Annotated in this window: 53 protein-coding genes and 2 tRNA genes (2 of these 55 running past the window's edge); 22 read left to right on the top strand and 33 right to left on the bottom strand. The window is 68.0% G+C overall.

Going from position 1 to position 56133, the window contains the following annotated elements:
* Together ACWEKR_RS00810 and ACWEKR_RS00805 are read left to right on the top strand one after the other, a co-directional pair.
* Positions 1 to 582: the end of an RNA degradosome polyphosphate kinase gene (locus ACWEKR_RS00810; RefSeq protein ID WP_452352693.1), read on the top strand. Its footprint begins 1590 nt before the window's first position; only the last 582 of its 2172 coding nucleotides appear in the window; the start codon falls outside the window, past its left edge; the stop codon is at positions 580 to 582.
* Positions 579 to 1541: an NUDIX hydrolase gene (locus tag ACWEKR_RS00805; RefSeq protein WP_452352692.1), complete on the top strand. Its 963-nt coding sequence runs from the start codon at positions 579 to 581 to the stop codon at positions 1539 to 1541. Before ACWEKR_RS00810 ends, ACWEKR_RS00805 begins: the two co-directional genes overlap by 4 nt.
* 196 nt (positions 1542 to 1737) lie before the next feature.
* On the opposite strand, the gene ACWEKR_RS00800 is transcribed toward ACWEKR_RS00805, so the two are convergent.
* From ACWEKR_RS00800 to leuC, 3 genes are all read right to left on the bottom strand, one after another.
* A complete protein-coding gene (locus ACWEKR_RS00800; protein ID WP_452352691.1) occupies positions 1738 to 2385 on the bottom strand; it encodes an HU family DNA-binding protein in 648 nt (215 codons plus the stop codon).
* 156 nt (positions 2386 to 2541) lie between these two features.
* Positions 2542 to 3150, bottom strand: a complete 609-nt coding sequence (gene leuD, locus ACWEKR_RS00795) for a 3-isopropylmalate dehydratase small subunit (protein ID WP_195083953.1) — start codon at positions 3148 to 3150, stop codon at positions 2542 to 2544.
* Positions 3151 to 3189: 39 nt separating this feature from the next.
* Positions 3190 to 4611: a 3-isopropylmalate dehydratase large subunit gene (gene leuC / locus ACWEKR_RS00790; protein ID WP_452352690.1), complete on the bottom strand. Its 1422-nt coding sequence runs from the start codon at positions 4609 to 4611 to the stop codon at positions 3190 to 3192.
* A 155-nt stretch (positions 4612 to 4766) separates the two neighbouring features.
* Between leuC and ACWEKR_RS00785 the strand changes: the two genes are divergently transcribed.
* The 3 genes from ACWEKR_RS00785 to ACWEKR_RS00775 all read left to right on the top strand — a co-directional run bounded on the left by ACWEKR_RS00785 (position 4767) and on the right by ACWEKR_RS00775 (position 6330).
* Entirely contained in the window at positions 4767 to 5468 is a 702-nt protein-coding gene (locus tag ACWEKR_RS00785; RefSeq protein WP_159838653.1) for an IclR family transcriptional regulator, read from the top strand.
* 33 nt (positions 5469 to 5501) lie between these two features.
* Positions 5502 to 6002 carry a PPOX class F420-dependent oxidoreductase gene (locus tag ACWEKR_RS00780; RefSeq protein ID WP_195083955.1) on the top strand — a complete coding sequence of 167 codons (501 nt, stop codon included), beginning with the start codon at positions 5502 to 5504 and terminating at the stop codon, positions 6000 to 6002.
* Positions 6003 to 6150: 148 nt separating this feature from the next.
* The gene (locus ACWEKR_RS00775) at positions 6151 to 6330 is read left to right on the top strand and encodes a DUF5302 domain-containing protein (protein WP_195083956.1); all 180 of its coding nucleotides are present in this window, start codon (positions 6151 to 6153) and stop codon (positions 6328 to 6330) included.
* A gap of 671 nt (positions 6331 to 7001) precedes the next feature.
* Here the strand turns inward: ACWEKR_RS00775 and ACWEKR_RS00770 are convergent.
* The 4 genes from ACWEKR_RS00770 to ACWEKR_RS00755 form a co-directional block, all read right to left on the bottom strand.
* A tRNA-Glu gene (locus tag ACWEKR_RS00770) sits at positions 7002 to 7074 on the bottom strand.
* A gap of 145 nt (positions 7075 to 7219) precedes the next feature.
* Positions 7220 to 7291, bottom strand: a tRNA-Gln gene (locus ACWEKR_RS00765).
* 115 nt (positions 7292 to 7406) lie between these two features.
* Positions 7407 to 8897: a glutamate--tRNA ligase gene (gene gltX, locus ACWEKR_RS00760; RefSeq protein WP_452352689.1), complete on the bottom strand. Its 1491-nt coding sequence runs from the start codon at positions 8895 to 8897 to the stop codon at positions 7407 to 7409.
* Between the two features lie 13 nt (positions 8898 to 8910).
* A complete protein-coding gene (locus tag ACWEKR_RS00755; RefSeq protein WP_452352688.1) occupies positions 8911 to 9684 on the bottom strand; it encodes a fumarylacetoacetate hydrolase family protein in 774 nt (257 codons plus the stop codon).
* 245 nt (positions 9685 to 9929) lie between these two features.
* On the opposite strand from ACWEKR_RS00755, the gene ACWEKR_RS00750 reads away from it, so the two are divergent.
* Positions 9930 to 11069, top strand: coding sequence for an MFS transporter (locus tag ACWEKR_RS00750; RefSeq protein WP_452353064.1), 1140 nt, complete (start codon positions 9930 to 9932; stop codon positions 11067 to 11069).
* Positions 11070 to 11559: 490 nt separating this feature from the next.
* Here ACWEKR_RS00750 and ACWEKR_RS00745 read toward each other — a convergent pair whose 3' ends face one another.
* Positions 11560 to 12567, bottom strand: coding sequence for a 3-isopropylmalate dehydrogenase (locus ACWEKR_RS00745; protein WP_195086121.1), 1008 nt, complete (start codon positions 12565 to 12567; stop codon positions 11560 to 11562).
* A gap of 275 nt (positions 12568 to 12842) precedes the next feature.
* The gene (serA, locus tag ACWEKR_RS00740) at positions 12843 to 14441 is read right to left on the bottom strand and encodes a phosphoglycerate dehydrogenase (protein ID WP_452352687.1); all 1599 of its coding nucleotides are present in this window, start codon (positions 14439 to 14441) and stop codon (positions 12843 to 12845) included.
* Positions 14442 to 14583: 142 nt separating this feature from the next.
* On the opposite strand from serA, the gene ACWEKR_RS00735 reads away from it, so the two are divergent.
* Positions 14584 to 15138: a TetR/AcrR family transcriptional regulator gene (locus tag ACWEKR_RS00735; protein WP_452352686.1), complete on the top strand. Its 555-nt coding sequence runs from the start codon at positions 14584 to 14586 to the stop codon at positions 15136 to 15138.
* A 67-nt stretch (positions 15139 to 15205) separates the two neighbouring features.
* Positions 15206 to 16915: an alpha/beta fold hydrolase gene (locus ACWEKR_RS00730; protein ID WP_452352685.1), complete on the top strand. Its 1710-nt coding sequence runs from the start codon at positions 15206 to 15208 to the stop codon at positions 16913 to 16915.
* Between the two features lie 669 nt (positions 16916 to 17584).
* On the opposite strand, the gene ACWEKR_RS00725 is transcribed toward ACWEKR_RS00730, so the two are convergent.
* Positions 17585 to 18526 carry a LysR family transcriptional regulator gene (locus tag ACWEKR_RS00725; RefSeq protein ID WP_452352684.1) on the bottom strand — a complete coding sequence of 314 codons (942 nt, stop codon included), beginning with the start codon at positions 18524 to 18526 and terminating at the stop codon, positions 17585 to 17587.
* A 77-nt stretch (positions 18527 to 18603) separates the two neighbouring features.
* Here ACWEKR_RS00725 and ACWEKR_RS00720 point away from each other — a divergent pair, with 77 nt between their 5' ends.
* Positions 18604 to 19794 (top strand): MFS transporter, encoded by a 1191-nt coding sequence (locus ACWEKR_RS00720; protein WP_452352683.1) that lies wholly within the window; start codon positions 18604 to 18606, stop codon positions 19792 to 19794.
* A gap of 52 nt (positions 19795 to 19846) precedes the next feature.
* A complete protein-coding gene (locus ACWEKR_RS00715; RefSeq protein ID WP_452352682.1) occupies positions 19847 to 20653 on the top strand; it encodes a nucleotidyltransferase domain-containing protein in 807 nt (268 codons plus the stop codon).
* Positions 20654 to 20743: 90 nt separating this feature from the next.
* Here the strand turns inward: ACWEKR_RS00715 and ACWEKR_RS00710 are convergent, their stop codons facing one another.
* From ACWEKR_RS00710 to ACWEKR_RS00670, 9 genes are all read right to left on the bottom strand, one after another.
* Entirely contained in the window at positions 20744 to 20947 is a 204-nt protein-coding gene (locus ACWEKR_RS00710; protein WP_014987157.1) for a cold-shock protein, read from the bottom strand.
* 478 nt (positions 20948 to 21425) lie between these two features.
* Complete coding sequence (gene iolD / locus ACWEKR_RS00705; RefSeq protein ID WP_452352681.1) at positions 21426 to 23267, bottom strand: 3D-(3,5/4)-trihydroxycyclohexane-1,2-dione acylhydrolase (decyclizing); 1842 nt, start codon at positions 23265 to 23267, stop codon at positions 21426 to 21428.
* Positions 23258 to 24154 (bottom strand): 5-deoxy-glucuronate isomerase, encoded by an 897-nt coding sequence (iolB, locus tag ACWEKR_RS00700; protein ID WP_452352680.1) that lies wholly within the window; start codon positions 24152 to 24154, stop codon positions 23258 to 23260. The genes iolD and iolB overlap by 10 nt, the downstream gene beginning before the upstream one ends.
* Before the next feature lie 184 nt (positions 24155 to 24338).
* Positions 24339 to 25232 (bottom strand): Cgl0159 family (beta/alpha)8-fold protein, encoded by an 894-nt coding sequence (locus tag ACWEKR_RS00695; protein ID WP_452352679.1) that lies wholly within the window; start codon positions 25230 to 25232, stop codon positions 24339 to 24341.
* Positions 25233 to 25294: 62 nt separating this feature from the next.
* Complete coding sequence (gene iolC / locus ACWEKR_RS00690) at positions 25295 to 26239, bottom strand: 5-dehydro-2-deoxygluconokinase (RefSeq protein WP_452352678.1); 945 nt, start codon at positions 26237 to 26239, stop codon at positions 25295 to 25297.
* On the bottom strand, positions 26236 to 27018 hold the full coding sequence (locus ACWEKR_RS00685; protein WP_452352677.1) for an ATP-binding cassette domain-containing protein: 783 nt from the start codon (positions 27016 to 27018) through the stop codon (positions 26236 to 26238). The genes iolC and ACWEKR_RS00685 overlap by 4 nt, the downstream gene beginning before the upstream one ends.
* Positions 27015 to 28061 carry an ABC transporter permease gene (locus ACWEKR_RS00680; RefSeq protein ID WP_452352676.1) on the bottom strand — a complete coding sequence of 349 codons (1047 nt, stop codon included), beginning with the start codon at positions 28059 to 28061 and terminating at the stop codon, positions 27015 to 27017. Before ACWEKR_RS00680 ends, ACWEKR_RS00685 begins: the two co-directional genes overlap by 4 nt.
* 10 nt (positions 28062 to 28071) lie before the next feature.
* Complete coding sequence (locus ACWEKR_RS00675) at positions 28072 to 29067, bottom strand: sugar ABC transporter substrate-binding protein (protein WP_452352675.1); 996 nt, start codon at positions 29065 to 29067, stop codon at positions 28072 to 28074.
* A gap of 17 nt (positions 29068 to 29084) precedes the next feature.
* Positions 29085 to 29981, bottom strand: coding sequence for a TIM barrel protein (locus ACWEKR_RS00670; RefSeq protein ID WP_452352674.1), 897 nt, complete (start codon positions 29979 to 29981; stop codon positions 29085 to 29087).
* A 255-nt stretch (positions 29982 to 30236) separates the two neighbouring features.
* Between ACWEKR_RS00670 and ACWEKR_RS00665 the strand changes: the two genes are divergently transcribed.
* The 3 genes from ACWEKR_RS00665 (at position 30237) to ACWEKR_RS00655 (ending at position 32654) form a co-directional block, all read left to right on the top strand.
* Positions 30237 to 31238 (top strand): LacI family DNA-binding transcriptional regulator, encoded by a 1002-nt coding sequence (locus tag ACWEKR_RS00665; RefSeq protein ID WP_452352673.1) that lies wholly within the window; start codon positions 30237 to 30239, stop codon positions 31236 to 31238.
* Between the two features lie 49 nt (positions 31239 to 31287).
* Entirely contained in the window at positions 31288 to 32307 is a 1020-nt protein-coding gene (locus tag ACWEKR_RS00660; RefSeq protein ID WP_452352672.1) for a Gfo/Idh/MocA family protein, read from the top strand.
* Between the two features lie 68 nt (positions 32308 to 32375).
* Positions 32376 to 32654 carry a hypothetical protein gene (locus ACWEKR_RS00655; RefSeq protein WP_452352671.1) on the top strand — a complete coding sequence of 93 codons (279 nt, stop codon included), beginning with the start codon at positions 32376 to 32378 and terminating at the stop codon, positions 32652 to 32654.
* Between the two features lie 64 nt (positions 32655 to 32718).
* Here ACWEKR_RS00655 and ACWEKR_RS00650 read toward each other — a convergent pair whose 3' ends face one another.
* Positions 32719 to 33267, bottom strand: a complete 549-nt coding sequence (locus ACWEKR_RS00650; RefSeq protein ID WP_452352670.1) for a GNAT family N-acetyltransferase — start codon at positions 33265 to 33267, stop codon at positions 32719 to 32721.
* Entirely contained in the window at positions 33264 to 34643 is a 1380-nt protein-coding gene (locus tag ACWEKR_RS00645; protein WP_452352669.1) for a hypothetical protein, read from the bottom strand. Before ACWEKR_RS00645 ends, ACWEKR_RS00650 begins: the two co-directional genes overlap by 4 nt.
* A gap of 880 nt (positions 34644 to 35523) precedes the next feature.
* Here ACWEKR_RS00645 and ACWEKR_RS00640 point away from each other — a divergent pair.
* Positions 35524 to 35739: a hypothetical protein gene (locus ACWEKR_RS00640; protein WP_452352668.1), complete on the top strand. Its 216-nt coding sequence runs from the start codon at positions 35524 to 35526 to the stop codon at positions 35737 to 35739.
* A gap of 15 nt (positions 35740 to 35754) precedes the next feature.
* On the opposite strand, the gene ACWEKR_RS00635 is transcribed toward ACWEKR_RS00640, so the two are convergent.
* Together ACWEKR_RS00635 and ACWEKR_RS00630 are read right to left on the bottom strand one after the other, a co-directional pair.
* Positions 35755 to 36933 (bottom strand): McrC family protein, encoded by a 1179-nt coding sequence (locus tag ACWEKR_RS00635; RefSeq protein WP_452352667.1) that lies wholly within the window; start codon positions 36931 to 36933, stop codon positions 35755 to 35757.
* An 11-nt stretch (positions 36934 to 36944) separates the two neighbouring features.
* Positions 36945 to 38105: an McrB family protein gene (locus ACWEKR_RS00630; protein ID WP_452352666.1), complete on the bottom strand. Its 1161-nt coding sequence runs from the start codon at positions 38103 to 38105 to the stop codon at positions 36945 to 36947.
* Between the two features lie 285 nt (positions 38106 to 38390).
* Between ACWEKR_RS00630 and ACWEKR_RS00625 the strand changes: the two genes are divergently transcribed.
* From ACWEKR_RS00625 to ACWEKR_RS00615, 3 genes are all read left to right on the top strand, one after another.
* Positions 38391 to 38978 (top strand): GNAT family N-acetyltransferase, encoded by a 588-nt coding sequence (locus ACWEKR_RS00625; protein WP_452352665.1) that lies wholly within the window; start codon positions 38391 to 38393, stop codon positions 38976 to 38978.
* Positions 38979 to 39193: 215 nt separating this feature from the next.
* A complete protein-coding gene (locus tag ACWEKR_RS00620; RefSeq protein ID WP_452352664.1) occupies positions 39194 to 39700 on the top strand; it encodes a hypothetical protein in 507 nt (168 codons plus the stop codon).
* 163 nt (positions 39701 to 39863) lie between these two features.
* Positions 39864 to 40151, top strand: a complete 288-nt coding sequence (locus tag ACWEKR_RS00615; RefSeq protein WP_195086145.1) for a hypothetical protein — start codon at positions 39864 to 39866, stop codon at positions 40149 to 40151.
* Between the two features lie 12 nt (positions 40152 to 40163).
* On the opposite strand, the gene ACWEKR_RS00610 is transcribed toward ACWEKR_RS00615, so the two are convergent.
* The 4 genes from ACWEKR_RS00610 to ACWEKR_RS00595 form a co-directional block, all read right to left on the bottom strand.
* Positions 40164 to 40394 carry a DUF6400 family protein gene (locus tag ACWEKR_RS00610; protein ID WP_452352663.1) on the bottom strand — a complete coding sequence of 77 codons (231 nt, stop codon included), beginning with the start codon at positions 40392 to 40394 and terminating at the stop codon, positions 40164 to 40166.
* 166 nt (positions 40395 to 40560) lie between these two features.
* On the bottom strand, positions 40561 to 41976 hold the full coding sequence (locus ACWEKR_RS00605; protein WP_452352662.1) for a vWA domain-containing protein: 1416 nt from the start codon (positions 41974 to 41976) through the stop codon (positions 40561 to 40563).
* A gap of 4 nt (positions 41977 to 41980) precedes the next feature.
* Entirely contained in the window at positions 41981 to 42865 is an 885-nt protein-coding gene (locus ACWEKR_RS00600) for an AAA family ATPase (RefSeq protein WP_452352661.1), read from the bottom strand.
* 31 nt (positions 42866 to 42896) lie between these two features.
* Entirely contained in the window at positions 42897 to 43940 is a 1044-nt protein-coding gene (locus ACWEKR_RS00595; protein WP_452352660.1) for an acyl-CoA thioesterase, read from the bottom strand.
* A gap of 397 nt (positions 43941 to 44337) precedes the next feature.
* On the opposite strand from ACWEKR_RS00595, the gene ACWEKR_RS00590 reads away from it, so the two are divergent.
* A complete protein-coding gene (locus ACWEKR_RS00590) occupies positions 44338 to 44643 on the top strand; it encodes a hypothetical protein (protein ID WP_452352659.1) in 306 nt (101 codons plus the stop codon).
* Between the two features lie 69 nt (positions 44644 to 44712).
* On the opposite strand, the gene ilvC is transcribed toward ACWEKR_RS00590, so the two are convergent.
* The 3 genes from ilvC to ACWEKR_RS00575 form a co-directional block, all read right to left on the bottom strand.
* Positions 44713 to 45714, bottom strand: a complete 1002-nt coding sequence (gene ilvC, locus ACWEKR_RS00585) for a ketol-acid reductoisomerase (RefSeq protein WP_195086675.1) — start codon at positions 45712 to 45714, stop codon at positions 44713 to 44715.
* A 200-nt stretch (positions 45715 to 45914) separates the two neighbouring features.
* Positions 45915 to 46418, bottom strand: a complete 504-nt coding sequence (gene ilvN / locus ACWEKR_RS00580) for an acetolactate synthase small subunit (RefSeq protein WP_039799659.1) — start codon at positions 46416 to 46418, stop codon at positions 45915 to 45917.
* Positions 46415 to 48349, bottom strand: a complete 1935-nt coding sequence (locus ACWEKR_RS00575) for an acetolactate synthase large subunit (protein WP_452352658.1) — start codon at positions 48347 to 48349, stop codon at positions 46415 to 46417. Before ACWEKR_RS00575 ends, ilvN begins: the two co-directional genes overlap by 4 nt.
* A gap of 426 nt (positions 48350 to 48775) precedes the next feature.
* Between ACWEKR_RS00575 and ACWEKR_RS00570 the strand changes: the two genes are divergently transcribed.
* A complete protein-coding gene (locus ACWEKR_RS00570) occupies positions 48776 to 49291 on the top strand; it encodes a PH domain-containing protein (RefSeq protein ID WP_452352657.1) in 516 nt (171 codons plus the stop codon).
* 453 nt (positions 49292 to 49744) lie between these two features.
* On the top strand, positions 49745 to 51586 hold the full coding sequence (gene ilvD, locus ACWEKR_RS00565; RefSeq protein ID WP_452352656.1) for a dihydroxy-acid dehydratase: 1842 nt from the start codon (positions 49745 to 49747) through the stop codon (positions 51584 to 51586).
* Here ilvD and ACWEKR_RS00560 read toward each other — a convergent pair.
* Complete coding sequence (locus tag ACWEKR_RS00560; RefSeq protein ID WP_452352655.1) at positions 51532 to 51972, bottom strand: SDR family oxidoreductase; 441 nt, start codon at positions 51970 to 51972, stop codon at positions 51532 to 51534. The genes ilvD and ACWEKR_RS00560 overlap by 55 nt on opposite strands.
* A 125-nt stretch (positions 51973 to 52097) precedes the next feature.
* A complete protein-coding gene (locus tag ACWEKR_RS00555; RefSeq protein WP_452352654.1) occupies positions 52098 to 52976 on the bottom strand; it encodes a DoxX family protein in 879 nt (292 codons plus the stop codon).
* A gap of 117 nt (positions 52977 to 53093) precedes the next feature.
* Between ACWEKR_RS00555 and ACWEKR_RS00550 the strand changes: the two genes are divergently transcribed.
* The gene (locus tag ACWEKR_RS00550) at positions 53094 to 54200 is read left to right on the top strand and encodes a PQQ-dependent sugar dehydrogenase (protein WP_452352653.1); all 1107 of its coding nucleotides are present in this window, start codon (positions 53094 to 53096) and stop codon (positions 54198 to 54200) included.
* A gap of 311 nt (positions 54201 to 54511) precedes the next feature.
* Here the strand turns inward: ACWEKR_RS00550 and ACWEKR_RS00545 are convergent, their stop codons facing one another.
* Positions 54512 to 55399 (bottom strand): LysR family transcriptional regulator, encoded by an 888-nt coding sequence (locus ACWEKR_RS00545; RefSeq protein ID WP_452352652.1) that lies wholly within the window; start codon positions 55397 to 55399, stop codon positions 54512 to 54514.
* Between the two features lie 79 nt (positions 55400 to 55478).
* On the opposite strand from ACWEKR_RS00545, the gene ACWEKR_RS00540 reads away from it, so the two are divergent.
* Positions 55479 to 56133 carry the 5' portion of an EamA family transporter gene (locus ACWEKR_RS00540; protein ID WP_452352651.1) on the top strand. It continues 287 nt past the right edge of the window, so only the first 655 of its 942 coding nucleotides appear in the window; the start codon lies at positions 55479 to 55481; its stop codon lies off the right edge, out of view.

The following is a 56133-nucleotide window of genomic DNA, read 5'->3' as shown; positions in this document are numbered from 1 at the left end:
TCGCGCAAGGAGAACTACCGCAACCTGCTCGTCGCGCCGCACAGCGTGCGCTCCGGCATCATCGATCGCATTCAGCGCGAGATAGAACTGGCCGGCCGCGGCGAGGACGCCCGAATCAGGCTGAAGGCCAATGCGATCGTCGACGAGGAGATCATCGACGCGCTGTACCGGGCTTCGCAGGCGGGCGTGCCGGTGCAGATCGTGGTGCGCAGCATCTGCGGTCTGCGCCCCGGCGTGCCGGGCATGAGCGAGAACATCGAGGTCCGCTCCATCCTCGGCCGGTTCCTGGAGCATTCCCGCATCCTGCACTTCCAGGCGCAGGACGAGTACTGGATCGGCAGCGCCGACATGATGCACCGCAACCTGGACCGCCGGGTCGAGGTGATGGCGCAGGTGAAGGACCCGCGATTGACCGAACAACTCTGCGAGGTGTTCGAATCGGCCCTCTCGCCGACCACACGCTGCTGGGTGCTGCAACCGGACGGCACCTGGCGGGCGTCGCCGGGGACCTCCGGCGACGGGGACAAGATCAGAGACCATCAGGAATTCCTGATGCGGCTGCGGAGGCCAGATCAGCAGTGAACGCCACCACGGGGTTCGAACAGGAGGGGGGCCCGTTCTGGGATCCCCGCGTCACCGCCAACATCCACGCCGCCGGAGCGGTGCTGTGGCGTGAGTCGTCCACCGGGGCGATCGAGATCGCGATCGTGCACCGCCCCAAGTACGAGGACTGGTCGCTGCCGAAGGGCAAGCTCGACCCGGGTGAAACCCCGGTGCTGGCCGCGGTCCGCGAAGTCCGCGAGGAGACCGGCCTGGAGTGCAGGCTCGGCCGCTACCTCGGGCACGTGACCTACCCGATTCCGGGCCATCGCAAGCTCAAGCGGGTCGACTACTGGGCCGCCGAACTGGTGAGCGGGGAGTTCACGGCCAACTCCGAGGTGGACGTGCTCAGCTGGCACCCGCTGGACCGGGTGATGGACCAGTTGTCGTATCCGATGGACCGGCAGGTGGTGCGCGCCTTCACCCGATTGCCCGCGCGCACCGACACCCTGCTGTTGGTGCGGCATGCCAAAGCCGGCCGTAGAAACCGCTTCAACGGTTCCGACGACCAGCGCCCGCTCGACCGCGATGGCGAGACGCAGGCGCGGGCGCTCACACCGAATCTCTTGGCGTTCGGCGCATCTCAGATCTATTCGGCTCCTCCCCTGCGCTGCGTGCAGACCGTGGCGCCGTTGGCGGACAAGCTCGGCGTCGAAATCGTCGAGGAGCCATTGTTTTCCGAAGAAGGGTACGCCGAGCGCCCGGACGAGGCCGCGGAACGGTTGCGAGCCCTGGTGTCGGACAAGGCAGTTCCCGTCGTCTGCAGTCAGGGCAAGGTGATCCCGGATCTGCTGGGCCGGCTGGCCGAACGCGACGGACTCGTGCTGCCGTCTGCGCGCAATCGCAAGGGCAGTGTGTGGGTGCTGTCGTTCGTCGGCCATCGCTTGGTGGCCGCCGACCATCTGGATCGATCGCTGTCAGCCTACGACGGGCAGTCCTGATACGACGGCAACTCCGTCGTCGTCGCGCGGGTCGGCGGGCGCTGGTCGACGACCACGGGCCGCCGCGGGGGTGACGTCACGGTAGGCGGACAGCCGAAAACGGCCCCGGGTGTCTCCCGGGGCCGTCTCGACGTTGAGGCGAATGGGCCCAGTCGTGGGGCCGCGCATTCAGCGCCGATCCGGCGGTGGCTCGAGATCAGCGGGTTCCACGAGCCGGGGCCTTCTTGGCCGCGGTCTTCTTCGCAGGGGCCTTCTTGGCGGCGGTGGTCTTCTTGGCCGCCGTGGCCTTGGTGGCCGTCTTCTTGGCCGGAGCCTTCTTCGCGACCGCGGTCTTCTTCGCGGGCGCCTTCTTCGCAGCGGTCTTCGTAGCGGTCGTCTTCCGGGCGGTGGTCTTGGCCGGGGCCTTGGCGGCGGCCTTCTTCGCCGTGGTCTTGGCGGGCGCCTTGGTCGGCGTCGATTTCTTGGCGGCGGCCTTCTTAGCCGCCGTCTTCTTCGCCGCCGCCTTCTTCGCGGCCACCGGCGCATTCACCCCGCGCTTCACAGCGGGCCCGGTCGCGGCCAGTTTCTGCTTGCCCGCGATCACCGCCTTGAACTGGGCGCCGGGACGGAACGCGGGTACCGAAGTGGGCTTGACCTTCACGGTTTCGCCGGTACGCGGGTTCCGGGCGACGCGAGCCGCCCGCTTACGCTGTTCGAACACACCGAATCCGGTGATTGTGACGCTCTGACCCTTGTGCACCGCGCGCACGATGGTGTCGACCACATGCTCGACTGCCGCGGTGGCCGTGCGCCTGTCCGTACCCAACTTTTCGGTCAGAACGTCGATCAGTTCCGCCTTGTTCATTGAATCCTCCGCAGACTAATGGCCCGTCGTCGGACCGACTAGGTACCACGGTAAACCCACTTTGGGCAAGAGTCTATGTGCCACGCCAAAATTCATGTGGTTTAGCACACGTCCAGCTACCGCAACTCCGGCTGTCCAGCTAACCCGCGAGGGTGATTACGTCTGCGAAATATGTACCGGCAGGGTCGTCGGTTTCCATGTTGGCCTTGCCTTTTCGAACCGGGCGATCGCGTCCTCCCGACGCAGCGTCAGCCCGATGTCATCCAATCCCTCCAGCAGACGCCACCTGGTGTAGTCATCAATATCGAACGGCAACACGACGGTTCCGGCCGTCACCGTGCGCGCCTCGAGGTCCACAACCAATTCCAAGCCGGGCTGTTCCTCGAGCAACTTCCAGAGCATTTCGACATCGTTCTGTGACATCTGAGCGGCGAGCAGACCACCCTTGCCCGCATTGCCGCGGAAGATGTCGGCGAACCGGGATGAGATGACCACCCGAAAGCCGTAGTCAGACAGCGCCCAAACAGCGTGCTCACGTGACGATCCGGTACCGAAATCCGGGCCCGCCACCAGCACACTACCCCTGTTGTAAGGCGCGATGTTGAGAATGAAGTCGGGATCGGTCCGCCATGCGGCGAACAACCCGTCCTCGAATCCGGTCCGCGTCACCCGCTTGAGGTAGACGGCCGGGATGATCTGATCGGTATCGACATTGGAGCGGCGCAGCGGCACCCCGATGCCCTTGTGCACGGTGAAGGCTTCCATTACGAATCTCCTGGGTTTGTTTGAGGGAATCGGGGCCGGTCAGTCCAGATCCGCAGGCGACGACAGTGTTCCGCGGACCGCCGTCGCGGCCGCTACGAGGGGAGAAACGAGGTGCGTACGGCCGCCTTTGCCCTGCCTGCCCTCGAAGTTGCGGTTCGAGGTGGACGCGCAACGCTGGCCGGGCTCGAGCTGGTCCGGATTCATTCCCAGGCACATTGAGCAGCCCGCCTGCCGCCATTCGGCGCCCGCCGCGGTGAAAATCTCCCCGAGTCCTTCTTTTTCCGCCTGGGCGCGAACCCGCATCGACCCCGGTACAACCAACATTCGCACGCCGTCGGCGACATGACGTCCCTTCAAAATCCCGGCCACCGCACGCAAATCCTCAATGCGTCCGTTGGTGCACGAACCGACGAATACGGTGTCGATCGGTACTTGTCGAAGCGGAGTACCCGGCTCCAAGTCCATGTAACGCAGAGCTTTCTCCGCGGACTCACGGGCCACCTGGTCGGCGAAGGCGGCGGGATCGGGCACCGCCTCGCCCAGCGGGGCGCCTTGGCCCGGGTTGGTGCCCCAGGTGACGAACGGAGTCAGCTCGGACGCGTCGATGTGCACCTCGGCGTCGAAAACAGCGCCCTCGTCGGTCTTCAGCGCCTCCCAGGCCGCCACGGCGGCGTCCCAGTCGGCTCCCCGCGGCGCGTGCGGCCGTCCTCGGAGGAATTCGTAGGTCGTCTCATCCGGCGCGATCATCCCGGCCCGCGCGCCCGCCTCGATGGACATGTTGCAGATCGTCATTCGGGCCTCCATCGACATGGCCCGGATCGCCTCCCCGCGGTACTCCAGGACGTAGCCCTGACCGCCGCCGGTGCCGATCTTCGCGATGACGGCCAGAATCAGGTCCTTGCTCGTCACGCCCGCGGGCATGACGCCGTCCACCGTGATCGCCATCGTCTTGAACGGGCGCAGCGAGAGGGTCTGGGTGGCAAGAACATGCTCGACCTCGGAGGTCCCGATGCCCATCGCCAGCGCGCCGAACGCGCCGTGTGTCGAGGTGTGGCTGTCGCCGCAGACCACGGTCATGCCGGGCTGGGTCAGGCCGAGCTGCGGCCCCACCACGTGCACGATGCCCTGGTCCAGGTCCCCCATCGGGTGCAGCCGCACACCGAATTCCGCGCAGTTGCGCCGCAGCGTCTCCACCTGGGTGCGCGAAACCGGGTCGGCGATCGGCTTGTCGATATCGACGGTCGGGACGTTGTGGTCCTCGGTCGCGATCGTGAGATCCGGTCGTCGCACCGGCCGGCCCGCGGCGCGCAGGCCGTCGAAGGCCTGCGGGCTGGTCACCTCGTGGACCAGATGCAGGTCGATGTAGATCAGGTCCGGTTCGCGCGAGGCACCCTCGCCCTCCCCGCGAGCGACGACGTGCTGGTCCCACACCTTCTCGGCCAGCGTGCGCGGTTCGGCCATGGTCGATCACCTTTCGGACGAAGCAGCCGTTCCGCGATCTGGACTCCGCCGCGGCGACGGTTGCACGAATTGGGATAGCTGCGCCTGGTCCGGAGGCTGAGGGGCGAAATCCGTGAAGGTGGATTTCTCAACATCCGAGACGCTAGTATCGTTCTATGAGACAGCATAGCGGCATCGGCGTCCTCGACAAAGCAGTGGCGGTCCTGTACGCCGTTGCCGAGCATCCGTCGGGTCTCAACGAGCTGTGCGCGCGTACCGGGTTGCCCCGCGCGACCGCGCACCGGCTCGCCGTCGGCTTGGAAGTGCACCGCCTGCTCGCTCGCGACAGCAACGGCACCTGGCGGCCGGGCCCGGCCCTCGCCGAGCTCGCGACCAGCGCCAGCGATCCGCTGCTCGAGGCCGCGTCGGCCATTCTGCCCCGGCTGCGCGAGATCACCGGGGAGAGCGTCCAGCTCTACTGCCGCGACGGCAACGCCCGCGTCTGCGTCGCGGCGCTGGAACCCCCCGTCGGACTGCGGGACACGGTGCCGATCGGCGCACGGCTGCCGCTCACCGCCGGATCGGCGGCCAAAGTGCTGCTGGCGTGGGCCGACCCGGAGCTGCAGCGCACCATCCTGGCCGACGCCGTGTTCGGCGAGCGCGCGCTCGCCGAGGTGCGCAAGCGCGGGTGGGCGCAGAGCGCGGCCGAGCGCGCGGCAGGTGTGGCCAGTGTGTCCGCGCCGGTGCGCGATGCCGGAGGCAGCGTGGTCGCGGCGGTCTCGGTGTCCGGACCCATCGATCGGATGGGGCGCAGACCGGGCGCCCGGTGGGCGGCGGATCTGGTCGCGGCGGCCGAGGCTCTGCACAAGCGCCTGTAACACGTTTCAGTCCAGACTCTCTAGAGTTGGCCCATGGGAGTCAACCAACGGGCACAGATCGTGATGTCCGACACCGAGATCACCGAGTTCCTGCAGCGCAGCCGGATCGCGACCCTGGCGACCATCGGCCCGAAGGGCACGCCGCACCTGACCGCGATGTGGTACGCGCTGATCGACGGCGAGATCTGGTTCGAGACCAAGGCGAAGTCGCAGAAGGCGGTGAACCTGCGCCGCGATCCCCGGGTCACCTGCATGATCGAGGCGGGCGACACCTACGACCAGCTCAGGGGCGTCTCGATCGAGGGCCGCGCCGAGATCATCGACGACGCCGAGAAACTCTTCGCCGTCGGCGTGAGCGTGTGGGAACGCTATACCGGCCCCTACAGCGAGGAGATGCGGCCGATGGTGGAGGCCATGCTGAACAAGCGGGTCGCCGTGCGCGTGGTGCCCGAGCGCACGCGCAGTTGGGATCACCGCAAGCTCGGTCTCCCCGCGATGCCCCTCGGCGGCAGCACCGCGCAGGCGCTGGACTGACCCGGGCGCGATCGGGCCGCGCGACGCGCCCGAAATCCAACTGACACAACCACCTCGCACGGGCTAGCGTCGGGGTGTTCGACAGGAATCGGCCGGGCATCACCGCCCGCGAGGGCGCGCTGCGCGGCCGCGACGACGAGGAGCAGCGATGGCGGATTCGGGTAAGTCCACTGGCGCCGACGAGGTGAAGCGCAAGTTCCGGGAAGCACTGGAGCGCAAGAACCAGCAGAACGCCCGCGCGGCCGATCACCTCGACGGCAGGTCGAAGGCGTCCGGGGCGCACGCCGCGGTCGGCCACAAGCGGGAATTCCGGCGCAAGAGCGGCTAGTCCGCACAGACGGCGAAGGCCCTCCAGCAAGATCGCTGGAGGGCCTTTCTTTTGCGCGGGCTCGCGCCGGACACGCCGAGGGGACACGCGTCACCAGCGACGTCCACACCGGTCGTGGCATCCCGGCACCGGACGCCGCGACCCACCGAGCGAGTCGAGTTCCGCCGAGGATGCGATGCGCCCGTCTGCCATGTCCGTGGGCTGGCACGGATGGCGGCAACGCGCATCCGGTGACGGCTGCTTCACAGCTGCGTCATCAGGGACATCCATACGCCCTCGCGGCACGGCACTCCAGTGCGCTGCGCATCACCGATGCGCAGCCGCACAGGTCACAGCCGCATGGGAGTCGGATCAAGGGCAGGTAGCGCGAGATAGCGACCGTTGGCCACCATGCTCACGAATTGTCCGAGCATCGGATTGCCCGGCAGACAGACCCGTCACCGTAGGCGGCACCGGCCAGCCGAACCGGACCAACGACTGCGCCCTTCCGGCCACAGCGAGACCGAAACCGCAGCTCACCCGACACCCAACCACCGCAATCCAGGCGGGGCGAAGCCCTCGCCGGGGGTCCGGGGGCGAAGCCCTCCGTGCGGGTGTGGGGGTTGCACCCCCACAAGACAGGGCGAAACGAGAAAGGCCCATGCTCCATGAGCATGGGCCTTTCACTCGTGTAGCCCCGACGGGATTCGAACCCGCGCTACCGCCTTGAGAGGGCGGCGTCCTAGGCCGCTAGACGACGGGGCCAGGACTGCTTCTCGCTGTCGCGAGGAGCGCCGTGGTGATCTTTCGATCAGGAGGCTCGGCTAGCTTATCCGGCCGAGGCCCGGCGACCAAATCGCCAGGTGCTGAGGGATTTCGGCCGCGAACCGAAGTCTTTCAACACACTCCGCTGGGGTACCAGGACTCGAACCTAGAATGGCTGAACCAGAATCAGCTGTGTTGCCAATTACACCATACCCCAATGACCAGGTCGTTCATCTGCAAGTCTGGGTGACTCGAGACCGTGTTCCGGGCCGAGAAGAAGAGTACCAAACGGCTACGGGTTAACTACAAATCGCCTGGTCAAAGCCCTATTTTCAGGCTTGCGGCGCAGCCTGGCCGGTCTCCTTCCAGTCCAGCGCGGAGCGCAACCGGTCCAGGGTGACGTCGCGGCCGAGCAGTTCCAGCGATTCGTACAGCGGCGGGCTGATATGCGATCCGGTGACCGCGACCCGCACCGGCGCGAAGGCTTTGCGCGGTTTCAGCCCGAGATCATCGATCAGCGCCTTTTTCAGCGCTTCCTCGATCGCCTCGGTGGTCCACTCGGCCAACGGCTCCACCGCGGTAATAGCGGCCTGCAATACCTCGGTCGCGTCGGAGCCGAGATTCTTGGCTCCCGCCGCGGAGTCGATCGCGAACTCTTCGGCCGGCGCGAACAAGAAACGCAACAGCTCCCAGGCGTCGGCCAGCACGACAATCCTGGTCTGCACGAGTTCGGCCGCCGCGGCGAACACCTTCTCATCGATTTCGGCGCCGACAAGGCCGTGTTCGGTGAGATACTCCCGCAGCCGGTGAGCGAAATCACCCGGCGCCAGCAATCGAATGTGCTCGGCGTTGATCGCGTCCGCCTTCTTCTGGTCGAAACGGGCCGGATTCGAATTTACTTTCGAAATGTCGAAGGCTTCGACCATCTCCGCCATGGAGAACACGTCGCGGTCTTCCGACAGTCCCCAACCGAGGAGCGCGAGATAATTCAGCAAACCCTCAGGAATGAAGCCCCGGTCGCGGTGGGCGAACAGATTGGACTCCGGATCACGCTTGGACAACTTCTTGTTGCCCTGGCCCATGACGAACGGCAGGTGACCGAACTCCGGCGTGAAATCGGCGACCCCGATCCGGCGCAGCGCGGCGTACAGCGCGAGCTGTCGCGGCGTGGAGGAGAGCAGGTCCTCGCCGCGCAGCACGTGGGTGATCCGCATCAGTGCGTCATCGACCGGGTTGACCAGCGTATACAGCGGATCGCCGTTGCCACGGGTGAGCGCGAAGTCCGGGACGCTGCCCGCCTTGAAGGTGGTCTCGCCGCGCACCAGATCGATCCAGGACAGGTCGTCGCCGGGCATCCGCAGCCGGATCACGGCGGGGCGGCCCTCGGCGCGGTACGCCTCGATCTGCTCGGGCGTCAGGTCGCGATCGTAGTTGTCGTACCCGAGCTTCGGATCGCGTCCCGCGGCGCGATGGCGGGCCTCGACTTCCTCCGGCGTGGAGAACGATTCATACGCCTCACCGGCCTCCAGCAAACGCCGAACGACGTCCAGGTGCAGATCTTTTCGCTGCGACTGACGATATGGTTCGTAAGGGCCGCCGACCTCCGGCCCCTCGTCCCAGGTGAGCCCGAGCCAGCGCAGCGCATCGATAATCGCCCGGTAGGATTCCTCGGAATCCCGTGCGGCGTCGGTGTCTTCGATACGAAAGACGAATGCGCCACCGTGGTGGCGGGCGTAGGCCCAGTTGAACAGCGCCGTCCGGATCAGGCCGACATGCGGCGTTCCGGTCGGTGACGGGCAGAATCGGACCCGTACTTCAGTCATGGCTCTCTTTCGATCAGCGTTTGGCGGCAACGGGATTGGTGAGGGTGCCGATGCCCTCGACGGACACCGAGACCTGCTGGCCCTCGCGCATCGGGCCGACGCCCTCGGGAGTGCCGGTGAGGATGACATCGCCGGGCAGCAGCGTCATCACGGTGGTGATCCACTCGATGAGCTTCGGGATATCGTGCAGGAGAAGCGAAGTGCGGCTGCGCTGGCGAACTTCGCCGTCGAGCTCGGTGACGACCTCCAGATCCGAAGGGTCCAAGGACGTTTCGATCCACGGACCCAGCGGGCAGAACGTGTCGTAGCCCTTGGCCCTGGTCCACTGACCGTCGTGGCGCTGCTGGTCACGGGCGGTCACGTCGTTGGCGGCGGTGTATCCCAGCACCACGTCCAGCGCGCGGGCGGCGGGCACGTCCTTGCAGGGGCGGCCGATGACGACCGCCAGCTCCCCTTCGTAGTCGACCTGAGACGAACTGGGCGGCAGGATGATCGGGGCGTTCGGCCCCACGATCGCGGTGTTCGGCTTGAGGAAGATCACCGGGTCGGCAGGGGCGGGACCGCCCATCTCGGCGGCATGGGCGGCGTAGTTCTTGCCGACGCAGACCACCTTGCTGGCCAGGATCGGCGCGAGCAGCCGCACGTCGGCCAGCGGCCAGCTCCGTCCGGTGAACGTCGGTGTGCCGAACGGATGTTCCGCGATCTCCTTGGCCACGCTGTCGCTTCCGTCGCCTTCGATGCTGACGAAGGCGACCCCATCGGGACTGGCAACTCGACCTAGACGCATGCCCGGAGTCTATCGACCCGCCGTCACCTGCCCGAACGCGCCCGACCGAGTGGTCCGAACCGGTGCGCCGTGGCCCCGCCGCGCTGTGAGGAGTTCGACAGCCGCAGCCGTCGAACGGCCGGGCCGGGCGGGTGTACGGTGAGCAAGATAGTTCACAAAGTGGGAACAAGTTCCCAAAATATGAGAATCACGAGGAGTAGCCGGTGGCGACCGTGACGCAGATCGACGAGGTTCGGCGCTGGTCCATGCTGGGTCTCGGGGTGTTCGCCCAGGCTTCCAGCGCGGTCTTCATCCACGGCGTCCCGTTCCTGCTCCCCGCACTGACCGATCGCGGCATGGCGCTGGCGACGGCCGGCCTGCTGGTGGCCATGCCCACCGTCGGCCTGGTGTGCACCCTGATCGCGTGGGGATATCTGGTCGACCGGATCGGCGAACGCAAGGTACTGGTCGGCGGCCCGCTGCTGATGCTGGCGGCCGGCTGCGCAGCGGCGGCCACGACGAACGACATAGCCCTGGGCGCGCTGCTGTTCCTCGGCGGCGTCGGGGCGGCCAGCACGAACGGCGCGAGCGGCCGCGTGATCGTCGGCTGGTTCCCGCCCCATCGGCGCGGGCTGGCGATGGGCATCCGGCAGACCGCGCAGCCGTTGGGCGTTGGCGTCGGCGCGCTGGCGATTCCGGCCGTCGCCGCCGCGCACGGTGTGCCTGCGGCGATTCTGGTTCCCGCGCTGATGGCCGGCGTGGCGGCCGTGGGCTGTCTGGCCGGCATCGTCGACCCGCCGCGTCCCGCCCGGTCGGACGCCGATCCGGCCTCGCGGGCCAATCCCTATCGCGACGACGCGACGCTGTGGCGCATCCATCTGGTCTCGGTGCTGCTGGTCGTTCCGCAGGGCACGGTGTGGACCTTCGCGCTGCTGTGGCTGCATCGCGACATCGGCTGGTCGCTGGCCGCCGCAGGGGCGCTGGTGACCGTCACGCAGGTTCTCGGCGCGCTGGGCCGCATCGGCGCGGGCGCGTGGTCCGATCGCGTCGGCAGCCGGATGGGACCGCTGCGCACGGTCGCCGTCGCCGCCGTGCTCTCGATGGCGGGGCTGGCGCTGACCGCCTGGACGCACTGGTGGTGGGCCGCCATCCCGCTGCTTATCACCGCGTCCGTGATCACCGTCTCCGACAATGGATTGGCCTTCACCGCGGTCGCCGAAATCGCAGGCCCTTACTGGAGCGGCCGGGGCCTCGGCGTCCAGAACACCGGTCAGAATCTGGCCATGGCCGCCGTCCCGCCGGTGTTCGGCGCGCTGATCACCGCGAGCGGCTTCCCCGCCGCGTTCCTTCTGGCCGCCGTCACGGCTGTCGCGGCAATCCCCCTCGTCCCCCGCGACACCGACTAGACCCGCCCCCGAACTCTGCCACCAGGAGCCAGGACGGTCTTGACCCCCTGGACATCACGTCCCTCCGGAACTCGACGGCGCAGCCGTAGCAGAGCCACAAACCTGGCCGAACCGAGCCTCGGCCTCGGCACCACCGATCCACCGGAACACGAGGGCACGAACACGGCCGACCGAGCCGCTCCGAAGTCCTCCAGTGACGGTCACATCCAAGTCTCGGGCCGTGTATGCCCCGTCCGGCGGCGGGTCCGGAGCAGCCCGGCCGCACGGCCCTTCCGCGCCGCCGCAGCACGGACTGGGAGCCCCGGTACAACCGATCCACCGAGACTCGACGACACAGCTGTAGGCGGACCGCAAAGGCAGCCGTCCCGAATTCGCGGTCGTGTTCGAGTCTCGACGTCGGTCTCGACGATCCACCGGGAACTCCGTCGCGACCTGATGTGCGAGACAGCGGTCGGGCGCGGGATCCGTGCAGAGGCTGAGTGCAGAAAGGTCAGAGCGTGGCGGCGATGCGGTCGCCGATTTCCACGGTCGACGCGCCGCCGGAGCGCGACTCGAGGTCCTTGGCGACCGCCGACTCGATGCGTGCGGCCGCCTCGGTGTCGCCCAGATGATTGAGCAGCAGGGAGACCGAGAGGATGGCCGCGGTGGGGTCGGCCTTGGACTGGCCCGCGATGTCCGGGGCGCTGCCGTGCACCGGCTCGAACATGCTGGGGTTCGTCCCGGACGCGTCGATGTTGCCGCTGGCGGCCAAGCCGATGCCACCGCTCACGGCGGCGGCGAGGTCGGTGATGATGTCGCCGAAGAGGTTGTCGGTGACGATCACGTCGAACCGGCCGGGGTCGTTGACCATGTGGATGGTGGCGGCGTCGATGTGCTGGTAAGCCGTGCTGACCTCGGGGAATTCGGCCGCGACCGCGTCCACCGTGCGCTGCCAGAGCGAGCCGGCGAAAGTGAGCACGTTGTTCTTGTGCACCAACGTCAAGTGCTTGCGGCGGGCCTGCGCCTTGGCGAAGGCATAGCGCACCACCCGCTCGATGCCGAAGCGGGTATTGGTGCTGACCTCGGTGGCCACCTCGTGCGGAGTGCCGACGCGGATCGCACCGCCGGTGCCGGTGTAGGGGCCCTCGGTGCCCTCGCGCACGACGACGAAGTCGATGTCGGGGTTGCCTGCCAGCGGGCTGGTCACGCCGGGGAACAGTTTGGACGGCCGCAGGTTCACGTGGTGGTCCAGCGCGAACCGGGTGCGCAGCAACAGGCCGCGTTCGAGCACGCCGCTGGGCACCGACGGGTCGCCGATCGCGCCGAGCAGGATCGCGTCGTGCTGCCGCAGCTCGGGCAGCACCGAGTCCGGCAGGATCTCGCCGGTCGCGTGGTAGCGGCGCGCACCGAGGTCGTACTCGGTCTTCTCGACGCCGGGCACGACCACGTCGAGCACCTTGAGCGCCTCGGCGATGACCTCGGGCCCGATCCCGTCGCCCGGGATGACAGCAAGTTTCATGAGAAATGCTCCGTTCGATTCTGCCGGTCGCGGCCGCCACAACGGCGGCCCACACGCGACCGCCGGGTGCGCACGATATTCCGGCCGGGTGACCGCAGCACCGTCACGGTACTCGGCGCGGCCGGATCGCCGAGCACCGGGCGCGCGGCGCGGCACCGCGCCACTCGCGCCGGTCCGCACGCCGGTTGCGCGCGGACGGAGAAGCCGGCGCCGCGCACGATGCTTCGCGCGCGGCGCCGATTCAGCATTCGCCGGGGCGGTGCGCCCCGAGCGGATCAGGACAGGTCGACCTGGACGACCTTGGCCGCGCCGACGGACTCGGCGATCGCGGCCTGCACCTCGGCGGGCACCTCGCGGGCCACGCGCAGCACGACCGTGGCGCCTTCCTTGTCGACGTCCTGGGTCAGCTGCGCGGCCAGGATGTCGACCTCGGCCTCGCCGAGCTTGGTGCCGATCCTGCCCAGCGCGCCCGGGCGGTCCTCGTAGTTCAGGATGGCCAGGTTCAGGCCCTCGGCGCGCATGTCGTAGTTGCGGCCGTTGATGTTGACGATCTTCTCCACCAACTGCGGCTCGGTCAGCGTGCCCGCGACGTTCAGGGTGCTGCCGTCGCCGAACACGGCGCGCAGGTCGACGACGCTGCGGTGGCTCGGGCTCTCCGAGGCCGTGGTGACCTCGGCGGTGATGCCGCGGTCCTTGGCCAGGGCGGGCGCGTTGACGAAGGTGACCTGGTCCTCCACCAGCGCGGAGAAGATGCCACGCAGTGCGGACAGCTCCAGCACGGCGACCTCCTGCGCGGCCAGCTCGCCGCGCACCTGGACCTCGACGCTGACCGGCAGCTCGTTGGACAGCGCGCCGAGCAGGGCGCCCTGCTTGCGGACGATGTCCAGCCAGGGGGCGACCTCTTCGCCGACGGCGCCACCGGTGACGTTCACCGCGCCGGGCACGAATTCACCGGCCAGGGCCAGCAGCACCGACTTGGCGACGTCGGTGCCCGCGCGGTCCTGGGCCTCGGAGGTGGACGCGCCCAGGTGCGGGGTGACGACGACCTGCGGCAGGTCGAACAGCGGGCTGTCGGTGCACGGCTCGGTCTCGAACACGTCCAGGCCCGCGGCGCGCACGTGGCCGGACTTGATCGCCTCGGCCAGAGCGGCCTCGTCGACCAGGCCACCGCGGGCGGCGTTGACGATGATCACGCCCGGCTTGGTCTTGGCGATGGCCTCCTTGCCGATGAGGCCCTTGGTCTCCGGAGTCTTCGGCAGGTGGATCGAGATCAGGTCGGCGCGCTCGAGCAACTCGTCGAGGGTCAGCAGCTCGATGCCCAGCTGCGCGGCGCGCGCGGGCGACACGTAGGGGTCGTAGGCGACGATCTTGGTCTCGAAAGCGGCCAGGCGCGCGGCGAACAGCTGGCCGATGCGGCCGAGGCCGATGACGCCGACGGTCTTGTCGAAGATCTCGACACCGTTGAACTTGCTGCGCTGCCAGGTGCGCTCACGCAGGGTGGCGTCCGCGGCGGGGATCTGGCGGGCGGCCGACAGCAGCAGGGTGACCGCGTGCTCGGCCGCGGTGTGGATGTTCGAAGTGGGCGCGTTCACGACCATGACGCCGCGCTCGGTGGCGGCGGGCACGTCGACGTTGTCCAGGCCGACGCCGGCGCGGGCGACGATCTTCAGGTTCTTCCCGGCATCCAGGACCTCGGCGTCGACCGTGGTCGCCGACCGCACCAGCAGCGCGTCGGCCTCGGGCACCGCGGCCAGCAGGGCCGGGCGATCCGGTCCGTCGACCCACCGGACCTCGACACCGTCACCGAGCGCGTCGACGGTCGACTGGGCGAGCTTGTCGGCGATCAGAACTACAGGACGGCCTGCTTGGCTCACGTGGAGTACTCCTGGGGATGGGGGCGGCAATTACCGCCGACCAGCTTAGTGCGCGCGATTTCGGGCCGGGCTACCACCTGGTAGGCGGCCGTCGTCAGTCGCGGCGCTGGCAAAAATATGAAGACCGGTCTACAGTCAGGGCATGGGCGTCAAAGGCACCGAGACTCGCGGCAAACTCGTCGACGCCGCGCGCACCCTGGTCGAGCGGCACGGCTACTACGGCGCCGGGCTCAACCAGATCCTGGCGGCCAGCGGGGCGCCGCGCGGGTCTTTGTACTTCCACTTCCCCGGCGGCAAGGACGAATTGATCGCCGCGGCGATCGCTCGAGCGGGCAAGGAGATCGCGGCGCTGATCGACGCGATCGAGCCCGGCGACGCCGCGGGGGCGGCGAGCAGGCTGCTGCGCGCGTTCGGCGATCGGCTGGAAGCGTCGGGCTGGCAACAGGGCTGCCCGGTCGCCACGGTGGCCTTGGATGTCGCTGCCGCGAACGATCCGATCCAGGCCGAATGCGCCGCCGCGTACGCCGCTTGGGAACAGGCGCTGCGATTGCGACTGCGCGCCGACGGCCGTCAGGACGCGGATGACTTGGCCGCCGCGATGCTGGCGATGGTCGAGGGCGCGCTGCTGCTGGCACGGGCGCAGCGCAGTCGCGAACCCCTGGAACGGGTCGAACGGGCTCTGCACTCCCTGCTCTGAGCGCGGATGCCGCGCCGGCGTTCGCGCATGTCGTCAAAATATGTAGACCGGTCTAAAAGGAGTAGTCATGTCCGACAGCATCGTCTTCGGAGCCGCGGGGTTCCTCGGCCGCAACGCGGTCGTCCGCTTACTCGAGCAGGGGCATTCCGTCGCCGCCGCCTTGCGGCCGGGCAGCGAGGAGCGGCTCACCAGCTGGCTGCGACGGCGGGGGGTGGACGCGAGCGGGTTGGAAATCGTCACGTGTGACGTCACCGCCCCCGATCTGGGCTTGCCCGCCGGGTTCGACGCGTCGGGTATCCGCGACGTGTACAACTGCGCGGCTCGCTTCTCGTTCGGGCTCGCGGCCGACGACGCGTACGCGGTCAACGTCACCGGCGCGCTGCGCGTGCTCGACTGGTCCGCCGCCCTTCCAGAACTGCGCCGGGTCGTGCACATCACGGGTTATCGGATCACCGTGGAGGAGTCGCAGGAACAGCACTACGAGAACGGCGCGTACGGCGCGTCGAAGTTCGAATCGGATCCGCTGCTGCGCGAGCGGGCCGCGGAACTCGGCGTCGCGCTGACCGTCGCGAACCCGAGCAGCGTGATCGGCCCCGGCCAGTACATCGGATTGGCCACCGTCGTCGAGGACCTGTGGAACGGGCGGCTACCGGCAGTCCCCGGCGGACCCGAGACCTTTGTGCCGATCGTCGACCTGGACTACTTCACCGATTTCCTGATCAGCCTGCCCACACTGCCCGACACCGCGGGCCGCTCCTACACGGTGCTCGACGAGCGCACTCCGGTGTTGCCGAAGCTGATCCGGCTGCTGGCCGGGCACCTCGGGGTCCCCGCGCCGCGGTTCTCCATTCCGGTCGGGGTCATCTCGAAGCTCCCCCGCGCGCTGACCGGCGCCGATCCGGAGACGCTGACGTTCATCGCCGACGACCGTTACGACACATCGGCGGCGCGGGACGTGGCCCGCCGCGCCGGGCTCACCATGCCGCCGACCGAGGCGACACTGCTCGCGTGGGCCGACCATCTCGTGGCCAGCCGGTTCGGCGCGGTGGCCGACGATCCGACCGCGGGTTTCGCCGACGGCGTCTGGCTGAGCGGCGAACGCCTGCGCCCGGACTACGTTCTGCTACACGGACTTCCGCTCGACGGCGAATCGTGGAACGACGTGCGCGCGGAGCTGGACGGGCCGAGCCTGGTCGTGGACCTGCCCGGCCTGGGACGCTCGGCGCCCGGCGATGCCGATGCGCTGCTGCCGGACCTGCTCGCTTCGGTCCGTACCCGCCCCGTGCTGGTCGGCCACTCACTCGGCTGCGGTCCGGTGCTGCGGTACGCGGCGCAGCATCCGGAGCGGATCTCCGGGGTGGTGCTGGTGGCTCCCGCGTTCCTCCAGCCACGGTCCGGCTTGCTGGTGCGCTCACCGCTGACCGCGGCGGCGCTGCGCCGGACGTCGGCCGGAGACCTGGCGCGTCGGCTCGGCGTGCCGGAGAGCGCCGCGATCGCGAGCGCGACGGCCAACCTGCGCAGGCCCCGCGTCGCCGCCCGCACCGTCGCCGCATTGCGCCGAGCGAGCGCCCCGGCACGGCGCGAGGAGTTGCGAACTCTGCTCACACGCCTCGAGGTGCCCGTGCGGATCGTCACCGGTTCCACCGATCCGCTCACCATCGCCACCACCCGCGACACGATTTCGATCGAGGGTGCGGGCCACTACCCGCAGCTGACCCATCCCGCGCGACTCGCGGCCGAACTCACCCGAGTCTCCGCAGTGGGGATGCGCAACTGAGCTCACCCGCACGGGCGGCCCCGCAGATCTTTCCGCGACGAAGCCGAGTGCGGACACCGCCTACCCCCGAGCGGAACGGCCCACACAGCGGCGGGCCCCCGCACCACCGGTGCGGGGGCCCGCTCGATCACGCTCGGATCGGCGTGGGACCCGGTCGAGTGCCTCGACCGTCATGTCGGTCAGCGGCCGCCGAAGGAACCCGTCCACAGGGTGTCGACAAGGCCGTGCAGAGCAGCGCCGAGCGTATCGAAAAGACCGTTCAGAGCAGCACTGCCGGTGTCGATGATAACGGGGATCATGGAAATACCTCTTCCTCGAACTTATCCAGTCGAACTGGCTGACAGGGAGGACATCGACGACCCGTCGGCGACGGTTACGGAATTCGATAATATGGAGATGCAGACCACAGTCGATCTCGATAGTGAGTCAGGCCACGGTAGATGGTCTATTTGAGCTGGGAGTCTAGTCAAACGTCCAGGTCGAAGCGCGGATTCGTGTCGATAGTTTCCTTCGCTAATAGACTCGGCTAATGGCGGAAAGGAAAAGTCGACGAGGTCGCGCGATAGGTAAGGCAAATAATTCTTCACGCTCACGCGGCGGCCCCGGAAAATCAGCAACGCCATGTCGGCGCGATATTCGGACACCGAGCCATCAGGAGGGCGGAGTCGATCAGGATGCCTCCGCGGTGACCGACCACACGTTCTCGGTCTCCCTCGTGGCGGCCACCGCGCGGGAGAACGCACGCACCCGCGAGGTCTCGCGGTGGCGAGGCCACACCAGCCCGAGCCGGGATTCGGCGATTCCCGTCACCGGGACGAAGGACACCGGTCGTCTGCGATGGGATTCCGCGGTGGGTTGACACAGCAGCATCGCGCCGCGACCGGCCGTCACAGCCGCGAGACCCTCCTCGAGCGTGCCTACCTCCGGGCCCGGGCGCACCGTCCTCCCCTCCGGCGTCACATCCAGCTTCTGCGCCCGCCGCCAGTACTCCGGCGCCGGAGCGCGCACTCCGATCAAGGGAAACTCGGCGACTCCCTCCACCGACAGCGCGGCGCGTCCGGCTACCGGATGCGAGCTCGCCACCGCCAGCGTCTGCCGCTGCCCCGCGAACACCGCTCCGAGCACCAGATCATGCTCGCCCATCGGCAGCAGCACGACCGCGGCGTCGACCTCAGCACGCCGCACCGGCCCGAACGGATCGGCGAGCGGGATCTCGACCAGCTCGGCCGAGCAGTCCGGATGCCACCGATGAAACAACTCGACCGCGGCCATCAGGTGATCGTTGCCCGCCCCCTGGAACCCGATACGCACGATGCTGTCCATGCCTCTGGCCGCGGCGCGGGCGCCGTCGACCGTCGCGCGCAGCGCGGCATAGGCGGGTCGCAGTTCGGCGAGGAAATCCGCGCCGAGCGAGGTCAGCCGGACGCTGCGGCTGGTCCGTTCCACCAGCCGCCCGCCGATGCGCCGCTCCAGCGCGCGCAGCAGCTGACTCACCCGGCTCTGCGATACGTACAACCGCTCGCCGGCCCGGCCGAAATGCAGTTCCTCGGCGAGCGCGAGAAACGCCTCCAACTCACGGACCTCCAGCCCACCCATCAGCTTCCCTTCCACGGTCGATGAGTCCAGCTCATAGAACTATGAGACCTTCGCCGTTGTTTCCCATCGTCGCGAGCGTTTGCCTGGTGGACATGACACAGGTTGAGGAAGTCGTTGCGGGACGGAAGAATTCGGCGCTTCGCGGCGCGCTCGGCGTCGCCGCGGTGACAGCGGGCACGTTCACGGTGGTGACCTCGGAGATGCTGCCGGTGGGCCTGCTCACTCCGATCGGCGCGGCGCTGCGGGTGACCGAAGGCCGCGCCGGTCTCGCGTTGACGGTGACGGGATCGGTCGCCGCGTTGTCGGCGCCCGTGGTCACCGCGATGCTGCGTCGCGTCGAGCGCAGGCTGGTGCTGTGCGGGTTGATGGCGGTGCTGGCGCTGGGCAACCTCGGGACGGCCTGCGCGCCCGGCTTCGGTGTGCTGATCGGAGCGCGGGTACTGGTCGGCGTCGGCATGGGCGGGGTGTGGGCGATCGCGGCCGGCCTGGCGGCGCGGTTGGTGCCCGCGCGCTCGGTACCCGCCGCGACGTCGCTGATCTTCTCCGGTGTCGCGGTCGCCTCGGTGCTCGGCATCCCGGCGGGCACCTTCCTCGGTGCGCTCGCCGGATGGCGGCTGGCGTTCGTGGCCGCGGCCTGCCTCGCGCTGACGGTGCTCGTGGCCATGGCGGCCTTGCTGCCGCGGCTGCCCGCGACGGAAGCACTGCCGTTGCGTGACGTATTGCGGCTGACCCGGCAGCCGGGCTTGCGCGTCGCGCTGCTCGTGGTGGCGTTCCTGGTCACCGGCCATTTCGCCGCCTACACCTATGTGCGGCCGGTGCTGGAGGAGGTGAGCGGGGTCGACGCGGCGACGATCGGAACACTGCTGCTGGTCTATGGGGTCGCCGGTGTGGCGGGCAATTTCGCGGCGGGAGCGGTGGCGGCGCGGGCACCGCGCGGCACTCTGGTCGCGATCGGCTCGATCCTGGCCGCGGCCGCGATCGCCTTGCCCGCGCCGGGCGCCTCGCTCACCCAGGTCGTGGTGCTGATGATCGTGTGGGGCGTGTCCTACGGTGGCGTTTCGGTGAGCACCCAGAGCTGGGTCTTCGCCGCCTCGCCGCAGGCGAAGGAAGGCGCCTCCGCCCTGTTCGCCGGGGTCTTCAATGCCGCCATCGCGCTGGGATCACTGACCGGCGGCGTAGCCGCCGACGAGATCGGCGTCGCCGCCGCCATGTGGCTGGGCGGGACGCTCGCGGTCGTAGCCGTGCTCGTGGCCGCGCCCGGGAAGGGTGTGCGGCGCTGCTGAACGACGAAAAAGCAGCTGCGGCAGCATTACTCAGGCACCTACCATCGCGTCCATGTCTCTGCGCGCGATACCGGCTTCGATGGACCCGACGGTGGTCGGGGCCATCGATGGTGAGCTGGATCGGGTGGAGCGGGAGCACCGGGTGTCGATCCGGCTGGCGATCGAGAGCGGCAGCCGTGCCTGGGGATTTCCGTCTCCCGATTCGGACTACGACTGCCGGTTCGTCTACGTCGCGGCGCTGGAGACCTACCTGTCGCCGTGGCGCACCCGCGACGTGGTGGAGACACCGCTCACGGACCTGCTCGACGTGAACGGCTGGGATCTGGCCAAGGCGCTGCGGCTGCTGGTGCAGGGCAACGCCGTGCTCATCGAGTGGCTGATGTCGCCGATCGTGTATCGCGGCGACACGCGGTTCCGCGATCGGTTGCGCGCGGTGGCCGACGAGGTCGCCGACCGCGACAGGATCGCTCGGCACTATCTGCATCTCGGAGCCAAGCAGTGGGCGCTGTTCGAGCGCACCGGCTCACTGAAGAAGGTGTTCTACGCGCTGCGTCCGGCGATGGCGCTGCGGTGGCTGCGCGAGCATCCCGCGGCGGCGGTGGCGCCGATGCACCTGCCGACGCTGTTGGCGCAGTGCGAGCTGCCCGCCGAGCTGTCGGCGGCGGTGACCGAACTGACCGAGCTGAAGTCGCGGACTCGCGAGATGGGCAGCGGTTCGGCGCCCGCGCCGATCACCGCGTTCATCGCCGCCGAACTCACCCGGGCGGCCGAGGTGTTCCGCCGGTCCGGTCATCGCGATCTCACCCGTGCCCGCGCGATCACCGCGGAGTTCTTCCGCGACGAAGCGCTGGCGGGTTGAGCGACGCGAAGACGAGGAAGTAATACCCTCTGAACAGGGGAAAGGCCCCGCACCATCCCGGTGCGGGGCCTTTCGGAAGCTAAGTCGCGATCAGAGAACGCGGACGTCCTGGGCCTGCGGACCCTTCTGTCCCTGGCCGATCTCGAACTCCACGCGCTGCCCCTCATCGAGGGACCGGAAACCCGAGCCGCTCACAGCCGAGTAATGCACGAAGACGTCGGGCCCCCCGCCGTCCTGTGCGATGAAGCCGAAGCCCTTCTCGCTGTTGAACCACTTCACAATGCCTTGAGCCATTTCATACTTTCTGTAGACGAGCCAGGTAGGTGTTATGAGATGCCCTGGTCTCGTAGATCAACGATGCCATGATCCGACGAATTACTCACGTTCCGCACCACCAACTGTGAGCTAACGCTCACGACGGTGCTCGGCGCCGTCGTGCGCGAGTGCACTCGCGACGCTCGCTCAGGGGCGGCCTGGTCTTTCACCTCCCACGCTCGGTCGGGTCCCGATCGCGCCATATCGTCGGGCCCGCTCGTCGGATACCCGCACTTTTCGCCGGATAACACTCGCCGCCTCCCCCGGCGAGCACACCCCAGCCGGACCCGGGCTACCACGCCGGACGGCAGGGGGCTTCCGCCTCGGCACGACTCGGCGGCGATGCGCATTCGCTACCAATTGTGTTGTGCCGCAACATCTTTCAGCGTACCACGGACAGACTCCATCTCCAGCGTAGGCCGGGGGATCGCCGGGCGCACCGTTCGTTAAGTTCTGTTCAGGAGCCGAGATAGCGCACCTGACGCGGTTTGGTCTCGTCGTAGGCGGCCCGGCCGGTCAGATGCTCCGGCACACCGACCTCCCACCAGGCGCCCGCGTCGGTCCACGCCGACGGCTGGGTCCGGACGACGACCACCGCAGGACGACGCTCGGCCAGTGCCGCCGCGCGCGCCCGCTCGTATGTGTCACGGAATTCGTTCAGATCGGCGGCGGAGAAGACGGCGCAGCCCAAGGCGGCGGCATGAGCGGCGAAATCGACCCGGGGCGGATGCTCGCGCGTGCTGCGGCAATCGGCGTAGAAGTTGTTGAACGACGCGCCGCCCTGCCCCTCCTGCAGCCGCGCGATCACGGCGTAGCCATCGTTGTCGCAGACCACCGCGACGAACGGATGCCCCGCGAACGCCGCCGAGAACAGTTCCGAGTTCAGCATCAGATACGACCCGTCCCCGAGCAGGGTGGTCACCACGCCGTCGGTGCGGGCTATGGCCGCGCCCCACGCACCCGCGAGCTCGTAGCCCATGCAGGAGAAGCCGTACTCCACGTCCATGGCCGGCGCGCCGCCGATCGCCCGCCAGCCGCCGATCAGTTCGCCGGGCAAGCCACCGGAGGCTGTCATCACGTAGTCGGCCGGACCGCTCAGCTCGTTCACGACGGCCACCACTTGGGCGTAGCTCGGCGGGCCCGGGGTCGGCGCGCGCAGTCCATCGATATACGCGTCCCACGTGGCGCGGAGTGCGGCAGCCCGCGCGGTCCATTCCGAATCGACCGACCAGTCCCCCGTCAATCCGGCCAGCTCGCACATGGTGGCCTCGGCGTCGCCGATTACCGCGCGAGCGCCGTGTTTGACGGCGTCGAAACGTGCCACATTGATCGTGACCAGCCGGACCTCCGGTGCGAAGACCGTCCAGGACGCGGTGGTGAAGTCCTGTAACCGGGTCCCGATCGCGAGGACGAGATCGGCTTCGGCCGCCATCGCGTTCGCCGACGCCGAGCCGGTGATGCCGAGCGGTCCCGCGAACAGCGGATGGTCGTGCGGCACGAGGGAGCGACCCGCGGTGGTCTCCACGACCGGAAGGCCATGACGCTCGGCGAAGCGCAGCACAGTCGGCCCCGCTCCCGAGTATCGGACGCCGCCGCCGAGCACCAGCAGCGGGCGGCGCGCGGCGCGCAATACGGTGACAGCGTCGGCAAGCGCTCGCTGGTCGGGCCGGGGTCGCGTGAGACGGTGCGTCACCGGCTCGAAAAGCGTTGCGGGAAAGTCATAGGTCTCGGCTTGAACGTCCTGGGGGAGCGCCAGGACGACCGGACCGGCCGCAGCCGGATCGGTCAGCACGCCCACCGCTTGGGGCAGGGTGGCGAGCAGCTGTTCCGGCCGGGTGACGCGGTCGAAATACCGGCTCACCGCGCGGAACGCGTCGTTCACCGTGACGGTCGGGTCGCCGAAGTGCTCGACCTGCTGCAACACCGGATCCGGCGCCCGTCCGGTGAATGTGTCGCCCGGAAGCAGCAGAAGCGGAAGGCGATTCGCGTGCGCGACGCCCGCCGCCGTCACCATGTTGAGCGCGCCGGGACCGATCGACGAGGTCGCGACACCGACCTGACGCCGGTGGGTGGCCTTCGCATAGCCGACGGCAGCGAGCGCCATGCCCTCTTCGGTGTGCCCGCGCCAGACCGGCAGTTCGGCACGCCGCTCGTGCAACGCGGTACCGAGGCCGAGCACATTGCCGTGACCGAAGATCGCGAAGACGGCGGGGAACAGCGGCACGTCGCGGCCGTCGAGCGTCTCGGAACGCTGGGCGATCAACCAGGCCACCAGTGCCTGCGCTGTGGTCAGTCGCATCCGATCCGTCCTTCGTGGGAGGTGACCGGGCAGCGCGGGTCCAGCGGCTCGGCGTCCCAGCGCGCCCGCACCCAGCTGTGGGCCGGGTCGTCGCAGAACGCCATCGATCGCTCGGGCGCCGGGCCGGCCAGCACGTTGAGGTAGTACATGGGGTAGCCGGGCGCCGCGACGCAGGGGCCGTGATAGCCGTGCGGGATCAGGAAGACGTCACCGTCGCGCACCGCGACGTTCTCGTTCACCGTCCCGTCGGCCGTGTAGGTGCGGTGCAGGCCGAATCCTTCGGGCGACGGCGTGATGCCGTCGCGTCCGGCGATACGGAAGTAGTAGATCTCCTCGTTGACGACTTCGCAGTCGCTCACTCGGTCGTGCTTGTGCGGTGGATAGGACGACCAGTTGCCGTCCGGGGTGATCAGCTCGCAGGCGTTGAGTTTGTCCGCGTGCTCCCACACGCCGGGTACCCCGAAGTTGGTGACCTGACGGGTCGCGTGTCCCGCGCCCCGGATTTCCACCGGCACCTCCTCCGCGGGGCCGTATCGGGGGCGCAACCGTTTCCCGCAGCGGGCCATCGGTAACGCCACCTCCAGGTCATCGCCCTCGGCGGTCAATTCCACCTCGGCGTCGCGCGGGATGTAGGCGAAATCCGTTACGCGGACGAACACCGATTCCCGTCCGGTCAGCGCGTATGTCTCGCCGTCCACGCGCACCGTGCAGGCTCCGGCCAGGGGCAGGACGAACGCCTCGAACTCGCCCGTCCGCAGGACCCGCGATTGGTCCGCACCGATCCGCAGCACCCGCAGCCCGGCGTAGGTCCATCCGGCGGCGTCGGGTGTCAGCAGGATCGGATCACCGTCGTGGCACAGCGTTCCCCGGGGACGATGCAGTGTCATCACACCTCCTCTGTACGCGACCCGCTCGCTCCGGAAGACGGCCGACTCGACCGCGGCGTCCGGAGAAGGCGACCGTTGGAGCAGACGGGGATGCGGTCGGCGCGTCGCCGACCGACCAGGCCACGACCGCCCGACCGCCCCTGCCCGGTCGGTCTTCCGGCAAGTGACGCGGCGGTTGGCAGCCTCATCGGGCTTCCTTCAACAAGCGGGCGGCGGTCGCGACCGCCTTGGCGACGTCACCGTCCGGCGGGTACAGCAGGGTGCGTCCCACGACGAGACCCCGAACCACGTCGTGGCCGAGCGCCCCGCCCCACAGCGCGCGATCCACCGCCGGGTCCCCGGACGGCGCACCGCCGAGCACGAGCACCGGCAGGGTGGTCGCGTCCAGCACCGAGATATCTTGCGGTGCAGGGATTTTCAGCCAGGTATACGCCGAGGTGACGCCGAGACCGGAGGCCACCGTGATCGCCCGCGACAGCGACAGCGCGTCCTTGCTCATCACCAGCGCCCCGGAATCGTCCCGGTGATACGGCAGCGGTTCGACCATCGCCATCAACTGGTGCGCGGCCAGCGCGGAGACCGCCCGCGCGCAGGCTTGCAGCGTCGGGACGGTGCCCGCGTCGGAATCGACCAGGCGCAGCAGCATCTTGCCGCCGTCGAGCCGGAAACGCGCGAGGGAATCCGCGTCGTACCCGGTGAAGCGGTCGTCGATCTCCCACTCCGCGCCCGCCAGCCCGCCGCGGTTCATCGAGCCGATCACGACCTTGTCGTCCAGGGCGTCCAGCAGCAGCAGTTCCTCGACCACATCCGGCGAGCCGAGTACGCCGTCGACATCCGGGTCCGCCAGCGCGATGAGCAACCGTTCCAGCAGCGTGCGCCGATCCGCCATGGCCGTGCGATCCTCGCCGACGCCGAGCGCACCGCGTGCCGGGTGATCCGCGGCGACCAGGAACAAGGTCTGCTTGCCCGCCAGCAGGTGGGCGCGGCGTATCCGCTTCGCGTAGGCCCGCTCGACCGCGGCGGGGTCCGTCGCACGCAGGTGCAGCAGCTCGCGCCGGCGTTCGTCGGTCAGGTGCATGGCACCTCCTCCAGCTCCGCGCCGACTCGGCCTCCGCACAGCTCCTCGATCCCTGCGCCGGTTCACCCGCACAGCAGTTCCTCTATCTCCGCGCTGGTGGGCATCGCGTCCGCGCAGGCCAGACGAGCGGCGACCAGCGCGCCCGCCGCGTTGGCGTAGGTGGCGATGCGCCGTGGATCCCAGTCCGAGAGCAGACCGTGGATCAACGCGCCGCCGAAACCGTCGCCCGCGCCGAGTCCGCACACCACGTCCACCAGGCACGGCGGCACCGTCCAGCGTTCCTCGGCGGTGGCCGCCAGCACCCCGTCGCCGCCCTGTTTGATCACCGCGAGGCGCACCCCTCGGGCGAGCAGCCGGTCGGCCGCCGCGTCCGGGTCGGCGGTGCCCACCGCCACCTCGACCTCCGTGCGGTTGCCGACCACCACGTTCACGTGGTCGACCATCCAGCCGATCTCCGCCCGCGCGGTGTCCACGTCGGCCCAGAACATCGGCCGATAGTCCAGATCGAGCACCGTGTGCCCACGTCGTGCGCGCCGCAGCAAGATCTCGCGCTGGGTGCCGCGCCCCGGCTCGGCGCTCACTCCGGTGCCCGTGACCCACAGCAGCGGCACGGCGTCCACCACTGCCCAGGGCACTTCGTCCGGGGTGATGGTCAGGTCCGGCGCGATCGGCGCGCGGTAGAACAGCAGCGGCGGATCCGACGGCGGCGTCAGCTGGCAGAAGACGACGGGCGTCTGCAGATCCGGCGCGGTCGTCACGTACCGCGACGAGACGCCGAAATCCTCCAGCGCCGTGCGCACGAAGTCGCCGAAGCCGTCGGGGCCCACTTTGGTCACCACGGCCGAACGACGGCCGAGCCGGGCGGCGGCCACGGCGACGTTCGTGGCGGTGCCGCCCAGGGACTTCGCGAAACTGCGCACCTGCGCCAAGGCGACGCCGCTCTGTTCGGGATAGAGGTCCACTCCGACGCGGCCGATGGTCAGCGCCTCCAGCGCGCCCGCGTTCACGGCGTCACCACGCGCTGCAATTCGTGCTGCAGCGCCTCCAGTTCGGCCCCGCCCGCCATCTGGCGGGTCAGTTCGGGCAGGTCGATCTCGGACTTCTCGTAGGAGCCGAGCACGGCGCCCCGCTTCAGCAACAGGAACCGGTCGCCGACCGGGTAGGCGTGGTGCGGGTTGTGCGTGATCAGTACGACCCCGAGTCCGCGGTCGCGCGCCTGCACGACGTATTTCAGCACCACCCCGGCCTGTTTGACGCCGAGCGCCGCGGTCGGCTCGTCGAGGATCAGCACCTTCGCCCCGTAGTGCACGGCCCGTGCGATCGCGACGCATTGCCGCTGGCCGCCGGACAGCGTGCCGACCGGCTGTTCCATATCGCGGATCTCGATACCCATGTCCGCCAGAGCGGTTCGTGCGATCTCGCAGCCCTTCACGCGGTCCAGCAGACGGAAGGGGCCGTAGCCGAAGGTGGGCTCGGAGCCGAGTACGAAATTCCGCCACACGCTCATCAGCGGGACCACCGCGAGATCCTGATAGACCGTGGCGATGCCCCGATCCAACGCCGCACGCGGGGAGGCGAACCGGACCGATTCGCCTGCCACGCGCAGGTCGCCGCGGTCGTGCTGGTGCACCCCGGCGAGGATCTTGATCAGGGTCGATTTGCCCGCGCCGTTGTCGCCGAGCACGCAGGTCACCTCGCCCGCGTTCACCACCGTGGACACATCCCGGAGGGCGACGACGCCGCCATAGCTCTTGCCGAGGTCCACGGCCTCGATGAGGGAAGTCATCGGCGCACCCTTTCGGCTCGTTTCTGAAATCTGTTGTTGACCAGGACCGCCGCCAGCAGCAGCACGCCGAGGAAAAGCATGAACCAGTCGCTGTCCCAGCGGGCGAACACGATGCCTTGGCGCGCCATGCCGAAGATGAGCGCCCCGATCGCGGCGCCGACCGCCGAGCCGAAGCCGCCGGTGAGCAGGCAGCCGCCCACCACGGCGGCGATGATGTAGTGCAGTTCGAGCCCGACGCCCTGGTTGGCCTGCACGCTGGCGAACCGCAGGATGTTGCAGGAACCCACCACCCAGGCCGCGAACGCGGTGCCCATGAACAGCAGGATCTTGGTGCGGTCGGCGGGCACGCCGACCGCACGGGCGCTCTGTAGCGCACCGCCGACGGCGAAGATCCAGTTGCCGAACCGGGTGCGCACCAGGATCGTCGCGGCGATCGCGGTCAGCACGATCCACCAGACCACCGAGGCCTGCAGATGCGCCTCGCCGATGTCCAGAGTGGAGGCGAACACCCAGCCCGCCGATTGGTAGCCGTCCGCGCTCCGCACGCCCGACACCTGCACCGTGTCGGTGACCAGCCGCGTCACGCCGAGGTTCAGTCCTTGCAGCGCGAGGAAGGTGCCCAGCGTGACGATGAAGCTCGGCAGGCCGGTGCGCATCACCACCCAGCCGTTGAACGCGCCGACGGCCAGCGCGAACGCGAGCGAGGCGAGCAGCGCGAACCACACGTTCCACCCGGCATGCACCGCGAGCAAAGCGGTGACCAGCGCGGTGGACGCCGTCATCACGCCCGCCGACAGATCGAACTCACCGCCGATCATCAGCAGCGCCACGGCCACCGCCATGATGCCCAGCGTGGAGGCGTCGTCCAGCCAGGTCGCGACGCCGAGCGGGCTGAGGAACCGATCGGTGACGAGCGAGAAGAACGCGAACACCAGCAGCGCGCCCAGCGCCGCGCCGATCTCCGGCCGCACGGCCAGGCGTTGCAGCGGAGAGAGGCCCGGCCGGTCCCGCGCCGGGTCGGATGTCTTCGTGGCAACGGTCATGTCATCCACCTCAGCGCGTGCCCTGCGCGACGAGCGCCGCGACGGCGTCCACATTGCTCTTGTCGACGAAGCCGGGACCGGTCTGCACCGGCGCGCCGCCTCCGACGGTGTTCAGGTTCGTCCGGTACAGCTTCAGCAGCACGATCGGCAGGTAGCCCTGCTCGTACTGTTGCTGATCGACCGCGAACAACAGCTTTCCAGCCCGGATGGCGTCCACCACATCGGAATTCAGATCGAAGGTCGCGACGATCGCGCCGGACGCCGCTTCCCGGACCGCGTCCACGGCCCGCGCGGCGACCTGCGAGTTCAACGTCAGCACCGCGTCGATGGACCGGTCGGCTTCCAGCGCGCCTTTGATCCTCGATTGCGCGTCGGTGGGATTGTTGATGTCCACCTGCAGCGTGGTCGCGTTGCCGAACGCCTCGGTCGCGCCGCCGCAGCGCTCGTTCGCGCCGATATTGCCCGCCTCGTGGACGACGCAGAGCATCTTCGCGCGCCGCGCCTCGGCGAGCCGCTTGCCCGCGGCCTGTCCGGCCAGCGATTCGCTCTGGCCCACATGGACGAACGCGCCGAACTTCGCGCTCTCGGACTCGCCCGAATTGATGGTCACCACCGGAATGCCAGCGGCCACAGCCTTTTCCACAGACGGCCGCAGCGCCTCGGGATTGGCCATCGAGACGACGAGCCCGTCGACACCCTGCGCCACCGCGTTGTCGATCAGCTTCGACTGCTGTCCCGGATCACCGGATGCGTTGTAGGTCACCTGGATTCCGAGATCCTTGCCCGCGGCCTCCGCGCCGTTCTTGACGACGTTCCAGAACGCGTCGCCGGGACTGCCGTGGGTCACCACCGCGATGGATTCCACCGTCCCGGCGGCGATCGGCGTCTGCGAGGGTGCGGGTGCGTCGGCCCCGGGGCCACTGCACGCGACCAGTACCGCCGTCGTGGCGATCCACGGCAGCAGACGCCATCCGGCGGTCACGCCGCGCTGTCGTCTCCGAGACATCGTTGTCGTCGCTTCCTCTAGATTCCTGCCGCGGCGAGCGCGATGTCGGCCAGGTGGCGCAGGCTGCGCCCGGCGTCGTCGCAGGCTTGTCGCGCCGAATCGCCCGGACGCAGCACGGCGTCCTGCTCCAGCACGTACCAACCCCGGTAACCCGCGGCCCGCATGGTGTGCATGAGTGCCGCGATATCGACGTCGCCATCTCCCAGCGGGGCATACAGCCCCCGGCGCACAGCCGCGCCGTACTCCAGCTTTCCCCCGCGGACCTGATCGGCGAGCGCGCCGCGGACATCCTTGAGATGGACGTGCCCGATCCGCTCGGCGTGCCGCGCCGCGAGCCGCACCGGATCCGCGCCGCCGATGAGCAGATGGCCGGTGTCCAGGCAGATGTCGAGGTCGGAATCGGTGAGGAACCGCTCGACCTCGGCCTCGCTCTCCACGTGGGTGCCGACGTGCGGGTGCAGCACCGTGCGCAGCCCGTGCGCGGCGGCGACGTCGCGGATCGCGGCGGCCGTGTCGATCAAGGCGTTCCACTGGGAGCCGTCGAGCTGTGGGCGCGCGTCGTACCCGGCGAATCCGGTCGCGGCGGCGAGCACGAGGACGTCCGCGCCGGCGGCGGCCAGCAGGGCGGCGGTCTCCTCCGCGCGGGCGACGGCGTCCTGCCGGTCCCGGTGCAGCACGACGGCCAGGAATCCGCCGACGGCGGTGAGCCCGAAAGTCTTCAGCAACCGGCGCAGCTCGACCGGATCATCCGGCAGAAAGCCGGGAGGACCGAGTTCCGTCGCGGTCAGGCCGAGCGCGGCCATCTCCCCCAGGACGGTCCGCGCGTCGAGCACATGACCCCAATCGGGGACCTCGCAGACTCCCCAGGAGATCGGCGCGGCCGCGACGCGCAGTGGGTAGAGGGTTTCGGTCATCGGCACTCTCCGACCTTCGACGTCGAGGTTCACCGCTCGATTGGAGCGCTCCAACTATGTAACGCGGGTCATAGCGTGTCAAGAGTCCTCAGCGCGTCGATCGAACTGCGATTACCAGGCAATTTCCCCGCTTCGCACCGTCGCCGAAGTCGGTTCGCCGCCGCGGATTTCCGATTAGAGCGCTCTATTGCCTCGCCTACCCGGAGCTTGTATCGTCCGAGCCGAAAAGGCCTACGGAGGCGGAACGGAGGCGTCATGGCGCGACCGACCATGGAAGACGTCGCCGCCCGCGCGGGCGTCTCGCGCGCCCTCGTCTCGCTGGTCATGCGCAACTCCCCTAAGGTCAGCGAGCACCGCCGCCGCGCCGTGCTGGACGCGGCGAAAGACCTCGGCTACCAACCGCACATCTTGGCCCGCTCCCTCGCCAGCCGGACCTCCAGCCTCGTCGGCGTGATGATCTCCGATCTGCGCAACGCCTTCTTCGCCGACGTCGTCGAGGGCATGGACGCCGCCGCCCAGACCCGCGGCTTCGAACTCATCCTCAACACCGGCCGGCGCACCGCCGCCCGCGAGCGCGCCGCGCTGGAGAGCCTGCTCTCCTTCCGGCCGGGTGGCGTCATCCTGCTGTCGCCGGTCCTGCCCGCCGCCGCCATTCGCGAAGCGGCGCAGCAAGCTCCGCTGGTGCTGGTATCCCGCACCTCCACCGTCGCCGAGGTCGACACGGTCAACGACGACGGCGAGATCGGCGTGGGCCTGGCCGTCGATCACCTCGTCTCCCTGGGACATCGGCGCATCGTGCACCTCGACGGCGGCGGCGCCTTCACCTCCGCGCCGCGTCGCAAGGGCTACCGCGCCGCCATGCAGCGCCACGGCCTGGAGCCGATGGTCGTGCCGAGCGAGCACACCGACGCCGCGGGACTGGCCGCGGTCCGCAAGCTGCGGAACCTCTTCTCCCGCGACAACTTCCCTACGGCACTCGTCTGTGGCAACGATTTCAACGCCGTCGGGGCCATGTCCGCGCTCGAGGAGGCGGGCCTGCGGGTGCCCGAGGACGTCTCCGTGGTCGGCTACGACAACACCTCCCTGGCCGCCCTGCGCCACGTCGCGCTGACCACCATCGACCAGCCGCGCATCCAGATGGGCCGCCTCGCGATCGAGGCGCTCGCCGAACGCCTCCACGACGGCCGCACCGCCCCGGTCCGCCGCCGCGTGGAACCCTCGCTCGTAGTCCGCACCACCACGACCGCTCCACGCTGAACCACCGGGCCCACCGTACGTCGCGATGCCACTTATACAAGGAGAGCCGATGTCCTCGCACCGAGCCGTCACGCTGGGCCTCGCCGGCACCGGCCGCATCGGGACCGCGCACGCCGAGACCTTGAAGAAGCTCCCGAACGTGGCAGCCGTCCTGGTGGCCGACGCCGACGCCGCCCGCGCCCGCGCCACCGCCACCGACCTCGGCGTCGAATTCGCCCCCGATGTCGACGCCCTCTTCGCCGCCGACCTCGACGGCCTGATCATCGCCACCGCCACCGACTCCCACCCCGAACTCATCATCCGCGCCGTCGACGCGGGCATCCCCGTCTTCTGCGAAAAGCCCGTCGCCGCCGACATCACCGGCACCCTCGCCGTCATCGACCGCCTCCGCACCTCCCCCGTCCCCGTCCAGATCGGCTTCCAACGCCGCTTCGACGCCGGCTACCGCGCGGCCCGCGAAGCGATCCGCTCCGGACGGCTGGGCTGGCTGCACACGTTGCGCGCGACGACCCTCGACCCGGCTCCCCCGCCCGCCGAGTACATCGCGCGCTCCGGGGGCATCTTCCGCGACTGCGGGGTACACGATTTCGACATCATCCGGTGGGTGACCGGTCGCGAGATCACCTCCGTCTACGCCCTCGGAGCCAACCGTGGCGCGCCGTTCTTCGCCGAAGCCGAGGACGTAGACACAGCGGCGGCGCTGCTGCGCCTGGACGACGGAACCGTCGCCACCGTGTCATTGACCCGATACAACGGGGCCGGGTACGACGTGCGGTTGGAAGCGCTGGGCTCCAAGGGCAATGCGATCGTCGGGCTCGACGACCGCGCGCCGCTCACTTCCGTCGAACCCGACCACAGCCCGTCCCCGCACCCTCCCTACGCGGGGTTCATGGAACGGTTCCGTCCGGCGTATGCCGATGAACTGGCGGCCTTCATCGAGGTCGCAACCGGGCAACTCGACAATCCTTGCCCTCCTGTCGACGCACTGGAGGCGTTCTACGTCGCAGAGGCGTGCGAACTCTCGCGGCGGGAGAACCGAGCCGTGGAGGTTGCCGAAATTCGACGCTGACCGGTTCGAAGTACGCTCAGTTCGTGCAAGGTGGTAGCCAGTATGTGCGGTATCAGCAGGACCGGGACGTGCTGGCGATGATCGGAACCTATCTCGATTCCCAGCCCACTCGGATCAGCGTGCGGTTGCCTCGGTCCGCGGCCGAATCCGCCGTTTCTGCCTGGAACCGCGACGAATCGTGCGAGATCGAGAACGAGAGCCGTGCACAGTACGAACTCCGTGACGCTGCCGCCGAGCTGGCTTTGATCGGCCTGGCAATCACCACGCGAGGGGTCTGGGATGGCGATGAGGTCGTCGTCGACCTGGACGTCGTTCAGGTCGCGGCGGCATTGCGGGCCGCGCGATAAGGTCAGGCCGCCGCAGCCAGGGCGCGCATTTCCCAGCGCAGGTCCTTTTCGCTGAGCCCTGCGCTCAGCGCAACGGCCGGGCCATCTCGTCCATGATCGGCGAGTCGGCAAACGGCTGGTCTCGACCGATCACGCGCCAGCCCCACGCCTCGTAGGCCGCGCGGGCAGGATTGCCCACCCGCACCAGCAGGTAAGCCAATCGTTCGGGGCGCTGCGAGAGCAAGGCGTTGTGAATGATCCGTGCGTAGCCCTGGCCTTGATAGTCGGGGTGCACGGCGAACTCCCGAAAGATGTAGACGGGTGCGCTTTCCGATCCGGTAGCCAAACGCGGGTAGACCCGAACTGCCTTCTTCCACACTGCTTGCGACCGATTGTAGGGAGTGCCGAAGGCATAGCCGATCATGCGCCCGTCGATCCGCCCCGTGACGAGTTCGAACCCCGCTATCGGGGCGTACATCTCTTCCAGGCGTTCCCAGAATCGGCCTGGGCTGTACCACGGGTTGTCTTGCTGCTCGCGGTGCGAGTCGCGATACAAGATCTTCAGTTCGTCCGCGAGCTCGAGCGTCCCGGCCGCGTCATAGCGGGCGAGTTCGAGGGAGCGAGAGGTGGTCAAGATTCGAGGACCTCTGTTCGACGCACGGCATCGTCCCGCAATAGCTCGTGAAGTTCTCGTGCGGTGCGCGTGCGCCGCTGGTCTTTCGGTACGGCTGCGAGGACTTGCTCACCCAAGCCCATGACGAACCGCGTCCGATGTTCGGCAGGCAATTTCCCCAGTGTGGTCGTCGCGTATCCGGCACCCTCGGTCGGATCACCACCCGCGACCAGGCAAAGTGCGCGCTGCAACTCGATCTGGATCCGCCCTCGCCGACTGTCGGGCGGGTACAGGTCGAGCGCCGCCGATTGCGCCTCTTCTGCGCGGCGGGTATCGCCCAGATGGGAGTACACGAAACTCTCGGCGAATCTCACTCGCTCTTCGGGGTAGGCCCAACAGTGCCAGCTGTGATCCTTCGTCATGCGAGACGGCAGGGCGGCGAAGGTCTCCCGCAGCTCGATCAACGACGTCTCGGCTTCCTCGGCGCGCCCTAACAGGGCGAATGATTGTGCCCGTGCGGCGAGCAGGCTCGGTCTACCGACTGCAGGACCATCGGCAATCAACTGAGCCGATTTCCCGATCTCTTCGATGATGGTCTCGGCTGACTGTCCGTCGTAGATCGCCCGAATAGCCCTACGCCCCCGCACGAACATCATCGTGTGGAGGTCACCAGAGCAGTCAGCCGCGTAACGCGCAGTGCGCCACCACCGCATGCCTTCACGTCGCTGGCCGAGGTCCCCGATCGCCTGAGCAATGTACTGGCTCAGTAGAGCGCCGATCTTGTACAACTCGCGTCGCTGACGGGAGTCTGCCGACATGCCAAGCGCCATCTCGAGGCTCAGAACGTCGACCAGCAGCATCTCCCGCAGTTCAGCTGCCGTATGGGTGACGTGGGCGGCCCCGTATTCGCGGATGATCTCGTTCCAGTCGTCGAGGTCGATCGAGACAGTCTCGGAGACAGCTCGATTCAGCCCATGCCGCGCTGACTCCAAGCCAAAGGCCATACCGACACCGGCGGCCGACGCGCTGAGCAGAAAACTTCGGCGTCGCACGTCATCGACCTCTTTCCCCCCGTGCGGCAGGAACATCGGTGAATCATTCGACTCCATGCTATCCCCGCCGGTTCCGCGCTCGGCCGGACGAAAACCGAGTTCGGCGTCAGTCGCCACACGGAGCACTGCACGCAACCCGGCGCGGTAGTCCGCATTCGGCCAGCGAAAGACGCCGCGCTCCAACTTGCCGATGTAGTTGCCGGACAACTGCACAACTCGACCGGTCCGGTCGTACACCCACGCGTTCACCGCGTCGGCGAGTTCTGATCGCGACAGCGGGTGCCCGGTCAGTTCGGACCGCGTGCGCGTTCTGGCCTCACTCAGCTTGTGATTCGGTTCAGACACGTCCCGTCCCCCTCTTTCGGCAACCCGCAGTCAGACTTTCGCATTGGCTCGGGGGCGTCCGCGCCCGAACCGCCCCGGTATCCCGCACTTCTCCCCCGGTCCTCCCTCGAACGGGCGTTCCCGCACTACCCAGTCGAGACGGAATCTAGCCACAGCACTCGAAGCCGGACCAACACCGAAGTCCATCCGACTTCCGGGCGTCGGGTGCACGTCTGACAGCGGCTGAACAGGAAGGCACGGGAATGCGATCAGTTGGCGGGTACGCCGCAAGGGACGCGATGCCGGAAGCACCCCTCGTACACGACTCATTGATCTCGAGGTGCCGCTTCTACCGGGAGATCTGCGGCTTGCCCGCGCGCATACAACCGCAGCTTCGCCAACTCTTCATCCCTTCCGGCAGCGTCGGCGGCATCACCGTCCCCGCCGAACTCGGCGCGGCCGTCAAAGGCCACATGCGAGTGCACGGAGTCAGGCCCGGCCCGATCGTCTCGCATCCCCGATCGAAGCGATGGACATTCCTCGTGGTGCCGGACGTGCCGACCGACGACATCGCCCTGTTCGGTGAGCTGTTCCGCTTCAACGCTTCCGTAGCCCGCCTCGGCGCGCAGATCGGACTCCCCTCGCCCGCCGACCGACATGGATTACGGGTCTGGGTGCAGCCTCCGCGTGACAGCTACCGACCATCAGGGATGGCAGTCATCGACTCGGTTCGTGCTTGCGCCAGACCACGACCGCGTCGAGTTCGATAGGCGAGCCGCAACGTGCGCACCGCCTACCTACCCGTCGACTCGACTCCTGAGAAGAATCCGAGGCGCGACGGGTTGGGCAGTGACCAAAGGGCTCGATAGCTCTCGATAACACCGCCAACCGATGAGGAGCAATGATGGTATGGGATCGGCTGACAATCGGCAGTTGGGTCAGCACCAGTGAAGGTTGTCCTGTCAGGACCGTCGTAGGTGAGGACAGCGAATCCGTGACATTTGTCTTCGGCACGTCCGGCAACGAGTTCGAGTTCACGATCGACCGGTCAACATTGGCAGAGATGCTTCAGCTCAGTTCACAGGCGTTGCGAGCGACGGCGCCAGCCAACCGTTGAGCAATGACGAGACGACTATTGATGCAGAATCATGCGCGCGATGTCATCGATCTGGTGGAGCAGTTCGGTCGGCGCGGCCCCGAGATCGAGGGCACGGCAGTGGATGGTTATGCCGGAGCGTACGAGTTTGTGTGTCTTCACCGGCCCATTGCCCTGCGCATAGATCAAGTGCCCCTCTTCGAGGCCAAGCGTCGAGCAGTATGCGAGCATCTGGTAGATATCGGCTTCCGGGAAGCGCTTCGGCCGCTCTATCTTGTACTTTGCATCGACCACCGCGACAGGCCGACCACTCGAGTCGTACCAGACCAAGTCCGGCTTCATAAGAATCGTTTCTGCCTCATCCATCCAGATCCGATCCTGGGTGACCGCACGTCCGCCATGCCGACGCATGGCCATAGCCAGAGCGCTTGTAACGAAGTCCTCGTAGATCCTCCACATGTCGAACATGAACCCCGTAACGGCCAGCCTCCCGCGACATTGGTCGAAAGAGCTGTTGTCGAGGATGACTTCGGACAACCGGAGCACATCGTGATACCTGACGTTCAGCCTGGTCGGATGCCACACGGGACGGGCAATGTTTCGCTGTGGAAGAGCCACATCGTTCATCTGATATCGGATACGGCCGAGCTTGTGGCGAGCCTCAGTACTGATCTGCGGCAGGGCGCTCAGAGCCGCAGCCGCCGCGAGGACAATTCTATTCTCGGCGATGTCTGTGGTGAAGTCGTCGTACTCGCACGCGACCGGCAACGGCAGGCCGTGGCGGCGGGTGATCTGCTCGTTGAAATCTATGCGACCTCGGACCAACTGCATGTTTTCGGCTTTTGTTCGGTAGCCCTGCAGCAGACCGCCCTCCAACGCGCGAGACGCCAAGCGAACGAAGGATTCCGACACTGCCGGATACAGGCCGCCCGCCCTGTCCAGGTGGACCACTTCATCACGCCAGATTTTCGGATTCGAGCAATAACCGATGAAAAAGAGAAGTCGCCTCAACTCGGTTATCTTCGGTCGGACATCGATCTGAACCGAGCCGACTTTGATAGATCCCACCTTCTTACCCGGCTTGATCGCGTAACGGCCCCCACGGCAGGCCGAGACGGTGACGAACTTCGCCTCTGCCAGAGCATCGTATTCCGCCGGTGCAAGGTCGACAACCTTAGACGCTCCGAACTCGACCAGCTCGATCGGTGGTTCCAATCTCAGCCCACCTACGTGATGGAGTCGATATCGACCAGCGCCCGTTCAGCGATGGACGTCAATGAATAGCGCTGCTGGACATCGACGTTCGCGTCACCGAAGTGGAACTCTTGGAGCAGCGGGATGATGGAGGTGCGCCAAGTCAAGTCCATACCCCTTCTGGTAATCGCCTCGGGCCGCATGAAGTACGACGGCCCGATTTTGAAATCTTCATCCTCGATGGTGTCGTTCAATATGTCTACGAGGTCTGCGACCAGCACGCTGTGTCCATTCGCGTCGAGCCAGTTCCGGAGAATACTTCGAGTCGGTTCGTCGGAAGGATGCAGTGCCTTGAACGCGAACCGTCTTCGCATAGCTGAATCGACCAGCGCAATGGACCTGTCCGCCGTGTTCATTGTGCCGATGATCGCGATGTTTCGCGGCAACGAGAATGACTCCCCGCCATCAGAATACAACAGGTCGATGCACTCGTTTCGGTATTCGAGCAGGTAGTACAGCTCACCGAATATTTTCGCGAGGTTACCACGATTGATTTCATCGATGATAAGCGTGTACACCTGATCGGGGTTACCCCGAGCATCATCCGCCAGCTGACGCAGGGGTCCCTTCTGAAGGTGATAGCCCAGTTGGCCTCCCTTCGACTTGACCGGCCGGAATCCTTCGAAGAAGTCCTCGTACGAGTACGCAGGATGGAACTGAACGATCTTGACATTGTCCTTGCCGGAGAGATGCACCGCCAATGCTTTGGCCAAGTATGTCTTGCCGGTTCCCGGCGGACCGTAGAAGATCAGCTGCGGTCGATCACGAAGAAGGTCTATGCATTCCTGAAGCCAAGCCTTCGGCACGTACAGCTGGGCGGCAAGCTCGTCGGTCGCGTCCGCGAAGGTCGGTTCGACATCGGACTGCTCGAGATGGTTGCGCGGAGGCCGCCATGAGAAGCCGAAGGCCTCAGAGAAGACGTTCATCAACTCGGCGGCGTTCTCGAGAGTGAGTTGCAGCGACTGGCTGCTCTTCGGTTGGGATTCACGCTGATCTGAGCCGAACGTGGACAGGTGAACGAGAGGCTTGTCGTCGAAGTCCTTGATCACCTTGTATTGGCATGAGACAGCGTTCTCGAGCTTGTGCGGCCGGATCTCTTGCTCGCTCGGTACGATCTCGCGGATGCGCGCCATCAGTCAGAGCTCCTGTCCAAGCGGGATACTGATTCGTTTATGTCGTCGGCATCGGACCGGGACTTGGGTCATCGGTCCGGCGCGTGTGTCAGAAGACGATTCTCGATCGACCTGACGGCGCGGTACTGTTCACGCCCCGTCCTCCCCGAGCCAGCCATGGCGACCAGGATAGCGTTGCATACCGACACTTTCGTCGAGGTTCACGGCTGAGTGCCGAGAGCGCGCTCACGCGGCAGACTCGGTTGTGATGACCTCGGTGAACCAGGAGGGAGGTTGGTCACCGCAATGAGTCTCGAGCACGACAGGCCGGTAGGGGGCGTCGACTTCCAGCACTACACCGCCGCCCAGGCGCGTGAACTCCGCGATGACGTCGAACGCGTCTTCCGGGACTCCTACGTCGATGCGATCGAGTCCGGTGAGGAGTTCGAATCGCCCGACGCGTTCATGCACCGGTTCGACTCCTACACCGATCCCGCGCGCGCCGGCGCGTTCGAGTTGGTGATCGCCCGTCTCGATGGCGAACTCTGCGGGCAGGCGTGGGGGTGGCCGCTCACCGCCAAGACCGCGTGGTGGGACGGGCTGCGACTGGACGAAGGTGATCACGCGGCGTTCACGGCTGAGAACGGCTCGCGCACATTCGCGTTCAGCGAGATCATGGTGCGCAAACAGTTCACGGGCAAGGGAGTTGCCCGTGCCCTGCACGACGAGTTGCTCGCGGGTCGGCCGGAGCAGCGGGCAACGCTGCTGGTGCGCCCGGACAATCGCCGGGCGTACGACAAATATCGCCGGTGGGGGTGGTACCGCGTCGGCACTCTCCGACCGGGTTGGCCCGATGCTCCGCGGTTCGATGTTCTGATGCGTCCTCTTCAGTAGGTTCACGTGGACCAGGTCGGCGCGTACTTCGGCGTAGCGACGATCCCCGGGGCTGATCGGGAAAAAACATTCTGGCAATTGGCATTTCACCAAGGGTGGATCGACCGTACGCGCGCTGACGCATTGCTAGCATCGGGCGGTTCGTACCAGGGGTTTCTACGAAGGGGGAATAGATGAGCGGCGGATCGGACTGCGATCGTCGGCAGGAGCGGGTCATGGCGTCGCGCCGTGTCTCGTACACCTTGCCCGCTCTGGTGGCGATGGCGCTTGTGTCGAGTGGTTGCGGGGCTGGTGGCACCGCTGCTCCCCGCCCGATCGTCACCACGATCTATACCACCACCTCGAAGCCCCCGGCCCGCACGACTGCGCCGGTGACCACCACCCCACCGACGACGACCACTTCTCGGATCACCTCGACCACGCCGACCACCGACACCGCGCAGCCGATTCACGTCGGGATCTGTGTCGACCAGACAACGAACACCCGGGTGATCGATGACCTGTGCGACACCACCGACGGCCGCTACGCCACCTTCTGGTACCGGCACGCCGACACCCTGATTTACCCGGCGGTCGGCGCCGCGGTGGTCCTGGCCGCCGGAACCTTCCTGCGCCCGAGCGGCACCGCGGTCCACGACCGAGGCGTTCCGACCAGTGGCGGCACGATCCAGCGCGGCGTGCTCGGCCAGGGGCGCCCTGACATCGGCGGCGTCGGCTCGTAGGCAATCCCGGTCGACTACGAGCGAGGCGGGCTCCGGGTCGCGCGGTTTAGTGAGTCATGCGGAACCGCCTTGTAATAGACGGCGTCCGCGCCGGGTAATCACGTCGTCGACGCAATCTCTTCTGGATATCGCCGTCACGACGAGGACATGCAGGAGCGCAGGAGTGGACATCGAGGACGCACGCCGCTACGCCGCGGCGATATGGCGGCGGGAGGATATGACGGCGTCCGAGCGCCTGGCGGCCGTGAAAGCGGATTCCCATGCGCGCGGCAAGGAACCCTTCGATCTCGGGCGGCTCGAATCGCTGTGCGACACCAGCCATGAAGGCCGCATGGATCCGACGCACTGGCGCAAACGCAAGTTCGAGCTGATGTACTACAGCCATCCCGAGATGATGACGATCGAGGATCTCGCCGAACATGTCATGGCGACGCAGGGATGGACGTGGTGACCGGCGGAGATATCAGTCGGCGACCTGGCGCGTCGCCCGATCCGGCAGGACGCCCGCCAGGACGAGTTCCTCGTAGATCCGCTGCTGCTCGTCGTCGAGATTCGAGTACAGCATGTCGTAGGCCAACTCTTCCTCGGCGAGCACGGCGACCGGGTCCCAGTCGTCCCCGAGCGCCGCGACGACGGCGCTGCGCCGCCTCACCTCGTCCAGCGTGAGGTCGTAAGCAAAATTGTGGTCGGCCATTCAGGCATCTCCAACCAGGTTTTCCGAAATCGAAGTGACGACGATGCCCAACCGCATCCTTCCGAGCAATGATCTGTGTCACATTTCATGGTCGGAATTCATCACATTCGGCCGTATGACACCAGTGGCAGGTAAGAGCGCGGAGCATCTGGCACCACAGCGGGCATTATGCAGGCAGCAACCGCGCGATGACCTGGGTCAGCTGCTGGACGTTGCGGCATTCGTGCATCGTCACCTGTTCCGCGTAGACGTGGGCCGCGGAGTCTCCCGTCGACCACGACCGAGACGGCTCGGGATTCAGCCAGTAGGCGTGCTTGGCCCGGTCGACAATCGTCTCTACCGCAGCGAGATTCGGATCCGTGCGGTTGGTCCGCCCGTCGCCGAGGATCAGCACCGAGGTGCGGGGGCCGAGAGCGTCGGCGTAGTTGTCGAGGAAGCCTTGGAAGGCTTCGCCATAGTTGGAGCTGCCGAACCGCGCGACCTTGGTGGAGCAAATGATCCGGGCGGCGGTGCCGGGGGTCGGGGGCTCGCCGGGGGTGAAGAAGTGGGTGATCTCGTCGCAGGTGTCGACGAAGCCGAAGCTGCGCACCTTGCTGAACTGGTCTTGCAGGGCCTGGATGAGCTGGAGGGTGAATTCGGCGAAGCCGGTGACCGAGCCGGAGATGTCGGCGAGGACGACGAGCTCGGGGCGGCCGTGTTTGCGAGCACGCAGGACCGGGTCGATGGGGACGCCGCCGGTGGACATGGAACGACGCAGGGTACGGCGTAAATCGATCTGGCCGCGAACGGATTTGCGGCGGCGGACGGCGAGGCGGGTGGCGAGTTTGCGGGCCAAGGGGTGGACCATGCGGCGCATTTCGGCGAGGTCCTGTTCGCGGGCGCCGAGGAAATCGATGCGATCGGTGCTGGTTTCGACGCCGCGGCGGGCGATGTATTCGGTGCCACGCAACTGCGCCGAGCGCAGGCGCGCCTCGGTCTGGACAGCGGTGCGGAAGGCGGCGAGGCGGCGGTTGGCTTCGATCGTGTGGACGGTGGTGTCGAGTTGAGAAGTGCCGTTCATGCCCCCGACGATGCGATCGATGAGTTCTTCCGGGCGTAGGGCTTTCATGGTCAGGTAGGAGGACCAGCCTGCGCCGGACGCGGTGGTGACCGGCGCGGACTGCCCGGCGCCCGCGCCGCCGTAACCGCCGAATTCGGTGAGCGCCTGGCGGGCCAGTTCGGCGACCGAGTCCGAATCATCCTGTGCCAGCGCGGAGACGAGGCGATCCCGCAGGGCTTCGACGGACTCGGGTGCCGCCTGATCGACCTGCTGCGGCTGCTGGGCGGTCAGGAAGTAGAGGTCGAAGAGCTGATCGAAGACGGCGCGCTGGCCATTGCGCCGCAGCAGGCAAGCGGCCATGCCGGAGCGCAGGCGATCGCGATCATTGATTCCGAGGGCAACCATCGCTTCCGCCGCATCGATGGTTTCGCTCGGCCCCGCGTTGATGCCGTGATCGCGTAGGAGCCCGACAAACGCGACGAGCCGATCGGTCAACGATTCGGCGGCTGGGCGCCCTGCCTCGACCGTGCGAGGTGCGGACATCACCTCACCGCCCTTCCTGCTGGGCATCCAAGTCGAGCCCGAGCCGCTCGATCGCCAGGCGGTGGTCGGACTGATACTTCAGGAGCACCCCGAGCGTCGAGCGGACGACGCTTCCGCTCAGGTTGCGCGCACCGAGGGCGACCAATGTCTTCGCCCAATCGACGGTTTCGGCGATCGACGGGGCCTTGCGCAACGAGAGTTGGCGCAGGGCTCCGACCACCTGGACCACCGGCTCCCCCAGCGTCTCGTCCAGTTCCGGAACCTTCATCCGCACGATCGCCCGTTCCAGTTCCGCCGTCGGGTAATCGATGTGCAGATACAGGCAGCGCCGCCCGAGCGCTTCGGACAGCTCTCGGTTGGCGTTGGAGGTGAGGAGGACGAACGGCTTGCGCACCGCGGTGACGGTGCCGAGTTCGGGGATGCTCACCTGGTAGTCGCCGAGCACCTCGAGCAGCAGCCCTTCCAGCTCCACGTCGGCCTTGTCGAGTTCATCGATGAGCAGCACGGTCGAGCGCGGGTTGCGGATGGCGGCCAGCAACGGGCGCGCGAGGAGGAACTCTTCGGTGAAGACGTGGTCGCGGGTGCTGTCCCAGCCTTCGTCGCCGGTGGCGGTGATGCGTAGCAGCTGCTTGGCGTGGTTCCACTCGTAGAGGGCGCGCGCTTCGTCGATGCCCTCGTAGCACTGCAGGCGCACCAGGTCGGACGTGGTCGCGGCGGCTACGGCCTTGGCGAGCTCGGTCTTGCCGACGCCCGCGGGGCCCTCGATCAGCAGCGGCTTGCCGAGGTGGCCGGCGAGGAACACGGCGGTGGCGATATCGAGGGACGGGAGATACCCGGCCTCGGTGAGGCGCCCGGTCACCTCGTCCACCGACGCGAAGAACTTACTCATCGGTAACTAGTCTAGACCGGACGCCTCCGGCTCAGCTCGGCGCAGGCACGCGGAAATGACTCGGCTCGGCATCCGAGGGCACGGCGCTCGCCATGGTGAACGGTTCGACCAGCGACCGCAGTTCGATCAGGTGCCGGGCGTGCGCGTCCAGCGCCCGATCCTCCTCCGAGACCGGCTGCCATTGCCGCACGGCGCGCGCCTTCATCTCGTCGTCCACCGCGACGACCACGGCGAGGCCGTGCGCCGCCAGCGCGGGTTCGTCGGAGTGCGCGTCGGTGGACGTCACGTGCACGCTCACATGCATGCTGCGCGGACCGGTGTGGATCAGTCGCGCGGTGACCTCCACGACGTGACCGATCACGATCGGGCGGTAGAAACGGATGCCGCCGAAGTAGGAAGTGATGACCCGCTGCCCGGCCCAGTCCGCGCCGCAGACGTACGCCGCCTCGTCGATCCACCGCATCGTCCGGCCGCCATGGACCTTGCCACCCCAGTTGATGTCCGAAGGCGCCGCCAGGAACCGCAGCGTCGCGCTCGGCGCGGCGCCCGCGGACGTGTACCGCTGGGCGGCCATCGCCTCCTCGATGTGCTTGCGCACCGCGATCCGGGCGCGGGCCTGCCGGTGCCGCTGCATTTCCAGCAGCGTCGTCGGATTCCATTGCGGCACTCCGACGGTGCGGCGGTCGTCGTCCACCGCGACGAAGATCGTCAGGCACTGCGCCGACTGCACCGGCTTCACCCGGGTGGGATCGGTCGAATAGACCGTCACCAGGATGTGCATGCTGGTGCGCCCGGTGTGCACCAGATCAGCGTGCAATTCGACCAGCTCGCCGACCGAGATCGGGCGATCGAGATGGATGTTGCCGACGTAGGCCGTGACGCAGTAGCGGCCGCTCCACTGGGCGGCTGCCGCGTAGGCGACTTTGTCGATCCATTCGAGGAGTTTGCCGCCGTCGACCGAGCCCACGATGCCCGCGTCGGCGGGCTGGACGAGGAAGCGGTGGATCGCCTCGGCGCGCCGGCCGGCCGTGGCCGGTGCGTACGCGGTCGGTTCGCTGTCGGTCGAGTTGGTCAAGGTCCACCATCCGTTCGGGCAGAGAATGTTCGGCTACCTGACCCCGTTGTCCGGGAGAACCTTAGGCCCCGGCGTCGGTACGAGCGAGTAACGAGCCGAGCAAGGAGGCGGGACGACTGCACCGGACGATGCGATTAGCACTTTTCGGCGATCGATGAGCAACGCCGATAGGGGGTGCCCCTAATATCGCGGTTCGATTTGGTCCGCAGGGGAGAAAACACCCGTGACGTTTCGCGGCAAGTGCGCAAGAGTGAAGTCGTGCAGTCGCTGCCCCATCGGTAAGCGCGACCGTGAAGCAGCGACCGTAGATCCAGATCTGTCTGCGGGGGTAGGCCGTGGGCAGACCCAACGGGGGATGGCGGGTGAAGACGCTCGCCGCAGAATGAAAGGATTTACGTTGTTCTCTACAATCAGCGCACGCCGTACCTTGGCCCGCGTGGCCGTCGCAGGCGCCATCGCCGCAATTCCGTTGACCGCGCTGGCGATGCCCGCGTCCGCCACCCCGAGCACGCCCGGGATCACCCAGGCTCGGTACGACCCGTATTACAACAATCGGTGCGACTTCGGCCCATTCCAGAACTGGAGTTGCAACAACAACCCGTTGTTCGGTTGGGGTTACGGCGGACCACCCTATGGCCGCGGTCCTGGCGGTCCTGGCTACGGGCAGCAGGGCTTCGGCCCGGGCATGTTCGGCAGTAGCTAGGAATCCCCGCAGACGCCGGTGGCCCGCTCCGGAATCCGGAGCGGGCCACCGTGCGAATAGACCTCTGTATCAGGCGGTCTCGGTGATCGGGCGATCGACCCAGCTCATCAGGCCGCGCAGCTTGGCGCCGGTGACCTCGATCGGGTGCTCGGCGTTCTTCTTGCGCAGCGCCTCGAGCTCCTTGTTGCCGCCCTCGACGTTGGCGACCAGACGCTTGACGAAGCTGCCGTCCTGGATGTCCTTGAGGATGTCCTGCATGCGCTTCTTGGTGTCGGCGTCGATGACCCGCGGGCCCGACAGGTAGCCACCGAACTCGGCGGTGTCGGAGACCGAGTAGTTCATCCGCGCGATGCCGCCCTCGTACATCAGGTCGACGATCAGCTTCAGCTCGTGCAGCACCTCGAAGTAGGCCATCTCCGGCGCGTAACCGGCCTCGACCATGACCTCGAAACCGGTCTTCACCAGTTCCTCGGTGCCGCCGCACAGCACGGCCTGCTCGCCGAACAGGTCGGTCTCGGTCTCTTCCTTGAAGGTGGTCTTGATGACGCCCGCGCGGGTGCCGCCGATGCCCTTGGCGTAGGACAGCGCCAGCGCCTGGCCCTCGCCCTTCGGGTCCTGGTCGATCGCGATCAGCGCGGGAACGCCCTTGCCGTCGACGAACTGACGACGCACCAGGTGGCCAGGGCCCTTCGGGGCGACCATGCCGATGGTGACGTTCGCGGGCGGCTTGATCAGGCCGAAGTGGATGTTGAGGCCGTGGCCGAAGAACAGCGCGTCGCCGTCCTTCAGGTTCGGCTCGATATCGCCTGCGAAGATCGACGCCTGCGCGGTGTCGGGCGCGAGCACCATGATGACGTCCGCCCACTCCGAGACCTCCGCCGGCGTGCCGACGGTCAGGCCCGCCTCCTCGGCCTTCGGGCGCGACTTCGACCCCTCGGCTAGACCGACGCGGACCTCGACGCCCGAGTCGCGCAGGCTCAGCGAGTGCGCGTGACCCTGGCTGCCGTAGCCGATGACAGCGACCTTGCGGCCCTGGATGATCGACAGGTCGGCATCCTCGTCGTAGAACATCTCGACTGCCACTGTGGTTCCTTCCGGGATCATCCCCGCGCGAGGCGGGGCACACCGTGCTTGCGCCGGTGTTGATTTTCGTTGTTCTGGATCGGATCACCCCCGCAGGAGCGGGTGGGGATCATTCCCGCGTCAGCGGGGAGGGCGGCACGCCAACCGTCGATCGCAGAAAGACTAGCGTGTGGCCGCCGCTCACTACCTCATCGAGTGGCGGTGATGGACTTCGGTCCACGCCCCACCGCGACGACACCGGACTGCACGATCTCCCGGATGCCGTACGGCTCGAGCATTCGCAGCAGCGCGTCGAGCTTGGACCGGGTCCCGGTCGCCTCGACGGTGAGCGCGTCCGGCGACACGTCGATCACCTTCGCGCGGAACAGCCCCACGGCCTCGATCACCTGGGTGCGCACACTGGCGTCGGCGCGCACCTTCACCAGGATCAGTTCGCGGGCCACCGAGCTGTCGGAGTCCTGCTCCACGATCTTGATGACGTTCACCAGCTTGTTGAGCTGTTTGGTGACCTGCTCCAGCGGCAGGTCCTCGACGGTGACGACGATGGTCATGCGCGAGATCTCGGGGAGCTCGGTACCACCGACCGCCAGCGACTCGATGTTGAAGCCGCGCCGGGAGAACAGCGCCGCGACCCTGGCCAGCACGCCCGGTTTGTCCTCGACGAGAACGCTGAGGGTATGCGTGGTACTCATCCGTTGTTCACCTTGTTCTGTTCCTGCGACATCGCCGCGTGGATGACCGCCGGCTCGGCCGCCTGCTCGTCCTCGTCGAACAGCGGGCGGATGCCGCGAGCGGCCATGATCTCGTCGTTGCTGGTGCCCGCGGCGACCATCGGCCACACCTGGGCGTCCTTGCCGACGATGAAGTCGATCACCACGGGGCGGTCGTTGATGGACTGCGCCTCGCGGATCGCGGCCTCCACGTCCTCCTCGCGCTCCACCCGGATGCCGTGGCAGCCGAGGGCTTCGGCGAGCTTCACGAAGTCGGGGATGCGCAGGGTGTGCGTGCCGAGGTCGGTGTTGGAGTAACGCTCCTGGTAGAACAGCGTCTGCCACTGGCGAACCATGCCGAGGTTGCCGTTGTTGATCAGCGCGACCTTGATCGGCACGCCCTCGACCGCGCAGGTGGCCAGCTCCTGGTTGGTCATCTGGAAGCAGCCGTCACCGTCGACCGCCCACACCTCTTTGTCCGGCGCGCCCATCTTGGCGCCCATGGCCGCCGGGACGGCGTAGCCCATGGTGCCGAGACCACCGGAGTTCAGCCAGGTGCGCGGCTTCTCGTACTTGATGAACTGGGCGGCCCACATCTGGTGCTGGCCGACGCCCGCGCAGTAGATCGCGTCGGGACCGGCCAGGCGGCCGAGCGCCTCGATGACGAACTCCGGCGACAGCGAACCGTCCGCGGGCGGAGTCCAGCCGAGCGGGTAGGCGTCGCGCACGCCGTCGAGGTAGGTCCACCAGTCGGTCAGCGGCAGCGGCAGCGAAGTGCCCGCCACGGGATCCGCCTTCAGCGTCTCGATGAGTTCGACGATCACCTCGCGGCAGTCGCCCACGATCGGGACGTCGGCGTGCCGGTTCTTGCCGATCTCGGCCGGGTCGATGTCGGCGTGGATGACCTTGGCGCCGGGCGCGAAGGAATCCAGCTGGCCGGTGACGCGGTCATCGAACCGGGCGCCGAGGGTGATCAGCAGGTCCGAGCGCTGCAACGCGGCCACGGCGCCCACGGTGCCGTGCATGCCGGGCATGCCCATGTTGAGGCGGTGGCTGTCGGGGAACGCGCCGCGCGCCATCAGCGTGGTGACCACGGGGATGCCGGTCAGCTCGGCCAGCTGCAGCAGCTCGGCCGACGCGTCGGCCTTGATCACGCCGCCGCCGACGTAGAGCACGGGGGCCTTGGCCTCCATGATCATCCGTGCGGCCTCGCGCACCTGCTTGCCGTGCGGCTTGGTGACCGGACGGTAGCCGGGCAGCCGCATCTCCGGCGGCCAGCTGAAGGTGGTCTGCGCCTGCAGCACATCCTTGGGGATGTCGACGAGCACCGCGCCGGGGCGTCCGGACGCGGCGAGGTAGAACGCCTCCGCGATGATGCGCGGGATGTCGACGCCCTCGGTGATCAGGAAATTGTGCTTGGTGATCGGCATGGTGATGCCGGAGATGTCGGCTTCCTGGAACGCGTCGGTGCCGATCAGGCCGCGGCCGACCTGGCCCGTGATGGCCACGATCGGGACCGAGTCCATCTGCGCGTCCGCGATCGGGGTGACCAAGTTGGTCGCGCCGGGGCCGGATGTGGCCATACACACACCGACCTTGCCGGTGGCCTGGGCATATCCCGTGGCCGCGTGGCCCGCGCCCTGCTCGTGCCGGACGAGGACGTGGCGCACCTTGGTGGAATCGAACAGCGGGTCGTAGACGGGAAGAATCGCGCCGCCCGGAATGCCGAATACGGTGTCGACGCCGAGCTCCTCGAGCGATCGGACGACCGACTGCGCGCCGGTGACCCGCTCGGGCGGAACCGGGCGGCGGTTGGCCGCGGAGGTCGCGTTGGCAGCGGGCGTGGCCTGCTGGTTCGCCGAAGGCGCTGGCCTACGGGCCGAAGGCCCGGGCCGTGCGGTAGGTGCGCTCACCGTCTTCGTTCCTTACTGGTTGTGGTTCCGACCCCGGATGTTGTGCCAGCGGTGTCTTGCGCTTCGCCATGCCGGACAGTAGTCCGAACATAAAAAAGCCCCCGACAGCGCAGGGCTGATCGAGGGTGGCGCGTCGCAACGCGAGCTGACGTATTCGACTCAGTGTGTCAGGCTCAACGCTGGACGCGCCGGCCGATTACGAGCAACTCGTTTCGATTCACGCGCACGACGTTAAGCGGGTGTGAACCGAAGAGTCAAACAGATGACCCCGTGTGTCCCATTATGTGGGACAGTGCGGTTGCTTGTGTCCGTTCATCAGGATGCGAGGATGGTGGTGTGTCATCACCGCATCAGTCCGTGCCACCGTCTGAATCGTCCCACACGCCCGCGACGACAACGGATACGGGTAGCGCCTCCGAAGCCCGTGTGATCCGCATCCCACGGCTGGCTTTCCTGGGTGTGTTCATCCTGCTGATGTGCGTGTTCTTCCCGTTCGTCGGCTGGCCCGCCGGACTGTGGTGGCTGCTGCTCATCCCGGTCGTGGTGCTGGCCTGGGTGCTGCGGACACAGACCGCCGTCTCCGACGCGGGACTGGATCTGCGGACGCTGTTCGGTTCGCGCCACCTCGACTGGGCGCAGGTCAAGGGTGTGCGGATCCCCGAGCGCGGGTACGTGCGCGCCGACCTGACCGACGGCACCGAGGTGAAGTTGCCCGCCGTGAGCTACGACCGGCTGCGTGACCTGGCGGCGTTCTCCGGCGGACGGATTCCGGACCCGTTCGCGGAGCCGGGCGAACCCGCGACGGACCGGGCCCCCGCCGATCCCGCCGACGCAAGCGAAGACGGCGAGACCCCGAAGGCCGAGGGCGGCCCGGGGACCGACGGCGTGGCGAAGTCCGGCGAGGACGCGGCGAAGCTGCGCGACGGCGACGACCCGGCGTAAGCGCCGACGACAGCCCGGCGGCCATTGACTCGCACGGTCGGCATCGACGAAGGCGCGTGATCATGGCCACAGCACGATCTCGAGCGCCGGGGGCAGCCGCGCCGCACGTGAATCGACACAGCGCGCGCCGCCTCAGCCCTCGGCTCCTCCCGTCGCGTGGTCAGGCGCCGCGCCGGAACATCCACCGCTATTGGGAGGTTGCCCCAGTCATGGGATGATTCCCCCGGAGCCGCGATCCTCCGTCTCGTCCCACCCCGACGCTCCGGCACCTCCGGCGTCACCCCGTCATCGCCCGCGAGATCCCGCACCGGCGACCCACCCGACTCGGCTGACCGCGAGATCGGACGCCGCACCACCCGCCCGGTGGACACGCCCACCGGGAGTAACGTGGTGGACCGCCGAGCAGGCTCTGCGCCGTCGCACGTCAGCCCCCGCGACCCGAGGACCATCCACATGCCACCGCTTCGTTCCCGAACCACGACCATCGGCCGCAATGCCGCAGGCGCGCGCGCACTCTGGCGCGCCACCGGCATGACCGACACCGACTTCGGCAAGCCGATCGTCGCCATCGCGAACTCCTACACCCAGTTCGTGCCCGGCCACGTGCATCTGAAGAACGTCGGCGACATCGTGGCCGACGCGGTGCGCGCCGCCGGTGGCGTGCCGCGCGAATTCCACACCATCGCCGTCGACGACGGCATCGCCATGGGCCACGGCGGCATGCTCTACTCGCTGCCCTCGCGCGAGATCATCGCCGACTCCGTCGAGTACATGGTGAACGCGCACACCGCCGACGCGCTGGTGTGCATCTCCAACTGCGACAAGATCACCCCGGGCATGCTCAATGCCGCCATGCGGCTGAACATCCCGACGGTGTTCGTCTCCGGCGGGCCGATGGAGGCGGGCAAGGCCGTCGTCGTCGGCGGCGTCGCGCAGGCGCCCACCGACCTCATCACCGCGATCTCCGCGAGCGCGAATCAGGCGGTGTCCGAGGAAGGTCTGTCCGAGGTCGAGCGGTCGGCGTGCCCGACCTGCGGCTCCTGCTCGGGCATGTTCACCGCGAACTCGATGAACTGCCTCACCGAAGCGCTCGGACTCGCGCTGCCCGGCAACGGCTCCACGCTCGCCACGCACGCCGCGCGCCGGGCGCTGTTCGAGCGAGCGGGCACCGTCGTGGTGGACATCGCCAACCGCTGGTACCGCGAGGACGACGCGTCGGTGCTGCCGCGCAATGTCGCCGACGCCAAGGCATTCCGCAATGCGATGGCCTTGGACGTCGCGATGGGCGGATCGACCAACACCGTGCTGCACACGCTGGCCGCCGCGCAGGAGGGCGAGGTCGACTTCGATCTGCACACCATCGAGGAGATCAGCCGCCGGGTGCCCACCCTGTCGAAGGTGTCGCCGAACTCCGACTACCACATGGAGGACGTGCACCGCGCCGGCGGCATCCCCGCCATCCTCGGCGAACTGCGGCGCGCCGGGCTGTTGGAGACCGACGTCACCACCGTGCACACCGCGTCCTTCGACGAGTGGCTCGACACCTGGGACATCCGCTCCGGCAGAGCTTCCGAGGAAGCGATCGAACTCTTCCACGCCGCGCCGGGCGGGGTGCGCACCACCGAGCCGTTCTCCACCGACAACCGCTGGTCGTCGCTGGACACCGATGCCGCGGGTGGCTGCATCCGCGATCTCGAGCACGCCTACACCACCGAAGGCGGCCTGGTCGTGTTGCGCGGCAACATCGCGCCCGACGGCGCGGTGCTCAAGACCGCGGGCATCGATGAGGCGCTGTTCTCCTTCCAGGGCCCCGCGGTGGTGGTGGAGTCGCAGGAGGAAGCCGTGTCGGTCATCCTCGGCAAGAAGATCAAGCCCGGCGACGTGATCGTGGTCCGCTACGAGGGTCCCGCGGGCGGTCCCGGCATGCAGGAGATGCTGCACCCGACCGCCTTCCTGAAGGGCTCTGGTCTGGGCAAGGAGTGCGCGCTGATCACCGACGGCCGGTTCTCCGGCGGCACCTCCGGTCTGTCGATCGGGCACATCTCGCCCGAGGCGGCCAGCGGTGGTGTCATCGGGTTGGTCGAGGACGGCGACCAGATCCGCATCGACGTGGCCACCCGCACGCTCGAGGTCCTCGTCGACGACGCCGTCCTCGCCGAGCGCCGCGCCAAGATGGAAGCGTCGGAGCGACCCTGGCAGCCGGTGAACCGCGATCGTCCGGTGACGACGGCGCTGCGCGCCTACGCCGCCATGGCCACGTCGGCCGACAAGGGCGCCGTCCGCCGCGTGCCGTAGCTCGCGGGATCCGCCGCCCATCGGCTTCGATGGGCGGCGAAAACGGTCGTTCCCCGCACAGCCTTCTCGACCGGCCCGACCGCGCCACCCCACACCACGGTGAAGCGGCGCACACCTGCCTCGACCGCGCGCCGGACCAGCTCCGGCCCGGCTTCGGCAAGCCCGGCGGTCACGGTGACGTGCAACCGGTCGACGCCCTGCAACGCGGCATCCAGCTTGTGCGGTTCCGTATGCGTGCCGGCCACGAGTTCCGCCTCGGCCGGAAGTTTCCCCGCCGCGGCGACCGGGTCCCGGGTCAACGCACGAACGCGCTCACCGCGGCGGACCAATTCCGCGACCACGTGGCGACCGGTATTGCCGGTGGCACCCGTAACGAGTGTTGTCACAGTCGAATTCCTTTCGTCCCGAGGGACGCTAAAAAGTCAACTGCGCTCGAGGTCAAGGAGACGCGAAGCCACGCCGGTGCGGCGAGCTCCGTCCGATGTCGGCTCCCCGCACAATGTGAGGGAACTCAGTCGAAGGGCCCGATGCCGGTGAGCGGGTTGCCGCCGTGCAGGTACCAGTAGGTTCCTACCGCGGCCGCGATGGCGAGGAGAAGGACCACGAATGAGCCGGCCGCCGGACGGGTGGCCCAACCGCGATTGCGGTCGAAGGACAAGCGCCCCGGACCGGTCAGAATGATGACCGCGGCGACGCCGGCCAGGATGCTCTCCAGTTCCACCGCTCCCGGTCCGGCCTTGTACTGGAAGCCGGGGGCCATGCCCTGCTTCCAGGCCCAGGCGTCCAGGATCACCGCGAGCACCGCGCCCGCGGCCAGCGGGGTGGCCAGCCCGAGGATCAGCAGCGCACCGCCGCCGACCTCGCCCGCGGTGACCAGGATGGCGGACACCGACGGGTGATCCCAGCCGCCGCGCTCCATCATGTCGCGGGTGCCGTCCAGGCCGGGACCGTGGAACCAGCCGGTGAGCTTCTGCAGGCCGTGGTAGAGGAAGGTGGCGCCGACCACCAGGCGCAACAGCAGCAAACCGAGGTCGAGCGTGCCGCGCCGGTAGTCGCCGTTGCGGCGACGCAGGCGCGCGCTGTCGCTCGGCGGGCTGGGAGCGGGCGGGATGCTGGCGTAATCGTAGGTGGACGCCGACTTGTCCCCCGCGACCTTGCCGCGGGCGGTAGTCGGCACGTCCGGATCGAGCCCGAGTTCGTCGTCGGTACGCGGGACGTCCTTGGAAAACTGCGGCCGCTGGGCCGGGTCCACCCGCTCGAATTGCCCGGTCGGCGAGTCGTACGGGCTGGTCACACCCCGACCGGTGGTCGAAACCGCCGACTGCTCGGCCGTGGAGGGAGCGGGGTTCCCGGCCTTGGGATCCGGCGTTTCTTTCGGCTTGTCGGTCACGGCCACTACCCTATGCCGCACCCCGCGACGGCGGGCAAGTACGGCGCGGCGTGTTCGGTGCGCGCAACACCCACCCGGAGGGGGCGCGGGCGACGTTATTTCCGTAACGTCTGGACTATGAGTTTGGTTGTCGTGGGCCGCGTCGCGGCGAGCTTGGCGCTCGGCTCCGTCCTGCTGGTCGGGTGCGCCCGGTTCGACGATTCGGCGTCCAGCCCGTTCACCCCGGAACCGACCCTGCGCGGAGCCAACATCGACCCGAAGAAACCGAGTCAGCCACCCACCTCGACCACCCGGCCCAGCGGCCCCTGCATCGATCCCGACCCGGCGGTGGTGGCCACCTGCCTGGACACCACCGGCGGCCTGGTCACGCTCGCCGACGGCGCGCTGGTCGCCGAGCGCCGGACCGGGCGCATCCTGAAGGTCGTCCCGGAGCAGCCGCCGGTCGAGATCGCCCGGTTGGACGTGGACGGCTCCGGTGACGGCGGCCTCAGCGACATCGCGCTCTCACCGACCTACCGCGAAGACGGGTTGATGTACGCCTACATCACCACCGGCAGCGACAACCGCGTCGTCCGCATCGCCGAAGGCGGCTCCCCCAAGGACGTCCTCACCGGGATCCCGAAGGGGGAGACCGGCAATCACGGCGCGATCGAGTTCGCCGCACCGGACCAGATGCTGGTGCTCACCGGCGACGCGGGCAACCCCGGCGCGGCGGCCTCGGCGGGGTCGCTCGCGGGCAAACTGCTGCGGGTGAACTCACCGGTGCCCGGCCGCACGCCCGCGCCGGAAATCGCCGTTTCCGGCATCGGCACCGCGGGGGACGTGTGCCGGGACGGCAAGGACAGCATCTGGATCACCGACCGCACGCCCGCCGAGGACCGGTTGCAGCGGCTCGGCGGCGACGGCGTGGTCACCACCATGTGGACCTGGCCGGACCGGCCCGGCGTCGCAGGCTGCGCCGCCGCGACCGACGGCGTCGCGATCTCGCTGACCCGCGCGAAGGCCGTCGCCATCGCCGCCGCCGACCCGAATACGCACGCCGTCACCGCGGCCCCTTCCCTGGTGGCGCAGGACCGGTACGGACAGCTCGGTGGCGCGGCAGTCGGCGCCGACGGCACCATCTGGGTGACCACGGTGAACAAGACCGACGGCCAGCCGGGACCGTTCGACGACCGCGTCGTCCGCATCCCGCCCCCGCAGGCAGGCGGCGGCGGCCCGGACTGAGTTCGGCTGTATTTTCGGCCGCGCGGACGCGGCGCTCTTATGGTTCGCGTCGAGTTGCCGCCGCTGGCGACTGCGTCGCGGACGCGGCGGCCACTCGACGCGAACCGGGCCGCGAACGGCACATGCTCGGTCTCGCTTCGCTCGAAATCGGCGGTCGAGCCGGTGGGGCGCGTGTGGCGGTGACAGCACGATCCGGGGTTTCGGGGTGATCAAGGGGCCAAGAGGCCATTTGTCGCTTGGCAGCGCCGCTGCGGTCTGGCCGCTCATGCTGCGTACGTCGCCTTTGATCGGCCGGAATGCCTGCGGACGCTTCAGGAATAGTCTCGATCCTGGGCCGGGATACCCAGAACGTCGAGGAAGGCGGTCGCCGCGGGTGGGCGGCTGCGGCTCCAGATGACGTATTCGACGCGGGCCGGGGCGTCGGCGACCTCGATGGTGACGACGCCCTCGAGCTGCGGGGCGTAGGCGGAGGGGAGCATGGCCACGGCGAGTCCTGGGCGGACGAGCCGAGCGATGTAGTCCGCGCTGGTCACTTCGAAGGCGACGTCACGGTCGAGACCGGCGGCCGCGAAGGCCTGGTCGGATTGGAGGCGCCCCGCGGTTCCGGCCGGCAGGTCCACGAAGGCCTCATCGGACAGCCTGCGCAGATCGACCGTCGGCGCACCGGCGAGCGGGTGGTCCCGCGCGACCACGGCGACGAGCCGATCGCGCGCGAGTTCGTGGGCGGCGACGCCGCGTGGTCGCGCGGTGACCGGCAAGCCGAGGAAGGCCACGTCGATGGCGCCTTGTACGACGCGTTCGACGAGTTCCTCGCTCGCGCCGACCCGCAGGCTGATGCGCACGTGCGGATATCGCGTGCGGAACTCCCGCAGCGCATCCGGGATATCGACCGCGGCGACGGTGGGGATCAGCCCCACGGCGAGCCGTCCGCGCACCTCGCCGACCGCAGCGGCGACCTCGGCGGCCGCGCGCTCGGCGGCGTCCAGACACTGGCGGGCAGCCGGGAGGAACGCCGCGCCCGCCGCTGTCAGGCGCACCCTGCGGCTGCTGCGCTCGAAGAGTCTCGCGCCCAGTTCCCTTTCCAGGCGGGCGATCTGGTGGCTGAGCGCGGATTGCACGACCAGGCATCGATCGGCGGCCCGGGTGAAGCTGTTCGTCTCGGCGACCGCGAGGACGTAGCGCATTTGTTGGAGCTCCATGGATCAATCGTGTATTGAGATCGATGAAGTGACAAACATGTGTTGGACTCATCAATAGTCGTCGGGCGAGACTTCCTCTGTGAAAAGTTCAGGAACACAGACAATTTCCGGCGGAGACGCGCCGCTCGGAAATCTGTCCCGCACCGTCCTGACGGCGCTCGCGCCCGTGTCCTGGGGGACGACCTATGTCGTCACCACCGAACTCCTTCCACCAGGACACCCACTGTTCGCGGGACTTCTGCGGGCGTTGCCCGCGGGGTTGATCGCGCTGGCGATCACGCGAACACTGCCGCGCGGAGCCTGGTGGGGCAAAGCCGCGGTGCTCGGCGTGCTCAACATCGGGCTGCTGTTCCCCCTGCTTTTCCTGGCCGCCGAACGTCTGCCGGGTGGCGTGGCCGCGACCTTGGCGGCTGCCCAGCCGCTCGTCGTGGCTGTCCTGGCCGTGGCCGTCCTGCGGGAGAGCCCCTCCGCCTGGCGACTCGCGTGGGGCGCGACAGGCGTCCTGGGTGTCGGCCTGGTGGTCATCGGCCCGGACGCGGCCCTCGACTTCGCCGGTGTCGCGGCGGGCATCGCCGCCGCGGCTTCGATGGCGCTGGGACTGACGCTCACGAAGAAGTGGGGACGACCCGCTGGGATCGGTCCCACCGCTTTCGCCGGCTGGCAGCTCACCGCGGGTGGACTGTTCCTGCTGCCCCTCACGTTTCTGCTCGAAGGCTCCCCGCCCGCGATCGACG

Source organism: Nocardia sp. NPDC004573, assembly GCF_053602135.1.
The sequence above is the reverse complement of the archived record's forward strand: the minus strand, read 5'-3'. Positions and strand labels throughout refer to the sequence as shown.

What these genes read in the sequence shown, in the direction of transcription:
- ACWEKR_RS00695 (WP_452352679.1), bottom strand. Translation starts at nt 25,232, where the DNA reads ATGCACCTGACCGACGAACGCCGGCGCGAGCTGCTGCACCTGCGTGCG.
- ACWEKR_RS00600 (WP_452352661.1), bottom strand. Translation starts at nt 42,865, where the DNA reads ATGAGTAAGTTCTTCGCGTCGGTGGACGAGGTGACCGGGCGCCTCACC.
- gltX (WP_452352689.1), bottom strand. Translation starts at nt 8,897, where the DNA reads ATGACTGAAGTACGGGTCCGATTCTGCCCGTCACCGACCGGAACGCCG.
- ACWEKR_RS00680 (WP_452352676.1), bottom strand. Translation starts at nt 28,061, where the DNA reads ATGACCGTTGCCACGAAGACATCCGACCCGGCGCGGGACCGGCCGGGC.
- ilvN (WP_039799659.1), bottom strand. Translation starts at nt 46,418, where the DNA reads ATGAGTACCACGCATACCCTCAGCGTTCTCGTCGAGGACAAACCGGGC.
- ACWEKR_RS00625 (WP_452352665.1), top strand. Translation starts at nt 38,391, where the DNA reads ATGAGTCTCGAGCACGACAGGCCGGTAGGGGGCGTCGACTTCCAGCAC.
- ilvC (WP_195086675.1), bottom strand. Translation starts at nt 45,714, where the DNA reads ATGTTCTACGACGAGGATGCCGACCTGTCGATCATCCAGGGCCGCAAG.
- ACWEKR_RS00720 (WP_452352683.1), top strand. Translation starts at nt 18,604, where the DNA reads ATGACACAGGTTGAGGAAGTCGTTGCGGGACGGAAGAATTCGGCGCTT.
- ACWEKR_RS00660 (WP_452352672.1), top strand. Translation starts at nt 31,288, where the DNA reads ATGTCCTCGCACCGAGCCGTCACGCTGGGCCTCGCCGGCACCGGCCGC.
- ACWEKR_RS00630 (WP_452352666.1), bottom strand. Translation starts at nt 38,105, where the DNA reads ATGGCGCGCATCCGCGAGATCGTACCGAGCGAGCAAGAGATCCGGCCG.
- ACWEKR_RS00775 (WP_195083956.1), top strand. Translation starts at nt 6,151, where the DNA reads ATGGCGGATTCGGGTAAGTCCACTGGCGCCGACGAGGTGAAGCGCAAG.
- ACWEKR_RS00750 (WP_452353064.1), top strand. Translation starts at nt 9,930, where the DNA reads ATGCTGGGTCTCGGGGTGTTCGCCCAGGCTTCCAGCGCGGTCTTCATC.
- ACWEKR_RS00550 (WP_452352653.1), top strand. Translation starts at nt 53,094, where the DNA reads ATGAGTTTGGTTGTCGTGGGCCGCGTCGCGGCGAGCTTGGCGCTCGGC.
- leuD (WP_195083953.1), bottom strand. Translation starts at nt 3,150, where the DNA reads ATGGAAGCCTTCACCGTGCACAAGGGCATCGGGGTGCCGCTGCGCCGC.
- ACWEKR_RS00665 (WP_452352673.1), top strand. Translation starts at nt 30,237, where the DNA reads ATGGCGCGACCGACCATGGAAGACGTCGCCGCCCGCGCGGGCGTCTCG.
- ACWEKR_RS00785 (WP_159838653.1), top strand. Translation starts at nt 4,767, where the DNA reads ATGAGACAGCATAGCGGCATCGGCGTCCTCGACAAAGCAGTGGCGGTC.
- leuC (WP_452352690.1), bottom strand. Translation starts at nt 4,611, where the DNA reads ATGGCCGAACCGCGCACGCTGGCCGAGAAGGTGTGGGACCAGCACGTC.
- ACWEKR_RS00640 (WP_452352668.1), top strand. Translation starts at nt 35,524, where the DNA reads ATGATGGTATGGGATCGGCTGACAATCGGCAGTTGGGTCAGCACCAGT.
- ACWEKR_RS00735 (WP_452352686.1), top strand. Translation starts at nt 14,584, where the DNA reads ATGGGCGTCAAAGGCACCGAGACTCGCGGCAAACTCGTCGACGCCGCG.
- ACWEKR_RS00675 (WP_452352675.1), bottom strand. Translation starts at nt 29,067, where the DNA reads ATGTCTCGGAGACGACAGCGCGGCGTGACCGCCGGATGGCGTCTGCTG.
- ACWEKR_RS00800 (WP_452352691.1), bottom strand. Translation starts at nt 2,385, where the DNA reads ATGAACAAGGCGGAACTGATCGACGTTCTGACCGAAAAGTTGGGTACG.
- ACWEKR_RS00780 (WP_195083955.1), top strand. Translation starts at nt 5,502, where the DNA reads ATGGGAGTCAACCAACGGGCACAGATCGTGATGTCCGACACCGAGATC.
- ACWEKR_RS00730 (WP_452352685.1), top strand. Translation starts at nt 15,206, where the DNA reads ATGTCCGACAGCATCGTCTTCGGAGCCGCGGGGTTCCTCGGCCGCAAC.
- ACWEKR_RS00755 (WP_452352688.1), bottom strand. Translation starts at nt 9,684, where the DNA reads ATGCGTCTAGGTCGAGTTGCCAGTCCCGATGGGGTCGCCTTCGTCAGC.
- ilvD (WP_452352656.1), top strand. Translation starts at nt 49,745, where the DNA reads ATGCCACCGCTTCGTTCCCGAACCACGACCATCGGCCGCAATGCCGCA.
- iolB (WP_452352680.1), bottom strand. Translation starts at nt 24,154, where the DNA reads ATGACACTGCATCGTCCCCGGGGAACGCTGTGCCACGACGGTGATCCG.
- ACWEKR_RS00745 (WP_195086121.1), bottom strand. Translation starts at nt 12,567, where the DNA reads ATGAAACTTGCTGTCATCCCGGGCGACGGGATCGGGCCCGAGGTCATC.
- iolD (WP_452352681.1), bottom strand. Translation starts at nt 23,267, where the DNA reads ATGCGACTGACCACAGCGCAGGCACTGGTGGCCTGGTTGATCGCCCAG.
- ACWEKR_RS00685 (WP_452352677.1), bottom strand. Translation starts at nt 27,018, where the DNA reads ATGACTTCCCTCATCGAGGCCGTGGACCTCGGCAAGAGCTATGGCGGC.
- ACWEKR_RS00610 (WP_452352663.1), bottom strand. Translation starts at nt 40,394, where the DNA reads ATGGCCGACCACAATTTTGCTTACGACCTCACGCTGGACGAGGTGAGG.
- ACWEKR_RS00715 (WP_452352682.1), top strand. Translation starts at nt 19,847, where the DNA reads ATGTCTCTGCGCGCGATACCGGCTTCGATGGACCCGACGGTGGTCGGG.
- ACWEKR_RS00605 (WP_452352662.1), bottom strand. Translation starts at nt 41,976, where the DNA reads ATGTCCGCACCTCGCACGGTCGAGGCAGGGCGCCCAGCCGCCGAATCG.
- ACWEKR_RS00620 (WP_452352664.1), top strand. Translation starts at nt 39,194, where the DNA reads ATGGCGTCGCGCCGTGTCTCGTACACCTTGCCCGCTCTGGTGGCGATG.
- ACWEKR_RS00545 (WP_452352652.1), bottom strand. Translation starts at nt 55,399, where the DNA reads ATGGAGCTCCAACAAATGCGCTACGTCCTCGCGGTCGCCGAGACGAAC.
- ACWEKR_RS00710 (WP_014987157.1), bottom strand. Translation starts at nt 20,947, where the DNA reads ATGGCTCAAGGCATTGTGAAGTGGTTCAACAGCGAGAAGGGCTTCGGC.
- ACWEKR_RS00670 (WP_452352674.1), bottom strand. Translation starts at nt 29,981, where the DNA reads ATGACCGAAACCCTCTACCCACTGCGCGTCGCGGCCGCGCCGATCTCC.